This is a genomic window from Verrucosispora sioxanthis (assembly GCF_010560025.1).
Lineage (GTDB): Bacteria > Actinomycetota > Actinomycetes > Mycobacteriales > Micromonosporaceae > Micromonospora > Micromonospora palythoicola.
The window spans coordinates 402,688-460,358 of record NZ_SAIY01000002.1; the positions used below are offsets into that span (position 1 = coordinate 402,688).

Sequence of the window (57,671 nt, forward strand, 5' to 3'; positions counted from 1 at the left end):
GACTCCCCTGTCCGAGTGATGGACCAGTTTGCGCAGGTCAGCGCCCTGATTCTCGCGACGCCAGATCGCCATTTTCAGCGCGTCGAGGGCCAGATCCGTGTAGAGGCTGGTGGCGACCTGCCAGCCGACGATCATGCGGGAGTGCACGTCGAGGACGAACGCGGCGTACTCCCAGCCCACGCTGGTGCGCACGTAGGTCAGGTCGGCGACCCACAGCTGGTTCGGATGTTCTGCGGTGAAGTCCCGTTTGACCAGGTCACCCGGGCGTCCGGTCTCGGCTGCGGGCCGGGTCGTGCGCGGCGACTTGTCACGCAGCAGCCCGCGCAGCCCGGACTCGCGCATCAGCCGCTCGATGGTGCACCGGGCCACTCGCACACCGCGTCGGCGCAGCTCGTGCCAGAGCTTGCGAGCGCCGTAGACGCCGTAGTTCTCCGCGTGGATCCGCTCGATCATCGCGGTCAGCTCCTCATCCCGCCGGGAGCGGGCGCTGGCCGGTCGGGTCTTGGCGGCGTAGTAGGTCGACGGTGCGATCTGTGCCGGCGTGTCTTCGAGCGCCTGCAGGACCGGCTGGACACCGTGTTCGACCTTCTGAGAGGGCGGTTCGGAGTGTTAGGTCCGTTTCTGGCTGAGGGTGAATACTCCGGGTTCGTCTTCGGTGAGGACGTGGCGGTTGACCATGCGTTTCAGCTTGGCGCGGGTGCCTTCGACGTTCTTCGGTGAGGGTTCGACGCCGAGGGCGAGGCAGATGCCTTTGGCGCGCATGCCGGCGGGCGCGGTGCCAAGGATGTGCAGGATCTGCTGGTAGGGCCCGCTGGCGATCGTCGGGTCGTCGGCGGTGAACTCGTCGGCGGCGAGAGTGCGCAGGGTGGTGCGGGTGGTCGCGAGGTCGGCCAGTTCGCCGTCGAGGCGGGCGAGTTCGCCGGTCAGTGCGGTGATCTGCTCGCGGAGCCGGTCGGCGCGTTGGCGTGCGGTGGTCTCCCGGTCGGTGATCAGGTCGAGGACGGTGGGAAGGTTCACCGGTGCCGCCAGGAGGGTGTGCTGGTCCCGGTCAGCCGCCGCACGATGTTCGCCGTCGACGCCCACAGGGTTCGTGACACCGAGGACTCTGGGCGGCTCTCGTACTCGCGCACGAGGCGGCGGTGCAGCATCAGCGTGCCGTTGACCTGCTCGACGATCCACCGCTTACGGATCGGCACGAACCCGGGACGGGTGTCGGAGCGTTTGACGACCTCGACGTCGACCCCGAGGACGGCGCCGTGCAGGGCGAGGTCCTGTTTGAACCCGGCGTCGACCCAGGCGCGGCTCACCGTCGGAGTGTGTTCGACGACCTTGTCGAGCAGCCGGATACCGATGGCGTTGTCAGTGACCGACGCCGCGGTCACCACCACCGCGATGACCAGCCCCAACGCGTCCACTGCCAGGCCCCGCTTACGCCCGGACACCTTCTTGGCCGCGTCCTTGCCGGTCGTCGCGGCCGGAATGTGGTTCGCCGCCCTGATCGACTGGGTGTCCAACACGACCGCGCTCGGATCCTCCCGACGGCCGACTTTTTCCCTGGCCTGGCAGCGCAGCAGATCGTGGATCACCTGGTCGGTGCCGTCGTCGCGCCACAGGGCGAAGTAGTAGTAGGTGGCCGACTTCGGCGGCAGGTCGTGCGGCAGGTACGCCCACTGACAGCCCGTCCGGTTCTGGTAGAAGATCGCGTTCACGATCTCCCGCAGGTCGTAGTCGCCTGGCTGGCCCGACACCGAGACCGCGACGCGCTTGGTCTTCCACGCCTGTAGGAACGGCCCGATCAGCTCCCACTGCTCGTCGCTGACATCGCTCGGGTACGGCTTTCGATCACCCATGATCGGGCTAACGCCGCAGCCGCCTCACAGTCACGACCAAGACTCACATCCCATAGATCGACCTGGTGCTGTAACAACAGCGAACCCGCCGGAAGGCCGCCAACCGGACGCAATGCATTAGACCAGATCAAGTTACTGCGGACCGCCCTCTGAGAGGCCGGTTCGCAGTACTACGTCCGTTTCGGGTTGAGGGTGAACACGCCGGGTTGGTCTTCGGTGAGGACGTGGTGGTTGACCATGCGTTTCAGCTTTGCGCGGGTGCCTTCGACGTGTTTCGGTAGGGGTTCGACGCCGAGTGCGAGGCAGATGCCTTTGGCGCGCATACCGGTGGGTGCGGTGCTGAGGATGTGCAGGATCTGCTGGTAGGGGGCGCTGGCGATGGTGGGGTCGTCGGCGGTGAACTCGGCGGCGGCGAGAGTGCGCAGGGTGGTGCGGGTGGTCGCCAGGTCGGCCAGTTCGTTGTCGAGGCGGGCGAGTTCGCCGGTCAGCGCGGTGATCTGCTCGCGGAGCCGGTCGGTGTGCCGGCGTGTGGTGGTCTCCCGTTCGGTGATCAGGTCGAGAACGGTGGGGAGGTTCACCGGTGCCGCCAGGAGGGTGTGCTGTTCCGGTCAGCCGCCGCACGATGTTCGCCGTCGAGGCCCACAGGGTTCGGGACACCGCCGATTCGGGTCGGCTTTCGTACTCGCGTGTGAGGCGGCGGTGCAGCATCAGGGTGCCGTTGACCTGCTCGACGATCCACCGTCTGCGGATCGGTACGAACCCGGGACGGGTGTCGGAGCGTTTGACGACCTCGACGTCGACCCCGAGGACGGCGCCGTGCAGGGCGAGGTCCTGTTTGAACCCGGCGTCGACCCAGGCGCGGCTCACCGTCGGAGTGTGTTCGACGACCTTGTCGAGCAGCCGGATACCGATGGCGTTGTCAGTGACCGACGCCGCGGTCACCACCACCGCGATGACCAGCCCCAACGCGTCCACTGCCAGGCCCCGCTTACGCCCCGACGCCTTCTTCGCCGCGTCCTTGCCGGTCGTCGCGGCCGGGACGTGGTTCGCCGCGCGGATCGACTGGGTGTCCAACACGACCGCGCTCGGATCCTCCCGACGGCCGACTTTTTCCCTGGCCTGGCAGCGCAGCAGATCGTGGATCACCTGGTCGGTGCCGTCGTCGCGCCACAGGGCGAAGTAGTAGTAGGTGGCCGACTTCGGCGGCAGGTCGTGCGGCAGGTACGCCCACTGACAGCCCGTCCGATTCTGGTAGAAGATCGCGTTCACGATCTCCCGCAGGTCGTAGTCACCCTCACGACCAGACACCGACACCGCGACCCGGCTTGGCCTTCCACGCCTGCAGAAACGGTCCAATCAGCTCCCACTGCTCGTCGCTGACGTCACTGGGATACGGTTTTCGATCACCCATGACCGGGCTAACGCCGCAGCCGCCTCACAGTCACGACCAAGACTCACATCCCATAGATCGACCTGGTGCTGTAACAACAGCGAACCCGCCGGAAGGCCGCCAACCGGACGCAATGCATTAGACCAGATCAAGTTACTGCGGACCGCCCTCTCAGCCCGTAACAGGGCCAACTCCGGATCGTCGGTGTTCACCGGCGACATCCCTCCTGGCATTCCAGCATCCGCCCTGCCTGACTTGCTGGCCCCCGCACAGATGTTGGGTATCGACCCAGGACGGCGTCCGTCGGAGGCGATGCTCCGCCGGTTGCTACAGGCCCTGGATCCGGACCAACTGACCGCGGTGATCGCCGCGTGGCTGAGCACCCGCAGCCCCGCGACGGGTACGAGGCGGGCGATCGCCGTCGACGGCAAGAGCATTCGCGGGTCCCGCGCCGCCCACAGCACTGCCCGACACGTCCTGGCCGCCTGCGACCAGGCCACCGGCGCCATCCTGGCCAGCACCGACGTCAACGGCAAGACCAATGAAATCACCTGCTTCCAGCCGTTGCTCGACCAGATCGACGACCTCACCGGTGTCGTGGTCACCGCCGACGCCCTGCACTGCCAACGCGAGCACGTCGCCTACCTCGCCCAACGCGGCGCCAACTGGATCCTCACCGTCAAAGGCAATCAGCCCCACCTGCACGCCCAACTCGCAGCCCTGCCCTGGCGAGCCGTCCCCAACGCCGACCGCGCAAGCGACCGCGGGCACGGCCGGCGGGAGATCCGCAGCCTGAAGATCCTGTCCATCTCCACCGGCATCGACTTCCCCCACGCCGCGCAGGCGCTGCAGATCCGACGCCGCCGACGCCGCCTGGACCAGCCGAAACGCTTCACCACTGAAACCATCTACGCGATCACTGACCTGCGTGCGCACCAAGCCAAGCCCGCACATCTGGCCGGCTGGGCCCGCGGCCACTGGTCAATCGAGAACAAGGTCCACTGGGTCCGCGACGTCACCTACGACGAAGACCGATCCCAGATCCGCACCGGCACTGGACCACAGGTCATGGCCGCCCTCCGCAACGCCGCCATCAGCGCACTACGCCTGACCGGCATCACCAACATCGCCGCCGCCAACCGCCACCACGCCCGCGATAGCCATCGACCGCTGGCTCTGCTCGGCATCACCTAACGACTTTGCCGGGGCCCTGGGTACGGGACACAGACGGAAGCATCAGCGGAAACTCCCCTAAAAAGCTGTTTGTAGGAAGCGCTGATGCTTCCGTCCATCTACCGCCCAGACCACCACCCCCGACCACCCACGTGTCACGCCACCAAAGATGATCTGCAGGACTCCGAAACGGAGTGACGACGGGAAAGGCAGAATCGAGTGACAGCAGGACGGTGGATCCTTCGCATATGGGTTAACCGGTTGCACCCTGCAGCGAACACCCGGCCCGGTGCGTGGTGTTATCTAGGAAGTCCGATGGACCGACCGTTCAAGTTTTTGGGTGCGGTGGCGGCGCTGCCACTGACAGGGGCGTGCGGAAGAGCCGTGGTCGGGGCCGAGGTAAGTTGGACGAGGTACGTCCTACCGGCCTGAACGAGGAAATCAAATGTCCCGTTCGTCTGCGTGCTGGTCACGATGGTGCCAGTACTGTCGACGACGGTGACATTCTGCCCCGGCCATGGGTTCCGGACGGTGATGGTTCCGGTGGCACCGCTTTCCAGAGCGACAGTCGTCAATGTTCCGTTTCGGATCTGTACGTGGGCCTTCCCCCGGTGCTGGATGTAGACGGTGCCGTCGACGTTCCATCCGTTCGGCCAGCCGGGTGCAACGCGCAACGTGCCGTCGTAGTGCTGCACGAGGCCCTCACTGATCGCTGCGGCGATGACACCCTGCTCTTCAAGGTAGGGCGTGGTGGGCTGGGCGTTCCAACTGGCGAACCCGTTGGGGAAGACCTGGTATTTACCGATGTTGGCGAGCATTGCGCTGCGCATGTCGTTGCCAAGCCCCAGGCGCGCGGCGTGGAGTGCGTCGTAGCTCCACGTGCTGCCGGTGACGTAGCTCCGATTGCTGAAGGTCCGTTTGGCCAGGTCGGACAGGTGGCCGGCGTCGCCGATCAGGTTGTACGGCCAGACCGGTTCGAGTTCGACGTTTTCCTGGTTGTGCTTGGTCGCGGTAGGTTCGGCCGACATCGCGAGCATGTTCCTCCCGGCCGCGTCTGAGGCCGGGGTCAGCACCTGCGACTTGGTGGCGATGTCGGTACGCGGCAACGGACGGATCTTCGGGATGGCCGAGTTGAGCCGACTGACCAGGTCGGCGTCCACACCCAGCGTCTGCGCGGCCGAGACGACGACCGGGAAGAGGGCCTGCATAGCGGCGACGTCGTTGATCGGGTCGTTGACGTCCCACTGGTTCTCGTGGGCATTGGAGAAGGTGTGCAGCAATCCGTCGGAGCCTGTCGTGGCGTGCGAGAGCAGGAATCTCGCGGCACCAGCCATGATCGGGTAGTGGGCTGACAGGAACGAACGGTCATCGGTGGTGAGGTAGGTCTGCCAGATCCACAGGCCGATCTCGGCTCCGGTCGTCACGTTGCGGGCGTTGTAGTTCGGCGCGATCCGCGAGTCACACGAGGCGTTGCTGGCCGCGTTGCTGCCGCCGTAGTAGCCGTTGCCGTTGAAGCGCATGGTCTCCGGCACGCAGAGGCCCTCGCGGCCCGGGAAGTGAGCCCCGGTCCACGCGGCGATGTTGGATACGTTGGTGCGGTAGAGGTTGAACACCGGGGTGTTCTGCGCGAACGCTCCGGCGGAGAGGTTCGCCTGGACCATCATGCGGGTGTTCCAAAACCAGTATCCGGCCGGATACCAGGGCTGTGAATCCTGATCGAACACGAACAGGTTGGCCACGCCGGCCTGGCTGCCGGGCAGGGCGCCGCGGTTTGTCGCGGCGATGTTGTACAAATACAGGGTCCGCATGTTCTCGAAGTACTCGCCGGACCCGTCACCGGAGGAGATCCTGATGAGGCCGACCGTGGCCCAGTAGTTGTGCCACCAGGACAGGTGGCCGGCGGCGAGGTCGCTGGCGCTACGGGTCAGATCACTGCCGAGCAGCGTACGAGCGGTGGCGATCGGGTCGCCGCCTGTCCAGGTCGGGGAGACCGCGATGACCCGGAACGAGCCGTCGCTGTTGGGCCGGAAGTTGACCTGGGCGGTCGTCGAGTTGGGTATGGACGCGGTCACGTTGCGGCCACCGGCGCTGATACCCGCCATCGCACCGAAGCGCTGACCGGAGGCACCGGTCGCGGTGTTGTCGGTCCAGGTTTGCGAGAGAGTGGCCACCGACCCGGAGGCGGTCGCGGTGGGTGTACGGCCGCTCCACAGTTCCACCCGTGCGGTCTGCGAGGTGTTCGGGTCCGCGCCGGTGACGTCGACGACAAGCTGCGCGGTGTCCGCTCGCACATAAGCGGTCAACGACATGCCGCCGCCTGACTGGCGCAGCGTCCCGTCGTAGAGGTCGAGGTGACCCCGGAAGTCGCTGGCGTTGGTCAGTCTGCTCAGCCCGGGGATCACCACCCGCCCCGGTGACTTGCGGTCGGGAAACGTATCGGCGCGATTCAGTTGGGCGGTGAACCCGTTGGCTGACCACGCGGCAACCCCCAGCGTGCCGTTACCCAGTGGCGCGAACTGGCTACTGGCGCTGCCGGGCCGGTTGAACACGATATTTGACCGGCGTACGACGTTGGGAGTGTCCACCACGAACCGGCCACCCTGCCACGCGGTCGTCGTTCCGGTCGGTGGCGGGGACGTCGGTGGCGGGGATGTCGGTGGCGGGGATGTGGTCGGCGCCGTGGTTGGGGTCGACGGGGGCGGGTTTGACGGGATGGAACCGGTACAGTGTGTGCCGTTGAGTGTGAAGCTCGCCGGAACCGGGTTGCTCGACGTCCATGAGCCGTTGAAGCCGAAGCTGACGTTACCTCCGGTGGGAATGTTGCCGTTCCAGCTGGCGTTTGTCACGGTGACCTGCGCGGCGGACTGCGTGTACGTACCGCTCCAGAGCTGGGTGATGCTCTGCCCGGCGGCGAAGGACCAGGCCAGCCGCCAGCCACTCACGGGGTCACCCAGGTTGTCGATGGTCACGTTGGCGCCGAAGCCACCCTGCCACTGGTTGGTGACCGTGTAGGTGACTTTGCAGCCGGCGGCGTGGGCGGCCGCTGTCGTCACGACGCCGGTGGTGCCGACGGCGGCGACTGTCGCCGTGGCCAGCCAGAGGCGCGATCGTGCGAAGTGCATGGAGATCCTCCGGTGCATCAGGCTGAGAGACAGAGCGGCTAGCAGGTGGAGTTCGTCTGGGTGAGCAGACCGAGCCGCCAAGGCAGCAGGTTGTACGAATCGGTCGCAGCGGGATCCTTGCCCTGGTACAGGTACCGGATGTTGCAGGGGCTGATGAGCATCGTCTGGTCAACGCCGGCGCGGACCATCTCTCCGTGGCTGATGTCCTTCGTCCAGGCGGTACCGGCGAAGGTGGTATTGCTGACACCGGCGAACGGATTGGCCTGCGTATCGGCCAACGCGGACCATGGACCGGTGATCGCCGGTGCGGTCCAAGACCGGAAGTAACGCACGCCGGCAGCGCCGATCGCTTCAACAATCAGCAGGTACTGGTTGCCACCGGAAACTCTGTATACGTTGGCGGCTTCCCAGAGCGGGTACCGGGCCGCGTCCCGCATGGCGATGACCGTATTGCTCATTCCGTTCGGGAACTGCGCCAGGCTGGTCTCGGACCGGTACAGGTGCCCGTTGTCGTCAGACGAGAACAGGTGACACTTGACGCTGTCACAGATCACCCAGAAATCTACCCAATGGCCGTTGCCGATGTTGTCTCGGATGATCTGAGGCATGCCGCCGGCGTAGAAGCGTCGTGGCGCGGTCCAGCCCCGCGGGTTGCTGATGTCGGTGTTGGTGGAGTACGCGGCGTTGTCACCGACCTGGTAGACCAGGTACCAGAGTCGCTGCGGCGCGAAGTAGAACACGTGCGGCGCGGCCTTGTATCCGGCGCCGATCGCAGTCGTGTCCAGGAAGTGGTGCTGCGCTGCGGCAGCCTGCGACCAGTCGGTGAAGTTGAGATACACCATGCTGTACGAACCACTCTGGTTCGTCGTAGTGGCGATGACGTGCCACCGCCCGTTGTGGTATACCACTGACGGATCCTTTACCGCACGAATGTTGTGCGAGGCGTCTGACTTCGGCCCGATCAACACGCCACTGGAACTCCACCGGAAGCTGTTCGGCAGGCCGCCACCGGGCGGCGGCGTGGTCGTCGGGGGTGTGCTGGTGGGTGGCGTCGTCGTGGGTGGCGTGGTGGTCGGTGGCGCCACGGTGGGGACGACGGCTCCAGTGCAGGGAGTGCCGTTCAGGGTGAACGATGCGGGTGCCGGATTACTTCCGTTCCAGGTGCCGTTGAACCCAGGGGTAACGGTGGCGTCCGTCGCCAGCTCGCCGTTGTAGGGGGCATTCGTGATGGTCACGTTGCCTCCCGACTGGCTGACGTTGCCGTTCCACAAATGAGTGATGGTCTGCCCCGAGGTGAAGGTGAATCTCAACGTCCAGCCAGAGATGGAGTCGCCGAGATTGGTGATGGCGATGTTGGCGCCGAAGCCGCCCGACCATTGGCTGGTAACGGTGTAGGCGACCCGGCACCCAGCTGCGGTGCCGGCTCGGGCGGCTCCTGCCACGGCAGCTGTGGCCACGACGACGAGCGCAATAGTGGCAATGGCTCCACGGCGCAGGTGGGACGGCGACGAACTGGAACGGTGGGTGAACCTCATCGGGATCCTCTCCGCTGCCGCTCATGGAGAGGCGGCAGGCTGGCGCAGATGGGTGCCGCCTCGGTGGAACCGGGCCGCCAGGCAGGCAAGCGGCGTGCCGCTCACCATCGCCTCCCAGCTGAAAGTCAAGGGACTGTCTGCGTCCGCCGCCGTTGCCCTCGGCCGAACGCTCTCCCGCTGCCGCTCCCGCAGATATCGATGACCATCGTCGCACTCGAGTGCCGAAGATGCAAACAGAGTTAGCACTGCATATGTATTCAGTGGCCGCTCCGCCCTTTCTGAGACCCAAGGGCTTTGCGTAGTCGCCTATGGGCGTTTCCGGCCTGGGCTTTCGCTCGGGTTCCGCAGCTTGTAGTTAAACGATCGTCGGAATCTGGGCACGGAGCAGGGAAGATCGATGCTCGGCGTGAGGGGTCGTGTGTCCACGCCCTCTGGACTGCCCTTCCCCTCGTAGCGTGGAGGCCAGAACTTGAGGGATAGAGGTTCATGGCTGAGACGAGACGCCGGTTCGATCCGGAGTTCCGCGCGGGCGCGGTTCGGATCGTGCGGGAGACCGGGAAGTCGATCGCGCAGGTAGCGCGTGATCTGGGGATCAACAGCGGCACTCTGGCCAACTGGGTGCAGCAGGATCGTGCCGCTCGCGGCGAAGCCGCTGCCGGGCAGTTGTCCGAGGACGAACGGGCCGAGTTGGCGCGGTTGCGGCGTGAGAACGCGGAGCTGGCGATGGAGCGTGATGTCCTCAAGCGATCCGTGGTCCTGTGGGTCAAGGAAGCGACGGGCCGGTGAGCGTGGCCGCCTTCATCGCTTCCCAGAGGACCGAGCACAACGTGCCGCACGCGGTGACCTGTCGGGCACTCGGGGTGTCCGAGTCATGGTGCTACAAGTGGCGGGACCGTCGGCCGACGCCCCGCCAGGATCGTAGGGCCAGGCTGACGGAGGCGGTCCGGCGCGTCTTCGACGCCTCGGGTGGCACCTACGGCAGTCCACGCGTCGGCGACGAGTTATGCGAACAAAGGGTGGCGGGTGTCGGACAACACGATTGTCGAGGTCATGGCTGATCTGGGCCTGGTCGCCAGAGCGAAACGGCGCCGGCGTGGGCTGACTCGGCAGGGCAAGCGGCCAGCCGCCCCGGACCTGGTCAAGCGTCAGTTCACCGCGCCCGGGCCGGACGTGGCCTGGTGCGGCGACATGACCGAGATCATCACCGGCGAGGGCAAGCTCTACCTCGCCACCGTCATCGACCTGTACTCCCGGCGCATCCTCGGCTACGCCATGGGCGACCGGCACGACGCCGGCCTGGTCGTCGCCGCGCTGAACATGGCCGCGGTCACCCGTGGCGGCGACGTCGCCGCAGTGATCTTCCACAGCGACAGGGGCAGCGAATACTGCTCGGCCGACTTCGCCCAAGCCTGCAACCGGTGGAAGGTACGCCAGTCGATGGGCCGGGTCGGCTCGTGCTTCGACAACGCCGTCGCCGAGGCCACCTTCTCCACCATCAAGGTCGAGTACGTCCACCGCCACCAGTTTCGCACCCGCACCGAGGCCCGACTAAAGATCGCCACCTGGATCACCGACTTTTACAACCGTCGCCGCAGACACTCCGACTGCGACGGACGCTCACCGAACGACTACGAGCGATCGACAATCCGCGTCCTGGAGGGCCAGGCCGCATAACCGAGTCCTCCACGATTCCAGGGGATTGACAGTTATGCGCCAAGGCGGCGTAGCGCACCACGCTGCCGTCGACGTTAGCCCGCGACGTGAACCGCAGATACATGACTACGAAGAAACCACATCACCCATGACTACACAGAATGTGAACCGCTAATCGTGTTACTACACCTTCTGTCGGCGTACGTGTTCGGATGCTCAGGTAGGTACGCGTGGCTCTGTCGCTGATCTTGTGACGGCAAGTACAGTAGCCGGCGCGATGGGCTGCGTCGGCGGGGAGTGTTCTGGTTCAGGCTGCGGCGTGGATCGCTGGTGCCGGTCGGGTGAAGGTTTTGCGGTCGCGGATGAGTGCCCAGAGGACGTCGACGCGTCGTCGGGCGAGGGCGAGGATGGTTTGGCGGTGGTTCTTTCCTTCGGCGCGCTTTCTCTCGCAGTAGGCACGCGAGGTGGGGCATTCGCGGGCGGCGGTGAACGCGGCCATCCACAGAATGTGCCGCAGCCGCCGGTGAAAGCGGCGAGGCGGGCGATGATTCCCCGAAACCGTTCCGGAGTCGCGGGAAACAGGCGCCAAACCTGCTTGGGCGGCCAACTTCGCCGGGCTGTCGTACTCGGTCATGCGGTGGTGTGAACGAGTAGTTCGGCGGTCAACAGGGGGCCCATGCCGGGCAGGCTCCCGATGATCTGCGCGAGGGGATGCTGGTCGAGGTGTTCGGCGATGAGGTCGTCGACGGCGGCGATGCGCTGCTCGATGGACAGGATCTCGGTGGCCATCTGCCCGACGACCACGGCGGCGGCCCGTTGTCCGGGCAGGGTGACGGTCTGTTGCCGGGCGGCGGCGACCATGGCCTCGGCGACCTGGCTGGCGTTCTTGACGTGGCTGCGGCGGAGCAGGGCGGTGATGCGGTCGACTCCGGCGTGCCGGATCGCGGCCGGTGTCTGCCAGCAGGCGAGGACCATCATCGGGGCCTTCCGGTTCAGGTCCACGGCCCGTTCGAGGGCGGGGCTGATCCCGGTGAGCAGCTCCTGCAACCGAAACAGGGTGGCGACACGCTGCCCGACAAGGTCGGCGCAGTAGCTGGTCAGGACGGTGAGTTCGGCCAGGAGCCGGTCGGAGGGTTCCAGGATCGGAAGGTCGGGACGCAGGCGGATGGTCTGAGCACTGACCACCGCGTCGCGGGCGTCGGTCTTGTTCTCCCCGGCGAACGCGGCAGCCATGTGGAAGGAGACCGTGCCGGAGACGTAGCGGACCTGAACCTGGCGCCGCCACAGCAGGGTCAGCAGCAGCGCGGACAGGCCGGTGGTGACGTCGACCGCCCAGCACACCGGGCGGCCGTGGGTCGAGACCTCGGCCATGACGGTGAGCAGTGAGGTCTCGTCGTTGGCGACCCGGCGGGAGTAGACCAGCCGGCCGTCGCCGTCGACAGCGGCGACGTGGTGGTGGGTCTTGCCGATGTCCACGCCGATCCACAGCTTCGCCACCCTCGCACTCCTTCACTTGATCGGTCTTCTCAGTCGGGCCCGTCGTCTGTGGGTTCGGGTTTGCCGGCACCTTCTCACTACCGGCCCTACGGCGACCGGAAGCCCTACGTGGTGGCCGAGAACATCGCCGCACTGCACGGCCCGACCGAAGGCACGGTGACGCTTCCGCGTCACCTCGACTGGTCCGGACACGCCGAGTACGACCTGAACCGGGCCGCACGCCTGGCCAACATGTACAAGGTTGTGCCACCGAGGCCAGCACCGTCGAGGATCTGCACACCTGGCTCGACGCCGACCTCCTCCGGCGGCTCTGGCCCATCCTCTGGCTGCCACCCCAGCTTTGCCAGCGCTGGGAAGAAGCCTTCCCCGAACTCGCCGCGACCCGCAGCAACACGGCGTAGCGGTGGACCTCTTCCACGGCCGCCCCGCTGACAGGGCCCGCAGATCGAACAGCAGATGACCGCATAACGAACGCACCTGGTGCCGCAGATCGAAAGCCGAGGTCCCCGCAGATCGAAGGTTCGTCCGTTATGATGACGCCGTGCCCACGCCGCACCTGATCCCCCGCCGCACCGCCGCGCAGATCAATGCCGCTCTGGCGGACACTCGCGTCGTCTTGATCAGCGGAGCGCGCCAAGCAGGCAAGAGCACCCTGGTCCGCCTCGTTGCCGGCGATCGTCTGGCCGAACGCCGCGATCTTGATCGGGCCCAGGACCGGGCGGCGGCCATCGCCGATCCCGTCGGGTTCGTGGACTCCTCCGAACTCCTGGTCATCGACGAGATCCAACGTGCTCCGGAACTGCTGCTGGCCATCAAGTCGGCAGTCGACGAGGACCCCCGTCCCGGCCGGTACCTGCTCACCGGATCATTACGGCTGTTCGGCATGGTGGCCGCTCCGGACGCGTTGCCCGGCCGGATGGAGACCGTCGAACTCTGGCCGTTCTCCCAGGGCGAACTCGACGCAGCACCGGACGGATTCGTCGACGCCGTCTTCGCGTTCGGCCCCGACCTGCGACACGAGTCGGACGTGACCCGCGCCGACTACGCGGCCCGGATCGTGCGGGGCGGCCTACCCGAGGCGACCACCCGCACCGACCCACGCCGGCGCCAACGATTCCTCGACGCCTACGTCCAGGCACTCATCGACCGCGACGTCCGCCAACTGTCCGACATCCAGCACAAGGGCGAGCTACGCAAGCTGGTACGCCTGCTCGCGGCCAGATCCGCGACCATCATCGCCGCGAATTCCCTCGAATCCGCCCTCGGACTGAGCCGGCCGACTATCGCCCGTTACCTCCAGGCACTGGAAGAGATCTTCCTGGTGAAACGGATCCCCGGCTGGTCCCGCAACCTCGGCACCCGCACCACCGCCGCACCAAAACTGATCTTCGTCGACTCCGGCATCGCCGCCAACGAAATCGCCACCGACGCCCGGGCACTGCTCCGGCCCGGAGCACCGTTCGGCCCGCTGCTTGAGTCATTCGTCCTGTCTGAGCTGTCCCGCCAGCTCACCTGGTCCGAGCAGTTCGTCGACCTGTCCCACTACCGCGACCAGAGCAGGTACGAAGTCGACGCGGTGCTCGAGAACCGAGCTGGGCAGGTGGTCGGGATCGAAGTCAAAGCAGCCACCACCGTCGGACCAGACGACTTCCGCGGGCTACGCCGACTCGCCGACCGCCTCGGCGACGACTTCGTCAGCGGGATCGTCCTCTACACCGGAACCTCCACGCTGCCGTTCGGCGACAGACTCCGCGCCATGCCGGTCAGCGCCCTATGGCAGGTTGCCGCCTCGACAACAGACTGACCCCGCTCGCAAGTCGTTCTCCTCAGCCCTTCAGGGCCACCGAAGACCGAGAGGCGTGGTCTGCTGATCTCCGGCAAGCGATCGCAGCGAGCCCGCGAAGCGACCGGCACGCAACGGCAGAAGATAGAAACCCGCAGGTCATCGGCCTCCGAACACCGACGGAGCGTCGCATTAGGAAACCGATGCTCTATCCCCTGAGCTACGAGGGCGCGAGGGCACAGTCTAGCGACCTGGGTTCACCTGGGGTGGCAGGGCGTGGCCCACGTTCCCGAGACGGTTGTTGTCGCAGCCCAGGGAGTCTCTACGCGAGTTCGCGCAGCGCCACCTCTGCTGATCTTGGTTGTTCAGGCTAGAAGGGGTCTTCTGCGGATGCAGGCCCAGCAGCAACACGAGGTAGCCGTGGACACCTTCATGAACCGGCTCGCCCGCATGCCCGCAGATGGAACATCAAACGACCGCATATCGAACGCGCCCTGGCCCGCAGATCGAAAGCCGAAGCCCTCGCAGATCGAAAATGCGACCGCTATGATGACGCCGTGCCCACGCCGCCCCTGATCCCCCGCCGCGCCGCCGCGCAGGTCAATGCTGCTCTAGCGGACACCCGCGTCGTCTTGATCAGCGGAGCACGCCAAGCAGGCAAAAGCACCCTGGTTCGCCTCGTTGCCGGCGATCGTCTGGCCGAACGCCGCGATCTTGATCGGGCCCAGGACCGGGCGGCGGCCATCGCCGATCCGGTCGGATTCGTGGACTCCTCCGAACTCCTGGTCATCGACGAGATCCAGCGCGCTCCGGAGCTGCTGCTGGCCATCAAGGCTGCCGTCGACGAAGATCCCCGTCCTGGCCGGTACCTACTCACCGGATCGTCTCGGCTGTTCGGCATGGTGGCTGCGCCGGACGCGCTGCCCGGTCGGATGGAAACTATCGAGCTCTGGCCGTTCTCCCAAGGCGAACTCGACGGGGCCCTGGACGGATTCATCGACGCCGTCTTCGCGCTCGGCCCGGACCTGCGACACGAGTCGGACGTGACCCGCGCCGACTACGCAGCCCGAATCGTGCGCGGCGGCCTGCCCGAGGCCACCACCCGCACCGACCCGCGCCGCCGCCAACGATTCCTCGACGCCTACGTCCAGGCGCTCATCGACCGCGATGTCCGGCAGCTCTCCGACATCCAGCACAAGGGCGAGCTACGCACGCTGGTACGCCTCCTCGCGGCCAGATCCGCGACCATCATCGCCGCCAACTCCCTCGAATCCGCCCTCGGACTGAGCCGGCCGACGATCGCCCGCTACCTCCAAGCCCTGGAAGAGATCTTTCTGATCAAACGGATCCCGGGCTGGTCCCGCAACCTGGGCACCCGGGCCACCTCCGCGTCGAAACTGATCTTCGTCGACTCGGGCATCGCCGCCAACGAGATCGCGACCGACGCCCGGGCACTGCTCCGGCCGGGCGCACCGTTCGGCCCGCTGCTCGAATCATTTGTCCTTTCCGAGCTGTCCCGGCAACTCACCTGGTCCGAGCAGTTCGTCGACCTGTCCCACTACCGTGACCAGAGCAGGTACGAAGTCGACGCGGTACTCGAAAACAGAGCCGGTCAGGTCGTCGGGATCGAAGTCAAAGCAGCCACCACCGTCGGACCCGACGACTTCCGCAGCCTACGCCGACTGGCCGACCGCCTCGGCAATGACTTCGTCGCCGGCATCGTCCTCTATACCGGAACCGCCACGCTGCCATTCGGCGACAGACTCCGTGCCATGCCGGTCAGCGCCATATGGCAGGTTTCCGCCTCGACAGCAGACTGACCTGACAGCATCAGCGCTCCATCGAGCCCGGGGCAGGCGTACGGCACGGCGGCCCATGACGGCTGGTCGCCGGACGCCACCGGTCTGGCTCCTGGCCAACCGACGCTGCAGCGGCTTGAATGGCGGTGTGCAGGTCAGCAAGCACGGGCGGAGCTGGCGCGTCGGCACCGCCGCCGACGTGAGTTGGATCGCCGGTCACACCACTGCCGGCGTCTCGATCACCACCGCCATCCCACCGGTCTTCGACGCCTACGCCACCACGTACCAGGCCGACGAGGTCACCGCCGCCACCTATGAGCACGCCCTGGTCGAGGACCTCATCACGCACACTCCGGACCAGCCGTGGTGGCTGGCCTACCTCGACACCGGCGCCCACGACGTCGTCTTCCCTCAGGCCCCGAGGGTGTTCCTCTACTGGGACTGGCCGTACGTGCTGGTCGAGGCCGGTCCCGAGCAGGCCCTCACCTGGCGCACCGGTGGGCACATGCGCCACGGCCGCGGAACGCTACCCGATCTGTTCTTTCCCGCCGACCGGTCATGGCTTGTCTCCGCGCTCTGGGACGACACCTGGACCTGCGTCGGCGGTCCGACACCCGTGATCCACGCCCTCGAACGCAACCACGTGGCCAACGCCCGCCAGGTCCGACCCGGCGAAGACGCGCTGCCACCAGGACTGGTCCGCGAGTAACGACCAACGCCGAAGTGGAAGTCGCCCTCCGCCAAGGCCGCTGGCCTTCGGGATGTGTGGCGGGATGGTGCCAGTCTTCGTACTCCGGTAGCCGATGGCGGCGTTCGACGGCCGTGGCGGTCAGGTACCCGTCGTAGCCGTCGCCGTGGCGTGTCACCGTGCCCTGACCGACGTCCAGGATCGTGTCGGTGACCCGGCTGAGGAACTCCCGGTCATGGGTGACCGCGAGCAGTGTGCCGCGGTGCTGCCGCAGGCGCGCCTCAAGCCAGCCCACGGCCTGATCACCGAGGTCGTTGGTCGGCTCGTCGAGCAGGAGCAGTTCCGGCTGTGCCCCTGATCTGGCTGATTGACAAGGACATGCCGGGTTGACCATGCGGCCGCGACGGCCGAACGCCGAGCGCAGGTGCTCCCGACCCGGTGCGGCGCCGCCTCGTCGGGCTACGTTCCCCGAGACGGCGCCGCAGAGCCCCACACCGCCCGGGTCACGCTCGCTTCGTGAAGGCGGAACGCGCCCACAGGTAGCCGACGAGGGCGATCGCCACGCACCAGGTGACGGCGACGGCCGCGTCGGTGGTGTCGGGTGCGCTGTCGAGCAGCCCGCGCACGGTCTCGATGATCGGCGTGAAGGGTTGGTACTCGGCGAACTGCCGCAGGCCCGGGCCCATCTTCTCCGCCGGGACGATGGCGCTGCTGAAGAACGGCAGCATGACCAGCGGCACGGCGGCCATGCCCGCTGTCTCCGGCGACTTCGCCGACAGTCCCAGCGCGACCGTGAACCAACCCGCCGCGAACGCGAGCAGAACGACGACGCCACCCACGGCGAGCCAGTCGGTCAGACTCGCCTCCGGGCTGAACCCCAGCAGGAAGGCCACTCCGACGAGCGCCGCGATGGCGATCACGTTGGTCAGCACGCTGGTGATGACGTGGCCGGTCAGCACCGCGCCGCGGGAGATGTCCATGGCCTTGAACCGGTTGATGATGCCCTTGGTCATGTCGGAGTTCACCGCCGTCGCGGTGGCTCCCAGGCCGTAGCAGACGGCCAGCAGGATCAGGCCCGGCGTCGCGTAGTCGATGTAGTCCACGCCGACGCTGAAGGCGTCACCGAACATGTACACGAACATCAGCATGATGATGATCGGCATCAGGACGGCGTTGAACACCGAGGTCGGGTTCCGGGTGAGGTGTTTGAGGTTGCGGCGCAGCATGACCAGCGAATGGGACTGGGCGCTCATTTCGTGTCGACCTCCGTGGCGTGGCCGGTCAGGGCGAGGAAAACGTCGTCGAGGTCCGGGGTGCGCACGGAGCACTCCTCGGCGCTGAGGGAGTGCTCGTCGAGCCGGTCCAGCAGGGCCCGCAGTGACTTCGTGCCGCCGTCGGCGGGCACCCGCAGGGCCAGCGCGTCGTCGTCTCGGGTGGCCTCGGGGAAAATCCCCGCGGCGGCGTAGAGTTCGGCGGCGGTGGAGAACCGCAGCCGTACGTGTGTTCCGGGGATGAGGCGCTTGAGCTCTTCCGGCGTGCCCTGGGCGACCAGGCGGCCCTGGTCGAGCACCGCGAGGCGGTCGGCGAGTTGGTCGGCCTCCTCCAGGTACTGCGTGGTGAGGAAGATGGTCGCGCCGTCGTCGACCAGGTCACGCACGATCGACCACATGGTGCGGCGGCTGCGCGGGTCCAGGCCCGTCGTCGGCTCGTCGAGGAAGATGATCCGCGGATTGTCGACCAGCGTCATCGCCAGGTCGAGCTTGCGGCGCATGCCCCCGGAGTAGGTGGAGGTCGGCTTGTCCGCCGAGGCGGTCAGCTCGAACCGGTCCAGCAGGTCCGCGACGATCCGCTCGCCGTCGCCGGCGACCCCGCGGTTGAGGTCCACCATGAGCTGGAGGTTCTCGCGTCCGGTCAGCAGCTCGTCGACGGCCGCGAACTGGCCGGTGACGCCGATGGCCGCGCGGACCGCCCTGGCGTCGGTGGCAAGGTCGTGGCCGGCGACCCGCACCGCGCCGCCGTCGGCCTGCACCAGCGTGGTCAGCACGTTCACCGTCGTCGTCTTGCCCGCGCCGTTGGGGCCGAGCAGACAGAACACCGTGCCGGCGTGGACGTCGAAGTCGACGCCGTCGAGGACGATCTTGTCCTTGTACGCCTTGCGCAGGCCGGAGACCGAGATCGCCGGGGTCGTCACGTGGTCACCTCCGAGGTGGCCTCGGCGGCGTCGAGCGCCGCGATGATCTTGTTGGTCATGTCGGCGACGGTGGGACCGGGTGCGCCCTGCCGGGTACGGACGGCCGCGTCGAGGGCGACGACGACAGTGCGGCGGAAGTTGTCGGCCTCGGCCGGCGCCTGCTCGGCGAGCAGGCGCATCGCCTCGGTCAGGGCGGGCAGAACGCGGTCGGCGATCTCGGCCACCGACCTGCCGCCCAGGTCGATACCCCTGGACTTCTCCGCGAGCACGTGCCCGACCAGGCCGGTTGCCGAGGCCAGGGCGATGGACCCATCGGTGGCGATCTTGTGGGGTGAGCCGCCGGCGGCTCCGGCGGCCGACAGCAGCGTGACCGCACCGTACGCGGCCGTACGAAGCGTGAGTTTGTCCTGGGTGGAAAGGTTGACGGACACGGTGGTGAGCTCCTTGATGTTGACGTTGACGTGGGCAGGTGGCGACCGCCGGGTGGCGGCCCCGGATCACCGGGCGGGTCTCGGCTCCCGCCCGGGGCGGCCCACGTCCGGGGGGGCGGACAGGATCTTTCATGACAAACCTCTCTTTATCGGGCACGGGTCGGCCCGGACGTGCCTCTGGATCGGAGTCAGGGCCGCCGGTTACGGCAGGGTGAGTTCGTAGCGGAGATGCCGCCCGAGAGGGCGGAAGCCCAGGTGTCGACGCAGGGCGACCAGGTCGGAGTCCTCGTCGGCGGTGCGGGTCTCGATCTCCTCGACGTGTGGATGGATCTCGCGTAGTCGGGTGAGCAGAGCGGCGTTGACCCACAGCCCCAGCCGCCGTCCGCGATGACCGACGAGCACGGCAGGGCCGTACTGGCGAGCGCGACGCTGCGACGGTGCTCCCGTCATTGCCGCTACATAGGCGACCACGCCGCCGTCCGCCTCGGCGGTGCTCACCACCGCGTCACCCGGTCGGCTCGGATACCGGAGTAGTTGCTCGACGCTGTTCGCGCTAGTCGGGTCCCCGGTCCAGTGACGCAGTCGGTATCCGGGGTGCTCGACATCGACCAACTCACCCAGCCAGGCATGGTGGACGTCGCAGTAGGTGAGCAGATCATGGCTCCCGGATCCGGTGCGCCGAAATCCGTGCCGCTCGCAGAACGACTGCGCGGCGGAATCCGGGGCGGTCTCCACCATCAGCCGCCGTCCCACGGCGTGTGCACCGACGGCGGCAAGCAGCCGCGATCCGATCCCCCGTCGACGCCACTGCGGCTGCACACACAGGTTCAGCGCAAGGGTGCCCGGCTGCGGGGCGGTCGGCGGTGGCAGTTCGTACTCGAACGGCATGACCGGACGTAGATCGGCGACCCCGGCCACCGAACCGGGCGACGTCACAGCGTGCCAGCGTGGGGTCCCGAGATGATCCGGCGCCGCCACGATGTCGATCACGCTTTCGCTCATGCGTCCACCATCGCCCGGCCGCCCCGGCCGAACAACGCAGAAGATCGCATCGCCGTATTAGCCAGCGGTGATCGATTGACCAGGGACCCCGCGACGGCCGGTGGTCCGAGCCACGCTCGTGCGGCTCGCTCTCGTCGCGGCCGTAGACTGCCCAGTTCGAGGCCGCGATGATCGGAGATAGGGCCATCTGGTGGAACTGCGCGATATCGAGATCTTTTTGACGCTGGCCGAAGAGCTTCACTTCGGTCGCACGGCCGAGCGTCTGCACGTGTCCCAATCGCGGGTCAGCCAGTCGATCAAACAGCAGGAACGCCGGATCGGCGGGGGCCTGTTCGAGCGCACGAGCCGCGCCGTTCGGCTCACCCCGCTCGGCGAGCGGCTGCGCGACCGCCTCCGCGCCGGCTACAGCGAGATCATCTCCGGCATCGAGGAGGCCGCCGCCACCGCACGCGGCCAGGCCGGCACGCTGACCATCGGCACCATGGGCACGCACTACCAGTCGGTCGAGGCCGTCCTCGACCTGTTCCGGCAGCGGCACCCGCAGTGCGAGCTGCGCCTGCGCGAAATCCTGCCGACCGACCCGCTCGGGCCGCTGCGGGCCGGTTCGGTCGACATCGGGATTCTCTGGCTGCCCATCCGCGAGCCCGACCTCACGGTCGGGCCGGTCCTGCACCGCGAGGAACTGGTGCTGGCGGTGGCCGCCGGTCATCCGCTGGCCGGCCGGGGCAGCGTCGAGTTGGAGGATCTCGGCGATCACCCGGTGGTCTACCCCGAGGGACCCATTCCCGACTACGTGTGGGAGGCGCACACCCCGTCCACCACCCCGGCCGGGCGGCCCGTCCGGCGCGGACTGGGCATCGTCACCCTCGAGGAGGCCTTCCAAGCGATCGCCGGCGGCAGCGTCGTGTCCCCGATCGGATCGGACGTGGGAACTACCCGGCAACGAGGCGACATCACCTTCCTGCCCATCACCGACGGACCGGTGCTGCACTACGCGCCGGTGTGGCGCAACGACGGAGAGAACGCCCTGGTACGCGCCTTCGTCCAGGCCGCCACGGAGGCACAGCGAACGACGTAGCCGGGCCGGGCGCCGTTCAGTCGATCTTCACCGAATCGGCGATCGCGTCGGCGACCGCTGGATCTTCGGTGACCGCGATGACCACGACGCGCCGATCCACCACCACGACCCGGCGCGCCCGGCCGTCGGGCAGCACGTCTGCGCCTCGGTGCACGACGTGGCCGACGGTCTGGTGCTCTTCCGTCGCGATCGCTGCGGCGGAGTCGAGGGCGAGATCCGCAGAGAGCCTTATCTCCGCGTAGTCGACCCGAGGCGTCGGCGTCAGCGCACAGCCCGCGACCGCCTCGACGTCCACGACGTACGTGTCCCGAACCGGCGTACCACAATCGATGGCGTTGCGTGACCAACCGGCCGGAACCTCGATCCGTACGCCCTCGCTCGCGACCTCCTGCACGCCCGAGGGCTGGCTCCCGCGAGCGGTTGTCAGTGCCCAGGTGACCAGGAACAACACTGCCGTCGCCGCGAGGGCGACCAGCACGATCCATGGACGACTGCGCAGGTTGACGCCGACACTCATCGCCGACTCCTTCTCGGCTGACCATCTGCACCGTCGACATTGGGCGGTTCCGCCGAAGCCACCCGAACCGCCTGATGCCGGCTGGCTGGTTGTGCTACGCCAGCAGAGTCTCCCGCATCCGGGCGCCCAGGTTGATGCCGCCGATCACGTGATGGCCGGTTGGATCGTGGACGGCGAGGGTGTTGTTGCGGCGCATCACCTCGCGGACCGGAGGCGGCAGCCGGGGCGGGTCGTCGATGGCCGCGAGCACCTGACCGGCGGTCGAGATCAGTCGGTCGGCCAGGGCTGCGGCATCGGTGTCCACCCGTACCTGGTGGTACTCGCAGCCGACGACGGTGAGGTCGAGCAACTCGAACACGCGGGCCAGGAGCAGGTCCGGGTCGGTCACCCGGCCGAGCCGTGGCGCGCGGCCGCCGACCACCGCGACGGCGGCGGTCACCTGCGCGTACGGGTGGAGGCCACCCGGCAGCGCGAACAGTGGCCACCGCAGCGCCGGTCCGGCCTCCTTCCACAGCGGCCGGTAGTTCCGGCGATGCACCGAGAGTCGCCGGCCCGTGCGTCGGTGCACGTCGTGGGCCTGGGCCTGCAGGTCCGCGTGAGCCTCGTCGGCGGCCTCGCACACCATCCGGGCGGCCACCGCCAGGCCGTCGTCGTCGCCGAGCATTCGGGTGATCGCTTCGACCTGTTCCGGAAACCGGACCGGCGAGCCGGCGCCGTACCGGTGCCGGACATCCCGCAGCAGTTCCTGCTGCCGCCCTGGATCGAGCTGGACCCGCTTGCTACCCAGCAACCGCCGGAGCCAACGCATCTCGCCTCGTTTCAGCCGCCGCAGAACGCAGCAATGCTAGTGCGCCGGACGCCGCCTGCACCTCGTGGGGTGCGGAGCTGGCTCGCCCTGCCCGCGGTAACGAGCCGTAACTGCCCGACGAGGTGGTGCGAAGGGCGCGAGCTGCGCGTCCGGGGCTGCTCTTTCCACCCTCGGTCAGTACTTGCTCTCGGCGGACGGGCCCTGACGAGGTCCGTAGGGCGCCGTCTCCAGCCACCGGCCGAGCGCCGGGACCACCGGTGCCAGGGTGGCGCAGCAGCGCTGCCGGATCCGCATCGCCCGCCCCGGCCGCAGGTGACGCAGCGCGGCCCCGGCCGCGTCCCGGTTGTAGCGGGCCGCCGCGTGCGTCGCGCGGCGTACCTGGGCACCGCCGTCGGATCGGCGTCCGCCGCCGCGACCGCCTCGGCCGCAGCGACGGCGTCGGCTATCCCGCTGTTCATCCCGCGGGCGCCGAACGGTGGGAACAGGTGCGCCGCCTCCCCCGCGAGCAGCACCCGGTGGTGCCCGTCGGTGAGCCGGTCGGCCACCACCTGGTGAAACTGGTACCGGGCGACCCACAGGATCCGATCCCGGTACCGCTCCGGCACCACGGCGGGCAGCCAGCGCCGCGCCGCCTCGACGCTGTCGAAGGTCTCCGGGGCGTCGGTGTCGCGGCACTGGAGGTCGATCTGCCAGCCGCCGGCGAAGGGCACCTGAAGCACGGTACGACCGTCGAGGGCCGGATGTTCGTAGCGGAAGATCCGGCGCGGCGGCATCGGCCGGTTCGGATCTTCGGCCAGGTCGACGACGACGTGGAAGCCGCGCGGTCGGGGGCCGTGCAGCCGCACCCCGAGCGAGCGGCGGACCGCCGAGCGGGCACCGTCGGCGGCGATGACGTACCCGCTGCTCCACCGCCGACCGTCCCCGGTTTCCAGCGTGACCGCCTCCGGCCCGGTCGAGACCGTGGTCACCCCGGTGCCCCACTCGAACCGGACCCCGGCCCGCTCGCAGGCCGCCAGGAGCAGGCGTTCCGTCTCCACCTGACGCAGGCTGGCGAACGGGGGCAGCCCGCCGGAGTGCGGCGGATAGCTACGGGAGTAGACCAACCGCCCCCGGTAGTAGGTCTCGCGGGTCGGCCAGACCACGGCCCGGTGGGCGATCTCCTCGGCGAGTTCCGGGTTGAGCCCGGCGAGCAGCCGCAACGTCCGGTTGTGCACGAACAGGGCGCGGCTGCCCGGGCGGACACGGTCCACCGGCTCCGCTTCCAGCACCGTGGCCGGCAGACCCGCCGCCCGCAGCGCCAGGGCGGCCGTGAGGCCGGTCGGACCGGCGCCTACCACGATCATCGGCCACGCTCCGCGCTGGTGGAGCCGGGCTGCGCGCCGGTGAGTTCGCGGATCCGCTCCCGCAGCCGCCGTTTGTCCACCTTGCCCACCGCGGTATGCGGAAACGACTCGACCACCTCCAACCGGTCCGGCAGCTTGTACGCCGCCAGCCCTCGGTCCCGCAGGAACGCCACCATCTCCGCCAGGCCGGGCGCCGCACCACGTGGTCCTGGCACCACGAAGGCGCAGGTCCGCTCGCCGATCAGCGGGTCCGGCATGGCGACCACGGCGCACTCCCGCACGGCCGGATGAGCCAGCAGATGGTCCTCCACCTCGTCCGCGGCCACCTTGTCGCCACCCCGGTTGATCTGGTCCTTCACCCGGCCCTCCACCACCAGGTGCCCGCTGGGCAGCAGCCGGACCAGGTCGCCGGTGCGGAAGAACCCGTCGGAGGTGAAGGCGCTGGCGTTGTGTTCCTCCGCCCGGTAGTAGCCGCGCGGGGTGTACGGCCCCCGGGTGAGCAGCTCCCCCACCTCGCCGTCGGGCACCGCGGCACCGCTGGCGTCGACGACCCGGATCTCGTCGTCGGGAGAGAGCGGCCGGCCCTGGGTGGTGGCCACGGTCTCCGGCGGATCGTCCAGGGCGGTCTGGCAGAGCAGCCCTTCGGCCATGCCGAACGACTGCTGCACCTTGCAGCCGAGGGCCGGGCCGAACCGCCGGGCGGCGTCGGCACCGAACTTCGCGCCGCCCACCTGGACCAGCCGCAGGCTGGACAGATCCGCCCCCGCGATCCCGGCCATCTCCAGCCAGAGCAGGGCCAGCGGCGGGACCAGCCCGGTCACCGTCACCCGCTCCCGCTCGATCAGCGGGAAGACATCCTCGACGCTCGGCGTCGGAGCGAGCACCACCCGACCGCCGACGTGCAGGGTACCGAGCACGCCCGGGCAGGCCAGCGCGTAGTTGTGCCCGATCGGCAGCACCGCCAGGTAGCTGTCGGCGGCGGTCAGGCCGGCGTTCTCGGCGCTGATCCGAAGGTTGTAGCCGTAGTCCTGGTGGGTTCGGGGAATCAGCTTCGGCAGGCCGGTCGTCCCGCCGGAGAGCAGGAAGAGCGCCACGTCCGCCGGATCCGGGGCGGGCAGCGGCTCGGGCTCGGCGTCCACCGTGTCGAGGGCCACGAACTCCGCCGGCTCACCCACGACGAAGACGTGCTCCGGCCCGGTCACCCGACGGGCGAGTTCGCGGTGGTCGAAGCCGAGGTAGTTGTCCGGAATCACCAGCGCGGTCGCGTCACTCATGGCGCAGAGGTGGGCGAGTTCGCTCTCCCGGTGGGCGGGCAGCGCGAAGACCGGGAGCGCGCCAAGCCGGAACAGGGCATGGCACAGCGTCACGAAATCGATCACGTTGGGCAGTTGGATCACGACCCGGTCCCCGGGGGACAGGCCGGCCCGGCGCAGGCCCGCGGCCAGCCGGTCGGCCCGCCGGTCCAGCTCCCCGTAGGTCATCCGGCGGGCCGGCTCGACAAGTGCGACCCGGTCGGCGTCGGCCCTGGCCAGGGTCCGCAGCCTGGTGCCGAGCGGCTCCGGCCGCCAGTAGCCCCGCTCGGTGTACCGCCGGGCGAACTCCGGCGGCCAAGGTACGCACCCGGCCAGCATGTTCAGCTCCCCCCGGTCGTGGAGACGTGCCGGTCCAGCCAGTCGACAAGCGGTCCCAGCGCGTCCCAGCCGTCCCGGACGAGGCGTACCGCTGCCTCGCCGTCGATCCCGTCCGACACCCGGTGCACCCGGTCGGCGGCCAGCGACCGGTACCGCAGCAGCTCCACCCGGGGATGATCGGCCGGGCAGTCGCGCGGTTTGGTCTTGAGCCGTTCCCCGATCAGGTTCCAGTCGTCGGCGGTGAGTTCGTCGACGATCCGCTGCAACGCGGCGCCGGAGCGGCCGTCGTCAACCGCCTCGCGGTAGCGCTCGACCTGTTCGGAGGAGAGGCCGTGGTAACCGCCGCCCAGCCGCAGCCCTTCGGCGTCGAGCTGCAGGTAGTAACCGACGCTGTCGGCCGAGCCGGCGGTCAGTCCTTGGTACGTCTTGTACGGCGACTTGTCCTTCGCGAACCGGACGTCGCGCTGCGGTCGCCACACCTTGACCGCGCCGTACTTCTCTCCGAGTTCGGCGGCGAGCGCCTCCATCGGCTCACGAACGCACGAGTCGTACGTGTCCTTGTGCCGGTGCCAGTGGTCGCGGGTGTTGTGCTTCTCCAGGTCCTGGTAGAAGCGGAACGCCTCGGCCGGGAAGCCGTCGAACGTCTTGACGTCCGCGCTGCCCTGCTGTCGTCTGCTCATCGCTGGTTCACCTCCGTCGGGTCAGGCCCGCGAAATGGGCCACGAGTTCGTTTGCCTGTTTCCGGTTGAGCCGCGGGTCGCAGGCGCTTGTGTACCGGGGCTGCGCGACCCGCGCCGGTGACACCGGCGTGTCGGCCGGTGCGGCGACGCACTCGGTCACGTCTTCCGGGGTCACCTCCAGGTGCAGCCCGGCCGGGTGCAGCCGGTGGGCGGCGAGGATCCGGACGAAGGCGGTCACCTCGTCGTGGATCGCCTCCACCGGCCGGGTCTTCCCGCCGGTACGCAGCCGGTACGTGTTGCCGTGCATCGGGTCGCACAGCCACACCACCGGTACCCCGTGCCGGCGGACCGCCAGCACCACCTCCGGCAGGATGCGCCGGATCCGCTGTGAGCCGAGCCGGACGATGAACGACACCTTGCCGGGTCGACCCTGCGGGTTCAGTACCCGGCTCAGTCGGACCGCCTCGGCGGCGGTGATGGAAGGTCCGATCTTGACACCGACCGGGTTGCTCAGCTCCGCCGCCCAGCGCACGTGCCAGCCGTGCGGTGCCCGGGTCCGGTCGCCGATCCACAGCAGATGCCCGGAGGAGGCGTACCGACCGGCCCTTCCGGGTCGCTCCAGCGCGGTCTCGTAGTCGCGTAGCAGCGCTTCGTGCGAGGTGAAGACCGGGGCGGACATCTGACCCACGGCACCGGCCGGGTCCGGCCACTCCACGTCGGGCACGGCCCGTCGCCGGAGCTGGCGCAGCACGACTGCGGCGCAGTCGTACCCGGTCAGCATCCGGTTCGGATCCGGGGTACGGGCCACCCGGTTCGCCTCCGGCCGGTTGACCAGGTCCCCCCGGTACGCGGGCAGCACCGTACCGTCGGGCAGCCGCTCCCACGCCGACGAACGTGGTTTCGCGTACTGACCGGCGATCCGCCCGACCGGCACCACCGGCAGCCCGGAGCCTCGGTGCAGCAGCGCGGCGAGACTGGTCAACTGGTTCAGCCGGGCGGCGATCGGCTCCGGGGCGGCCTCGGTGAACCGTTCCGCGCAGTCGCCGGCCTGCAACACCAACGCCTCGCCCCGGGCCGCCCGGTCGAGCCGGGCGGCGAGGATCTCGCACTCCGCTTCGGGGACCAGGCCGGACCGGCTGGCGAGGATCTCCCGGACGTTCGCCACCACCGCCGGATCCGGCCACTGCGGCTGTTGCAGCGCCTCCGGCTCGACGAGGGATCCGGTCACGGCGCGATCCGTTCGCCGGCCCAGCCGTCCCCGGTGTGCCGGTACCGCAGCCGATCCGGCGCACCGGCCGGGCCGCCCTGCCAGAACTCGATCTGCTCCGGTAGCAGCCGTAGCCCGCCCCACTGCGTGGGCCGAGGTATCTCCTGCCCCGCGAAGCGCCGCTCGGTGGCCACGATCCGGTCGGTCAGCGACTCGTCGAGCACCGACCGTTGGTCGGTCGACCAGGCCAGCAGTTGCACCGGCCGGGGAAGCCGGGTGTAGTACTCGTCGCTGGCCAGCGGGTCCAGCCGCTCCACCGGCCCGTTGACCCGGACCTGCCGGGATGTCTCCAGCCAGCCGAAGCAGAGTTCGGCGTACGGGGAGACGGCGAGATCGGTCGCCTTTCGGCTGCGGTAGCTGGTGAAGAAGACGAAGCCGGTGTCGACGTAGGCCAGGTCGACGTACCGTGCCGTGGGGCGTCCATCCGGCCCGACCGTGGCCAGCACCACGGCTGCCGGGTCGGTGGGACATCGGGCGACCCAATCCGCGCGCCAGTCCTGGAACCGTCGCAGCGGGTCGGCTCCGATCCACTGGGGATTCTCCGCCTGTTGCCTGGGTACTCGCCGTTCGACTCGCACCGTACCGTCCTCCTGTGTTTATGCTCCCGGTACCGGAAAGGGGGCAGATACTTGGATTCCCGGAATCAAGACCTGGTCCTGCGCCTGCGGGACCGGCATCAGGACATCGTCGAGCCCCAGACCTTCGAACTGCTGGGGCAGGAATGGGATCTCCTTCCCGGGGTCTACGCGCCACACCTGACCCCCTCCGCCGCCCTGTACGCCGAATGGCTCAGTTACCCCACCGGCGGATCGTTCTGTGAAATGGGCTGCGGTACCGGCTATCTCTCCGTCATCGCCGCGCAGCGCGGCTGCGCGTCGGTCACCGCGCTCGACATCAGTGCCGCGGCCGTGGAGAACACCCGGCGCAACGCCGAGCGACACGGCGTGGCCGACCGGGTGACCGCGCGGTGCGGCGACATGTTCCAACCGCTGGCCGAGGACGAACGCTTCGACCTGATCTTCTGGAACTCCAACTTCGTCGGTACCTCCCCCGGTGAGTCGCCGGACGACCAGCTGGACCGGGCCTTCTTCGACCCGGGGTACGCGGCCCACACGGCGTTTCTGGGTACCGTCGGGCGGCACCTGGCCCCCGGCGGCCGGGTGATGCTCGGCTTCGCCGACCTGGGTGATCCGGCGATGCTCGGCCGGATCGCCGCCGAACACGGCTGGCGGCCGGTGACCCGCCGGTGTGCCGTCGGCGAGTACCCGGACGGCGAACTGCGGTACGAGCTGATCGAGCTGCTCCACTCGTGAGACCGCCGGCGCTGAGCCACCCGTCCGCACGGGTGGCTCGGCGCGGTCGGCGGTCATCGCCGGCTGAGCCGCAGCGCCAACGGACCCAGCAGCAGCGTGGCACCGAGCACCCAGGCCAGGGTCTGCAGCACCGGCACCAGGACCGGCCCTCCCGAGGAGAGACCGACCAGCGCGGCGTGCGCGCAGCTCAACGGATTGGCCCGGATCACCGGCTGGGCCCACCCCGGGAAGGCCGACAACGGCACCAGGCAGGTGGAGACCAGCAGGAGCAGGGTGACCGGCGCGTTCAGGGCACTCGCCGCCGCCTCCGCGCTGCGGGCGGTCAGGGCCACCACCAGGGCCAACCAGAGAAAGATCAGCGCGAACAGCAGCACCACCAGCAGGAAGCCGACAGCCGCCGCAACGCCCTGTTCGAACCGGAACCCGAGGAGGTAGCCCACCGCGACGGTCACCACGGTGACCAGCACGAACTTGACCACGTCGCCGGCTATCCGGCCGAGCAGTGGGGACATCCGAGCGATCGGCATGGTCCGCAGCCGCCCCTGGAACCCGCCGTGCACGTCGGCGTGGAAACCGACGGCCGTGCCCACGCAGCTGTAGGCGACGCTGAACAGCACGATCCCCGGGGCCAGCCGCGCGATGTACGGCTCGTCGGTCGCCCCACCGACCACCTCGCCGAACATCACCAGCAGCAACACCAGCAGGATCAGCGGAAAGGTGATGGCGTCACCGAGCAGCCGTGGGCTGCGCAGGAACCGGCGCAGGTTCCGTCCGGCCAGGACCGACGCTTCGTACCCGACACTCATCGAGCCCTCCTGAATGCGCGCGCGGCGGCCCACGAGAAGATCACCAGCAGCCCCGCCAGCCAGGCGACCGCCGGCCAGACCTTGCCCCAGGACGGCGTCGTCGAGGCGAGCGACCGCAGGGCCTCGATGACCACCGAGACCGGGGAGTACCTGATCACCGGCTCCAGCCAACCGGGGAAGGCGTCGGCCGGCACGAACGCGGTGGAGAGCATGATCAGGGCCAGGTACGGCAGGTTGAGCGTCGCCGCCACGGCCTCCGGATCGGTCGAGGAGAGGCCCACCGCGGTCGTCGCCGCGGTCAGGGTCAACGCGAACGCCACCGCGAGCAGCACGAAGCCGAGTACGGCCAGGGCTCCACCCTGGAACCGGAACCCCGCGACGTACCCGGTGGCACTGATCACCACCACCGCGAGTACCGCCCAGACCGCGTCCGAGGCGAGCCGGCCGACCACCACCGCCGCCCGGTTGACCGGCATCGACAGGCATCGGGTGAGCATCCCCGAGGCCCGGTCGGCGGCGGAGGCGGCGCCCGACGTGTTCGCCACCGTGAACATCCACTGCGCGACGATCGCCGGCGGCAGGAACTGGGCGTAGTCCAGCCCACGCTCGGCGAAGAGCCGGCCGAAGAGCAGCAGGAACCCGAAGACGAAGATCACCGGGAACACGCCGAACACGACAAGCATCTCGGCGTTGGCCCGCTGCCGCAGGTTCCGGCCGGCGAGTGCGGAGCCCTGGGCGGCCAGGTTTCCGATGCCGTGCTCGGTGCCGGTCGCCGCCGTCATACCCCGGACCTCTCCGCGTTCGGCCGCTGCGTCCCGTCCGAGGTGAAGGCGAAGAAGACCTCGTCCATCGTGGGTTTGCGCAGGGCCACGTTCTCGGCCTCGATACCCGCCTCCTCCAGCAGCCGGACCACGTCGGCCAGCGTCCGGGCACGAGGCGCCGGCACGACGAGCGCGCCGCCCCGCTCGGCGACCTCGCCCAGACCGGAACGGAGTGCGGCGGCGGCAGCCTCCTTCTCGGGAACGGGGACCTCGATCTCGCACACCTGGCCGCCGACCCGCTCCTTGAGTTCGTCGGTGGTCCCCTCGGCGATCACCTGCCCGTCGTCCAGCACCACCACCCGATCGGCCAGCCGGTCGATCTCTTCGAGGTACTGAGAGGTCAGCAGGACCGTGCTGCCACCGTCGCGGAGCTGGCGGATGAGCTGCCACATCTCCTCCCGGCTACGCGGGTCGAGCCCGGTGGTGGGCTCGTCGAGGAAGAGCACCGGCCGCTCGACCACCAGACTGGCGGCCAGGTCCAGGCGACGGCGCATCCCTCCCGAGTAGCTCTTGACCGGCTTGTCGGCCGCCTCGGTCAGGTGAAACCGGTCGAGGAGTTCCTCGGCGCGCTGGCGGGCCCCGGTCCGGCCGAGCCGGAGCAGGCGGCCGAACAGGACGAGGTTCTCCCGTCCGCTCAGCACCTCGTCGAGGGCGGCGAACTGGCCGGTCAGGGCGATCGACTCGCGGACCTGCCGGGGCTGTGCCACCACGTCGTGGCCGGCGACGGCCGCCCGGCCGCCGTCCGGCTCGACAAGCGTGGTGAGGCAGTTGATGACCGTGGTCTTGCCGGCTCCGTTCGAGCCGAGCAGGCCGAGCAGGGTTCCGCCGGGCACCGTGAAGGAGATGTCCGCCACGGCGACCTTGTCGCCGAACTCCTTGCGGAGGTGTTCGACCTCGATGCCGGGTTGTGTCACCGCTTCGTCCTCTCCGGGGCCGCCGGCCAGCGCGGGGGCCGGCACCGTCGTTGGTCTCAGCTCTCCTGGTTGGACATCGGCGTCTGCTGGTGGAACAGCAGCTTCCAGCCGTCCGCCTGGCGCTGCCAGAGGCTGGACATGTAGAGCCGGAAGGTGCCTCGGCCGCTCACCTCGGCGATCGCCCGATAGGTGATCACGGCGGTGTCGTCACTGACCGGCACGATCCGCTGCTCGTCGAGGGTGAAGCCGGTGAACGGCGAGGTGTTCCCGTCGATCTCGGCGACCAGGTCGTCACCGGTGGAGATCCCGTCGTGCTCCACCACGAGGGTCTGCTCGGTGACCAGTTGGCGATAGAAGTCGCCGTTGGCCGACGAGATCGCCCGCCACCCCTCCTGCTCCAGGGCGAAGAGTTCCTTCTCCAGATCCTGAGTGATCGTTGTCATGATTTATCCTTTCGATAGTGTTTCCTGGTCTATTTCACCGAAAGTTGCTGGCGAAACCCAATGAGCCGTTTTGATCTGAGTTGATCACGGTGTCGACGGCCACGCCGTCGCCAGTGGAAAGCGTGGTCGCACGTCCGCCAGGACCGCCCGGACCGCCGCGACCGGCCGTTTGGTGACGTAGAAGTGGTCACCGTCGATCACCTGGGCGCGGAAGTCGCCACTGGTCTGCTCCCGCCAGGCCGCCGCCTCCTCGGGGCTCACCTCCGGATCACGGTCGCCGCAGATCGCGGTGATCGCGGTCCGCAGCGGTGCCGCCGTGGCGGGCCGGTACCGCTCGATCAACCGGTAGTCGGCGCGCAGGCTCGGCAACACCATCTCCCGCATCCCCGGCTGAGCGAGCAGGGACTCGTCGGTCCCGCCGAGCCGGCGCAGGTCCGCCAGGAGCGCCTCGTCACCACCGGAGTGGACGGCGGTGGGACGCTGCCGATGCGGAGCGGGGCGGCCGGAGACGAAGAGCCGCAGCAGGGGACGCCCGATCCGCTCCTCCAGCCGTCGGGTGACCTCGACGGCGACCGCCGCACCCATGCTGTGTCCGAAGACGGCCATGGTCGGCCCGGCCATCGACGCGAGCGCAGCCGCGATCGGGTCGGCCAGTTCCGGCATGGTCACCGCGCACGGCTCGTCGGCGCGGTCCTGCCGGCCCGGGTACTGGACCGCCATGAGCTCCACATCCCTCGGCAGCAGCCGTGCCCATCTATGGTAAAAGCTCGCGGCCCCGCCGGCATGGGGAAGCGCCACCAGTCGTACCCGCGGCCGCCCACCCGGCGCGTCCGCGGTGGTGAGCCGGCGCAACCAGCGCTGACCAGTTGTGATCATCACGGGACTTCGACCTCCTTCACGGACAGCGGTCGCGGTGCGGGCCCGTCGAGCGACTCCGGCGGGCCGAGACGGCGGCTCGCGTCCCGCCAGGCTCCGGCGACGGCGAGTTGGGGCTGCCCGATCGGGAGCGGGTCGGCACCGTCCCGGGCCGCGCGGTGCAACCCGGCCAACGCCCGGCCGGCCGCCGCCGGCCACAGCTCCCCCACGATGCTCCGGTAGCTGGGTGCCTCGGCCGGCCCGAGCGGGCTGGCACTGGGATAGTCCAGGTGCTCACCCGGACTCTCGTCCAGCCGACTGCCGGCCTGTCCCTGCTCCGGGAAGTGCGGACGCGGGCTCCAGATGAGCGGGCCGTGGGTGTTCAGGAGGGTCAGGTTCCCGCCCGAGGCGCCGACACTGATTCGGTGCAACAGGTGGGCGTGGTTGTCCGGATCCCTCAGGTGCAGCTGGTTCTGCACCCGCAGGGTCACCGGCACCCCGTGCACCTCACCGACCAGGGTGGCGAACCCGCCAGCCGACGGCACCGACTCCGCGAACGACCACGGACGGAGCCCGCCCAGCGCCAGCCGCAGGATGTCGAACAGGTGATAGAAGACCTGGAGCCCACAGGTCGCGTCGAGATGGAGCAGCGGCTGCTTGTCGGCGAGCGCCCGGGTCACGGCGATGAACCGCCGGACCGGCTCCACCTCCACGTAGTGGGTGCTGACCTGGTACATCACCCCGGCCCGGCGGGCGGTACGCAGGGCGGCGGTCAGCTCGTCCTGATGCACCGGCCCCTCCTGGAGGACATGGATGCCGCGCCCCATCAGCCGCTGCGCGAGTTCGGTGCCGGCACCGCCGTTCACCCCGGCGTAGACCGCGACCACCGCGAGGTCGACCTCCGGGGGGAGATCGTCCGGATCGGTGTAGAGCGGCACCCCGGACCGCTCGGCGCAGGCCACCGAGCGTGCGCTGCCACGGGCCAGCACACCGGCCAACCGCAGCGACGGCTCGGCACGTTCCAGGGCCCGCAGGTAGACCCGGCCGAAGCCGGTCCCGCAGACCACCACGTTCCCGGTCACAGCGCCCCCTCCTCGACCATCGCCGGCCGGTCGACAAGCTCCAGCTGGCGTACGCTCGGCGCGGCCGCCAACCGCTGCATCACCCGGGCCGGATCGAGCACCTCGCCCGCGTGGTGCGAACCGGGCGGCACCTCGCCGGCGAGCACCGCCCGGACGGTGAGCACCGCCGCCTCCGCGGTCAACCGGTAGCTGTCCGCCGCCCGCAGCGCCAGCGTCCGGGTCACCGGGCGACCCTGCGCGGCCCCGTCGAGTTGCAGGACGATGAGCTGGTACGTCGACCTGCCGAAGGTCTCCAACTCGGCCGCCCGCACCAGTCGGTCCGCGGCCGGGTCGATCTGGGCGGGGTCCACGGTGCTCAGTGCCCGCAGCGCCTGCTCCCCGTCGAAGACGTGGTACCAGCGCACCTCGGCGAGCCCGAGCGTGGCCGCCAGCCGCTCGGCCTCGGTGCTGAGGAACGGATGCGCGGTGACCCGGCCCGGAAAGTACGGCAGCTCGACCCGGTCCAGCGGGGTCAGGGCACCCGGCACCCGGCGACCTTCCCGCCACGCGGCCAGCGACCGACCGGCCCCCTCGACCATCCCGGCCACGTAGTCCCGGGCGGCGCCGGGAGTGAACCGGTCGCGCCCGCCGGAGTACGCGGTCAGCCGGTCGAGCCGGTCGAATCCCGCAGCGGCCAGCGCCCGGGGCAGCACGAAGGTCAACCCCGGCGTCATCCCCGCGCCGACCACGACGCGGCGGCCGGTGGGCAGGCCGGGGTACCGGTGTTCGCCGGCCGCACCGACGTAGTCGGCCCCGGCGGCCACCGCCGCCCGCACCACGCCGGCCTCGGCCCGGTACGCCGGGGCGGTGCAGTCGACGACGACCGCGCAGCCGGCCGCGAACTCGGCGAGGCGGTGCCGGTCGGCGGCGTCCACGAGGGCGGTGGCCTCCCGGGGTACGCCGGTCTCCCGGGCGACCTCGGTCAGCGGCCCGGGCCGCCGGCCGCCGATCCGCAGCCGGACATCCGCCGACGCCAGCAGCTCGACCACCGCCGACCCGACCGCGCCGTAGCAGCCGAGCACTCCGACCACCGGGCTCGTCACCGCGCCTCCCGGTGTACCTCGGCCAACACGTCGGCGACCCGCCGGACGTGCGGTGGCCGCAGGCAGGAGAAGTGGTCGCCGGGGACATCCACCACGGAGAGGTCGCCCAGACAGACGTCCCGCCAGTAGTCGGTCATGTCCCGCCGCAGCCAGGGCAGGAACCCGGTGTCCTCCCGCTCCCGCAGGAACGTGATGTCCCCGGCGTACGGCGTGGCCTCGTGCCGGGTCACCGCGCTCATGCTGTGCCGGTAGAGGTCGTAGAGACCGCCCAGTTCCACCGGGCCGGTCGCGGCCTCGGACTGACCGGCCAACAGCCGCTCCACGGCGGCCAGTCGGCCCGGCTGAGGCGTCTGCCGCAGCGCCGCGAACTTCGCCGCGGCCCCGGTCAGGGCCGGGTCACCGGTCAGCCCGTCCAGCGCCCCAGCCGGGACCCGGCCGGGGGTACGCGCCAGGACCTCCTGGAAGGCACGGGCGGTCGCCTCGTCATCCGGGTAACCCAACGCCTCGGTGTCCAGGTCGAGCAGCCGGGCGAAGACATACTCCAGCACCAGCTCGTCCTCGATTGTGTGCGGCAGGCTGTAGCTGCTGATGATGGTCAGGCTGGCTACCGTGGCGCCGGACTCGGTGAGTTGCCGGGCGACCTCCAGCGCGAGCAGGCCGCCCATGCAGTAGCCGACCACGTGGAACCGGGCCGCGCCGGTCTCCAGCAGTCTGCGGGTGTAATCGCCGGCCCGGCGCTCGACCAGCCCGGCCGGATCCTCGCTCTGGTACGGATCGTCGCCGGTCACCGCCAGACCGACCACCGGTCCGGAGTCGCCCAGCAAGGGCACCAGGCTCCGGTACGCGGCCAGCGTCCCGACCCCGTCGTGCACCAGCACCCGCACCTCGTCACCGGGCGCGTCGACCAGCGGCAGCAGGGGAGAGCTCGGCTCCGCCGGAGCGCTCGGATCGTCGACCCGGTGCTGCCCGGCCCGCAGGTGTTCGGCGAGGGCGGCCACCGTGGGCCGGTTGAGGACCACCCGGAGCAGGGTGTCGTAGGGAACCTCACCCGCCTCGGGCACCTCCTCCCGGAGCCGGCCGGCCAGCCGCGCGGTCAGCAGGGAATCTCCACCCAGCTGATAGAAGTCCTGCTCCCGGCCGACCCGGGGCACCTGGAGCAGGTCCGCCCAGACCGCGGCGATCCGCTGTTCCAACTCATCGGAAGGGGCGGCGTCCACCGGCTGGGCGGCGGTGCCGTCCCGGACCACCCAGCCGGCCAGTGCCGCCGGGTCGACCTTGCCGTTGCCGGTCAGCGGCAGCGCGTCGACGACCTGCACCTGCGCGGGGAGCATGTACTCGGGTACCCGCTCGGCGCAGTGGCGCAGCAGGTCGGCCGGGCGGACGTCCGCCCGGTCCGCCTTGAACCGGGCGGCGAAGACGTGTTGGCCGAGCGGTTCGGTCACGTCGCCGGCACCGGGCAGGTCGAGCAGTAGGTCCGCGCCGGCGTCGGTGAGCAGTCCCCGCCACTGCGCCACGTCCAGGAAGGTCTGGTCCCGGCCTCGCCGCAGGTCGTCGTAGTCCCATTTGGCCGGGTCCTTCTCCGGCATCATGAACTCCATCGACGTCATGATCTGCACGTTCTCCCGGGTGGTCTCGATGAAGACCAGCCACCCACCGGGAGCGAGCAGCTCACGGAGCCGACCCAGCACCACCGCCGCGTCCCGGGAGTTGTGCAGCACGTTGGCGCAGAGCACGACGTCGAAGCTGTTCGGCAGGTAACCCTGGGCCCTCGGGTCGGTGTTGATGTCCAGCAGCCCGTACGACGCCCGGTCACCGAAGCGCTGCTGCGCCTCGGTGAGGAAGAACTGGGACACGTCGGTGAAGAGGTAGTCCACACCGGCGTCGGCGAGAGCCGGGATCAGCACGGTGCTGGTGCCGCCCACGCCGGCTCCGACCTCCAGCACCCGCAGCGTCTCCGGCCGGCTCTCGGTCAGCTCGCGGAGCAGGCCCACGACCGCGTGGTTGACGTATCGGCTGATCACGTTGTCGCGGTAGGCGGCGTAGGAGATGTCGAGCCGCCCCTCGGGGAAGAGCAGCGGCAGCGGGTCCAGTTCGTCGCGCAGCAGTCGCGGCAGCGACTCGGTGCTGGTCCGGAAGTAGTCGATCAGCTTCGCCGGGTACTGGTCCTCCCGCTGCAACTCGTCCACGGCCGCCCAGGCGTCCTTCAGATCGTCGGCACCGATCCGGCGGCAGGCGGCGTACCGGCCGTCGCGTTCGGTCAGCAACCCGGCCCGGACCAGGGCGTTGAGCCAGCGCCGGACCAGCCGGTGGTGCCGGGGTGCGGTCTCGGTCCGGTCGAGAATCTCCGCCGTGTCGTGGGTCTCCTCCGGCGAGCGGAAGAGTCCCCGCTCCGTGAGCGCGCGCAGCATCCCGAGCAGACCCGCGCGGTCCAGTCGTCGCATGAACTCGGCCAGCTCGGCCGCGTCGACGTCGTCGGTGGTCGCGTCGCCAGAGGTGGCCGCGGCGGCGAGCAGCCGGTGCCGCTCGTCGTCCGCCCGGTCCGCGACTCCGGCCGCGGTCTGCACGAAGGCGACGAGCCGTCGACGCATCGCCTCCGTCCCGTCCACCAGCACATGCGCCGCCGCGACCCCTTCGGCGGTGGCCAGCGCCGCCTCGACCTCGGCCAGCTCGATCCGGTGTCCCCTGATCTTGACCTGGCGGTCCTGCCGGCCGAGGAACTCCAGCGTCCCGTCGGGGTGGTAGGTCCCGACGTCTCCCGTGCGGTAGAGCCGGCCGTGCTGCGGATGGTCGACGAACCGCTCGTCGGTCCGCTCCGGGTCGCCGAGGTAGCCCAGGGCCAGGCCCGCCCCGCCGATGTGCAGCTCGCCCGGGACGTGATCCGGGCTGGGACGCTGCCAACGGTCCAGGACGTGGAAGCTCTGGTTGGTCAGGGGCCGGCCGTACGGGATGCTCCGCCAGCCCGGGTCCACCTCGTCGATCGGGTGGAAGATCGACCAGATCGCCGCCTCGGTCGCACCACCGAGGCTGACCATGCGCAGTCCGGGCAGCAGCTCCCGGGCCCGGTCGGGAAGGCCGACCGGAATCCAGTCCCCGCTGAGCAGGGCGAGCCGCAACGCGTCGAGGTCCGCCCGGGGCTCCACCGCCAGGTAGTCAGCGAGTAGCTGCAGCTGCGCGGGTACCGAGTTCCAGACGGTCACCCGGTGTTCGGCGAGCAGCTCCGCCCAGTGCGCCGGGTCGCCCCGGCGGTCGGCCGCCGGCAGCACCAGTTGTCCGCCGAGGCCGAGAAGTCCGAAGAGGTCGTACACCGAGAGGTCGAAGCCGAGCCCCGCGAGGGCGAGCACCCGGTCGTCGGCGGTGACGGCGAAGCGGCGGTTGACATCGTGGACGGTGTTCAACGCCGCCCGGTGCGAGATCATCACGCCCTTCGGCGTACCGGTGGAGCCCGAGGTGTAGATCACGTAGGCCAGGTCGTCCGGGTGGCGGCCGGGATTCGGGACGTCAGCCGGGCCGGGGTCGACAGAGTCGACGAAGAGCGTGCCCGGCGGTGGCGGCGTCGGCGACCAGGACTGGCCCAGCACCCGCCGGACCCCGGCGTCGGCGAGGATCCGGTCCCGCCGGGCCGGCGGTTGGGCGGCGTCCAGGGGCAGGTAGGCGCCGCCGGCGAGCAGCACGCCGAGCACCCCCACCACCTGCTCCCAGCCCTTCTCCATCGCCAGGGCCACGATCTCCCCCGGCTGACAGCCGTCGGACCGGAGCGCGGCAGCCACTGCCGAGGCCCGACCGAGCAGCTCCCGGTAGGTCATTTCGCCGCCGGGTCCGGCCACCGCGACCCGGTCCGGGTACCGCCGGGCCGCCGCGACCACGTCGTCGGTCAGCAGCCCCTCGGGCAGTGGCCCGGCGGTGTCGTTGGCGGCGGCCCTGGACCGGTGCTGCGTAGACGGCAGGTCGACCGGGGATGGCAGCTGCCAGGCCTCCGGTTCGGTGGCGAGCCGGTGCAGCAACGCGGAAAGCTCGCCGAACATGTCGTCGACCACGCCATCGGGGAAGATCCCCTCGCGGACGTCCCACCGGACGGTCAACGCACCCCGCTCGACCAGGGCCTGGGCGTCGATCCAGACCTGGGGGGTCTGGCTGCGGCCGTAGCCGACCCGGCCGCTCAACCCGGTCTCGGATTCCGATTCGGACTCCTCGCCGAGGCCGAGGGTACTGGTGAAGACGACCGGCATCAGCGCCGCCGACCGGCCGCGTTCGCGGGCCAGTTCCCGCATCACCGACACGCCACTGAACTGACGATGGTCCATGTCCACCCAGAGCCGGTCCTGTACCGCGCGGGCCCGCTCGGCGAAGCCGTGCTCCGGCGCGGTCTCCACCGCCAGGAGGCTGACCGTGGTGAAGTCACCGACCAGCCGCCCGATCTGCGGATGCACCGGCTCCCGGTTGAGCAGGGTCAGGTTGAGACAGAACCGGGGGTTGCTGCTCCACCGGCCGATCACCTCGGCGACCGCCGCGAGCACCACGGTCGAGGGGGTGAGCCGCTGCTCCCGGGCCGCCCGCTGCAGTGCCGTCCAGCGCTGCGCGGCAACGGTGGTCGACAGCCGACGGAACCGGCCCGGTGTCCGCTGATCCGGCCGGCCGGCAGGATCGGCGTCGCCGCGCTGCCGGACCGGCAGCTCCGGCGCCCCCGGTAGCTCAGGCAGGCGGTCCAGCCAGTAGGCCCGGTCCCGCTCGTACCGGCTCCCCTCCCGACTGCCGCGCTCGGCGAGCAGGTAGTCCCGGAAGGTGATCTCCAGCTCCGGCAGCTCCACTCCGTCGTACGCCTGGTGCAGCTCGTCGAGGAGCACCTGGATGCTCAGGTAGTCGGCGATCAGGAAGTCCACCGACACGTGCAGGATGGTTCGATCGTCGGTACGGGTCAGTCGCAGCTCGAACAGCGGCCACTGGCGCGGGTCGTACGCCCGGTGGTCCAGCTCGTCCCGGGTGGCGAGCAGAGCGGAACTCACCTCACCGGCTGCGGCGCCCCGCAGGTCGGTCACCGCGATCCGGTACCGGGGCACCTCCGGCCGTACCTGCTGGTACCCGTCGAGGTCGAAGCTGGCGCGCAGCATGCCGTGGCGGCGCACCAACAGGTTCCACGCCTCCTCCAGCCGCGCCGGATCGAGCGACTGATACTCCATCTCGGCGTAGACCTGGCAGGGCACGTCGCCGTAGTCGAAGGCGTCCCGCCGGCCGAGCAGGTACGCCAACTGCACGTCGGTGAGCGGGAACGGATCGTGCTGGTGCTCCGGATCGGGTGTCACGGTGGCGGTCTCCGCGTCCAGGCACGCCAGCACGGCCTCCCGGTTGGCGGTGAGCTGTTCCCGACGCTCCGGGGTGAGGACCCCCCTGGGCGCCCGGAAGCGGAGCTGGCCGTCGTCCGCCCAGAGCTGCATGCCGAGATCGCGCAGGTCGGCGATCAGCTCGGCGGGCGTCGGTGTGGTCGTCGAGCGGGTCATAGCGCGCCTTCCTCAAAACCATCGATCAGCCGTGCCGTCCCGGCGACGGTGGGAGCGGCGAAAAGCTGCCGCAACGGAATGTCCACCCCGAACCGATCGCGCAGCGCGGCGGCGAGCCGGGCGGCGAGTTGACTGTCCCCGCCGAGGGCGATGAAGTTCTCCTCCCGGCCCACGCCGGGCAGGTCCAGCAGGCTGGCCCAGATCGCGGCGACCGCCTCCTCGACCGGGCCCCGAGGCGGCTCGCCGGGCTCGACCGGGGCACCGTCCTCCTCGGCCAGCTTCTCCAGAGCGGACCGGTCGACCTTGCCGTTGGCCGTCAGCGGCAGCTCGTCGAGCAGGAGGCAGACGCCGGGCACCGCGTAGCTCGGCAGCCGAGCGGCGACGAACTCCTCAAGACCGGCGAGGTCCTCGTCGCCGCGACCGGCCTCGGGTACGCCGAAGGCGACCAGCCGGGGCGGCCGGCCGACCGCGACGGCGGCGGCCGCGCTCAGCGCGGGGTAGGCGGCCAACGCCGCGGTCACCTCGCCCAGTTCGATCCGGTGCCCACGAACCTTCACCTGGTGGTCGGTCCGACCGAGGAACTCGAGCGTGCCGTCGGGCCAGTAGCGGCCCAGATCTCCGGTGCGGTACCAGCGCTCTCCGGCGTAGTCGACGAAACGTTCCCGGGTGCGTTCCGGGTCGTTGCGGTACCCGGTGGCCACTCCGGTGCCCCCGATCCACAGTTCCCCCGGGACCCAGTCGGGGCAGTCCCGGCCCCGGTCGTCGACCACCCGGTACCGCTGATTGCGCAGCGGCAGGCCGTACGGGACGGCGGTCCACGTCTGCGGCACCTCGGTGACCTCGATGGCGTTGGACCAGATGGCGGCCTCGGTGGCACCGCCGAGCGCCACGAACCGGCAGCCGTCGAACGTCGCCGCCACCCGGCCCGGCAGGTCCACCCCCACCCAGTCGCCGGAGACCAGAACCAGCCGCAGCCCCGGTGCCGGGGCTGGTGCGTCGCCGGAGAGCGCCACCAGCAGCATGTCCAGCAGCGCCGGGACGCTGTTCCACAGCGTCACCCGGTGCTCGCGGCACAGTCGCAGCCAGGCCTGGGGTTCCCGTCGCTCCCGTTCGGCGGGGAGCACCACGGCACCACCGGCGGCGAGCGGTCCGAAGATGTCGTACACCGACAGGTCGAAGTCGAGCGCCGAGACGGCGAGGACCCGATCGGTCTCGCGTACCCCGAACCGCTCGTTGACATCGTCGACGGTGTTCCCGGCCGCGCGGTGGGTGAGTTCCACACCCTTCGGCTGGCCGGTCGAGCCGGAGGTGAAGATCACGTACGCCGGGGAGTCCGGGTCCAGCGGCACCGGACCGGCCGTCGCGGTGGCCCGGACCGCGTCGGTGAGTGGCAGCGCCCGCACGGTCTCCGGCCAGTCCCGGGCGGCGGTGTCGGTGAGGACCAGGCGCACCCCGGCGTCGGCGAAGATCCGATCCCGGCGCAGTGCCGGCTGCTCCACCCCGCACGGCACGTACACCGCCCCGGCGGCCAGTACGCCGAGGACCGCGACCACCTGCTCCGGCCCCTTGGGCAGCGTGATCCCGACCGGGTCACCAGCGCGGACACCGTGCCCGAGCAGCGCACCGGCCACCCGCAGCGCTTGTCCGGCCAGTTCGCCGTAGGAAAGCTCACCACCCGCGCCGAGCAGCGCGACCCGCTCCGGGGCCTCGGCGGCCCGCCGGAAGAACGCGGTGTGCAGCAACCCGTCGGGTACCGGTCCAGCCGTCGCGTTCACGTCGGCCCGCACGATCCGCTGCTCGGGTGGGAGCAGCGCCGGCACCGGCACCTCCCAGCGGCCCTCGGCGAGCCACTCCAGCAGCCGCATGTACGCCGAGAACATCGCGTCGAGAACGCCGGCGGGGAACAGCTCCTCGACCGCGTCCCAGACCAGCAGCAGGCCGCCGGCCCGCTCCACCACCTGGTGGTCCAGCCAGACCTGCGGGGTCTGCGAGATTCCCCAGACCCGTTCGGCGAACGAGGGCTCGACCACGACATCGTCGGTGACCCCGAGCGTGCTGGTGAAGACCACCGGCATGCTGACGTCGAGGTTCCCCCGGCGCCGGGCCAACTCCCGCATCACCCACACCGCCGAGACGTCGCTGTGCGCCAGGTCCTCGCCCATCCTCCGCTGCATCCGGCGGGCGGCGTCGAGCCAGCTCTCGCCCGGTTCGGGCTGGTAGCCCACGAGCAGCAACGAGGTGAAGTCACCGAGCACGGCATCGATGTCCGGGTGCACGTCCCGACGGTCGAAGAGGGTCACGTTGACGGTGAGGTCGCTCCGGGCGCTCCAGGCGCCGAGTACCTCGGCGAAGGCGGTGGCCAGCAGGGTCGAGCCGGTCAGCCCGTACCGCTGCGCCAGCTCCCGCAGCCGGCGCCACCGCGACTCCGGAAGCTGCTGCTCCCGGCGGAGGAAGCGGGGCCGCTGGACGGTGGCGGGATCCCGGGCCAGCGGCAGGGCCGGTCCCTCGGGCAGGTCGTCGACCCGGCCCGCCCAGTACGACTCGGACTCGGTCCGGCTGGTCTCGTCCGGCCCGGCGGTGAGCACGTAGTCGCGGAACGAGACGCCGACCGGCGGCAGCTCGGCGTCGGGCCGGCGGTAGAAGGTGTCCACCTCACGCATCAGGATCATCGCGCTGAGCGCGTCGATGAGGATGCTGTCGATGCTCACCGCCAGCCGGGTCCGGTCGCCGTAGCGCACCGCCCGGACGTCGAACAGCGGCCAGCGGCCGGCGTCGAGGACCTGGTGCGACATCGCGTCCCGCTGCCGCGCGAGCACCTCCTCGGCGTCGCCGGGCCCGACCTCGACGACCGGGATCTCGAACCTCGGCACGCTGGGGAGAATCCGTTGCTCGCCGCTGGGCAGGAAGACCGCCCGGAGCATCTCGTGCCGCTCGATGACCCGGTTCCAGGCGTCGGTGAGCCGGTCCAGGTCGATCCCGGCGCCGTCGTACTCGGTGTAGAAATGGCAGCCGACACCGCCGAGGGCGAACGTGTCCGTACGGCCGACCCAGTAGGCCCGCTGCACGTCGGTCGGCGGGAAGGGGTCGTGCCGGTGCTCCGGATCGGGCCGCAACGTCGGCATCGGCCGCTGCGGGCCGCCGTGCCGGAGGTCGGCGGCGAAGCTGGCCAGCTCCGCGGTGTGGAAGAGCCGGCCGAGTTCGGCGTCGGCGAAGCCCGCAGCGTGCAGCTTGGAGATCATCCGGGTGGCGAGCAGGCTGTCCCCGCCGAGCGAGAAGAAGTTGTCCCACCGGCTCACGGCGGGCGTGCCGAGCAGTTCCGCCCAGATCCCGGCTACCGTCTCCTCGATTCCGCGCCGGGGCGGTTCCGCCGGTACCGGCGCCCAGGCATCCTCGACCCGGGCCGCGAGAGCCCGACGGTCCACCTTTCCGTTGCTGGTCAACGGCAGTTCGGTGACGCTGGTGACGCTGGCCGGGACCGAGTGGGCGGGAAGCCGCTCCCGGAGGAAGGCGAGCAGCCCCTCCTCGCTCGCGGACGGCCAACCCTCTTCGGCGCCGTCCGCCGCGGCCTCCGGACGCGGGACGATCGTCGCGGCCAGGCGGGTCGGCTCGCCGACCGCGAGCACCACGGCGGCGGCCACCGCCGGATGGGCCAGCAGCGCGGCCTCGACCTCGCCCAGCTCGATCCGGTGGCCGCGGATCTTAACCTGGTGGTCGGTCCGGCCGAGGAACTCGAGCGTGCCGTCGGGCCAGTACCGGCCCAGGTCACCGGTGCGGTACCAGCGGGTGCCGGCAACGGTCACGAAGGAGCGCCCGGTCGCCTCCGGATCCCCCCGGTAGCCGGTGGCGACCCCCAGGCCGCCGATCCACAGCTCGCCGGGAACCCAGTCGGGCCGGTCCCGACCCTGGGCGTCGACGACCCGGTACCGCTGGTTCCGCAGCGGCCGGCCGTAGGGAACGCTCGGCCAGTGGGCGGGCACCTCGGCCACCTCGACGTGGTTCGACCAGATCGCCGCCTCGGTGGCGCCGCCGAGGGCGACGAACCGGCAGTCACCGGTGGCGGTGACGGCGCGTCCCGGCAGGTCGAGACCGATCCAGTCGCCCGAGACCAGCACCAGGCGCAGCTCCGGCAACGTCCGGGCCGGCCCGTCGGGGTCGCCGGCGGCCAGCAGCAGCATGTCCAGCAGCGCGGGGACGGTGTTCCAGACGGTCACCCGGTGGGTGCGGCACAGCTCGACCCAGCGGTACGCGTCCCGCCGCTCGTCCTCCGCCACCAGCACCATGGCCCCGCCGACCGAGAGCAGTCCGAAGATGTCGTACACCGACAGGTCGAAGTCGAGCGCCGACACGGCGAGCACTCGGTCACTCCGGTCCACGCCGAACCGCTCGTTGACATCGTCGATGGTGTTCCGGGCCGCGATGTGGGTGATCTCCACCCCCTTGGGCTCGCCGGTCGAGCCGGACGTGAAGATCACGTACGCCGGGTCGGTCACCGGCACCGGGACGCAGCCGGCGAGGGGTTCCCGGGCCGCCGTCGTCGCGACCGGCACCAGCTCGATCTCGTCCGGCCAACCGGCGACGTCGCCGTCGGTGAGCACCACCCGTACCGACGCCCGCCGCAGCATCCGGGCCCGGCGGCCGGCGGCTGCTCCGGCCCGGCCGGCAGGTACGCCGCCCCGACGGCCAGCACGCCGAACACCGCCGCGATCTGCTCCGGGCTCTTCGGCAGGGTCACTCCCACCACGTCGCCCCGCCCGATGCCCCGGTCACGCAGGGCAGCGGCGATCCGCAGCGCGCGGTCGGCCAGCTCGCCGTAGCTGACCACGTGGTCCGCCGCGATCAGCGCGGCCCGACCCGGGTCGGTCGTCGCCCGGTCGAAGAAGTCCACGTGCAGCGGGCGGTCCGGCACCCTCCCGTCGGTGGCGTTCGCCGTGTCACGCACCGCCGACTGCGCCGCGGGGAGAAGCGCGGGGACCGGTCCGTCCCACTCGTCGCGGGCCAGCCAGTCCAGCAACCGCAGGTAGCCGGCGAACATGTCGTCGAGTACGCCGGGCGGGAAGAGCTCGGCCACCGCGTCCCACACCAGGTACAGGCCACCGTCGCGCTCGGTCACCTGGTGGTCCAGCCAGGCCTGCGGAGTCTGCGACAGCATCCAGCCGAGCCGGCCGAAGGTCCGTTGCACGTCCTCGCCCACCAGGTCGCCCATGCCGATCGCGCTGGTGAAGACGACCGGCGCCGGAATGCGGTCGTCGGTTCGGGTACGCGCGAGATCCCGGAGCACCTCGACGCCGGTGTACGAGCTGTGTCCGATCCCGGCTCGCAGCTGCTCCTGAAGTCCGCGTACCCGTTGCCGGAACGAGCTGGACTCGCGCAGGTCGACCTCGATCGGGAGCAGGTTGGTGAAGTCGGCGACGATCCACGCCACGTGGGGGTCGACGACCTCCCGGTCGAAGAGCGGCAGATTGAGCAGGAACCGCTGCTCGGCGCTCCAGGCGCCGAGCACCTCGGCGTAGGCGGTGGCGAGAACCATCGGCAGGGTGACCCCGTGCTGCCGGGCCAGCTGCTCCAGCCGCCCCCGCGCGGCCGGATCCAGCAGGTGGTCGCGTCGCTGGAACCGGGTCGTCTCGACCAGCGCCGGCTCGACGGCGAGCGGCAGTTGCGGACCGTCCGGCAGGTCGGGCAGGCGCTTGCGCCAGTACTCCCGGTCCCGCTCACGGGCCGGCCGGCGCCGGCTCTCCTGGTGCGCCAGGTACGTGGGGAAGCCGTACGGCAGCGGCGGCAGGTCCGCCTGCGGGCCGGCGCGGTAGAGACGGGTCAGGTCGGCCAGGATGATCTGGATGCTCAGGACGTCGGCGACGAGCAGGTCGAAGTTCAGATGCAGCCGGTGGCGCCCGCCGGGCAGCAGGCTGAGGCGCAGGTCGAACACCTCGCCCAGTTCGACCGCGAGGCGCCGGTGCGCCAGTTGGTCCCGCTCCGCGGCCAGCGCCGCGTCGACCTCGGCCGCACCGGCGGTACGCAGGTCGTGCACCAGCAGACCGAGCCAGGCCGGTTCGCGCTGGATCTGCTGGGTGCCGTCGTCGAGGAACCGGGCCCGCAGCAGGCCGTGCCGGCGCAGCAGGGCGCGCACCGCTTCCGCCAGCCGGTCCGGGTCGACAGGCCCGGTACCGACGGCTGCGCCGCCGTCGAACTCGACGTAGAAGTGGCAGCCGACCCCGCCGAGGACCTGGTCGTCCCGGCGGCCGATCCAGTAGGCGTGCTGCACCGGGGTCAACGGGAACGGCTCGGTCTCGTCGACCGGGTCGCCGTCGGCTGGCTCGGCCGATCCGGACTCCGCTGCGGGCCCGGCGGCCGCGAGCAGTTCCCACCATCGGTTGAGTACCGGCCTCTCGACCAGCTCCGCGAAGGTCAGCTCGGTGCCGCCGCGCCGCCACTGGTTCACCAGTTGCATCGTGCGCAGCGAGTCGAGGCCGAACTCGACCAGGTCGACGTCCGGGTCGATGTCGGCCGGTTCGACCCCCAACAGGCGGGCCACGTCGGTGCGCATCGCCTCGGCGGTCAGGCCGGGACCGGCCTGCGTCGGGGAGGCGTCCGAACCGGGTCCGCCGCCGGCCACGACGGCGGACGGCGAGTCGCCGGTGCTGCTCGACGCGGACCGACCGCCGGGCCGAGCCTCGTGCCGGTAGGCCACGGTGAGTTCGCCGGCCCGGAGCCGCCGCAGCACCTCGTGCCGCCAGGAAACGGCGCCATCGCTCGTATCGGCCGGCGGACCCGAACCGTCCAACTCCCCACCGGGGACCAGGCAGACGGTGCCGGGGGCCAGTCCGTGCCGATCCACCACTGCGCCCATGACCCGGCGGGCCAGCTCGGGTCCGCTGGCGCCGGCCGTTTCCAGAATCAGCGTCAGCTCCCCGCCGTACTCCGGCTGGATGGCGCAGACGTTTCCGGCGGCGGCCACGCACTCACGCACCGAAGCTTCGATCTCCCGCGCGTCGTATTGCACACCGTGCAGCTCGATTGCGTAATCGCTGAAATTGACCTCGTGGTATCTGTACGACACCCGACTCACGGTGCCACGGGATCGCACTCCACTCAACTCGAACAAGCGCGAGGAATAGCCTGTCTGCTACCACGCGAGGTACCCGAACGGGCACCAAGGATTACCTAAGTTATCGGCGTCGCACGCCTTGTCGCAGGCCGCTGAACCGGTTTCGAACAGGAACCATGCCGGCGCATAGCATATTTCTCGGGAGTGCACATCCGATGGCGGAAAAAATTCGTTCGAGCTGCTCGGGGTATCGCATCAGACACTTGCCGCCCATCTTCAGAGCGATCTACGGTCGAGATCGAATTGCATTCTCCACGGACTTCCGCGCCCGTCGGCATTCCCCGGACTCGCGCACCCGCCAGCAGCAGAAAGGGCTCTCGCCATGAATCTCGCGGCCACCCTGGAACGGCGCTGCGCGGAACGCGGCTGGGCCCAGCGCCCCGCCGTCCGCGAACCGGGTCGGACCTGGTCCCACGGAGCGATCCACGATCTGGCCGGCCGAGCCGCCCGGGTACTGGCCAGCGAAGGGATCAGACCGGGTGACCGGGTGCTCCTGGCGCTGCCCGACAGCGCCGCCTGGGTGGTCTCGTTCCTGGCCGTGGCTCGGGCCGGGGCGGTCGCTGTCCTGGTCAACCCGGCGCTGGCCGCTCCGGAGCACACGGCGCTGGTCGCCGACTGCACTCCGGCTCTCGTGCTCTGCCCCGAGTCGCTGGCGGACCGGTTCACCGTCCGTACGCTCTCGCCGAACCAATTGCTCGACCGGGCCGGTCGGGCGAGCCGTGCCCCGGCGGTGCCGGTGGCCGGCACCGACCCCCTGTACGTGCAGTACACCTCCGGCACCACCGGTGACCCGAAGGGAGCCGTCCATCGGCACACCGACCCGGAGGCGTACTACCGGTACGCCGGGCTCTCAGTGGTACGCAGCAACGCCGACGACGTCACCCTCTCGATCTCCAAGCTGCACTTCGCCTACGGCTTCGGCAACGCCTTCGTGTTCCCACTGTTCTCCGGATCGTCGGCGGTGCTGCTGCCGGAGCGACCGAGTCCCGAGGCGGTCGCGGAGCTCGTCACCGAGCACCGGGTCACCCTGCTCTACGGGGTGCCCACGTCCTACGCCCAGCTCGTAGCGGCCGGTGACCGATCCGCCTTCGGCAGTGTGCGGGCCGCGGTCTCCGCCGGTGAGGCGCTGCGACCGGACCTCGCGGTGCGGGCCGGGGAACTGCTCGGCGTCCCGCTGCTCGACCAGGTCGGTTCCACCGAGGCCGGGCACGCCTTCTGCGCGAACACGGTGGAGGAACACCGGATCGGCACGGTCGGACGCCCGGTCCCGGGCTATCGCCTCCGGCTGCTCGACAGCGACGGGGTGGCGGTGCCCGACGAGGTCGAGGGGGAACTCTGGGTCACCGGGGAGACGGTCATGACCGGGTACCTGAACCGGCCGGAGGAGACCGCCCGCACACTCGTGGGTGGCTGGCTGCGTACCCGGGATCTGGCGGTACGGCACGGCGACGGGACGTACGCGCTGCACGGCCGGGTGGACGACCTGGAGATGGTCGGCGGGATCACGCTGGCACCTCAGCCGGTGGAGCACCTCATCGAGGAGCATCCGACGGTCGCCGAGGCTGCGGTGATCGCCCGGATGGACCAGACCGGTGCCACCCGGCTGCACGCCTTCGTCGTACCGGTGCCCGGCGCCGTCACCCCCACCGTGGACGAACTCGCTCGCTGGCTGGACGGCCGGGTGGCGCCGTTCAAGGTTCCCCGGGGCGTCACCGGCCTCCCCGCCCTGCCCCGCACGCCGACGGGGAAGCTCCGCCGCTTCGCCCTGCGGGAGCAGGACCCTCGGGAGCAGCGCGGCGCTGGCGCAGCCACGCGGCAGCGCGCCGGCGCCGACCGGGGGGAAGCACACCCCGTCGGTCGGGCAGGGGTGGCGTGACGGTGCGGACCCTGCTGATCGACAACTACGACTCGTACACCTTCAACCTCTATCAGTTGATCGCCCAGACCTACGGCGTCGAACCCCAGGTGCTGCGGAACGACAGCCCGCAGTTGACGTCGGAGTTCGCCCGGCAGTTCGATGCGGTGATCATCTCGCCTGGTCCCGGCCGACCGCAGGTGCCGGAGGACATCGGCCGCTGCCTCGACGTCATCCGCCACAGCGGCCGGCCGGTGCTCGGCGTCTGCCTCGGCCACCAGGCCCTGGGCCACCTCTGCGGGGCCGCTGTCGGGCCGGCACCTGAGCCGCGCCACGGCCACCTGAGCCAGGTACGGCATGACGGCGGGCTCTTCACCGGTCTGCCGCAGAACTTCGTGGCCGTCCGTTACCACTCGCTCTGCGTCGCCGAACCACTGCCAGCCGAACTGGTCGCCGACGCCTGGGCCGAGGACGGGGTGGTGATGGGCCTGCGGCACCGCAGCCGCCCCTGGTTCGGGGTGCAGTTCCATCCCGAGTCGGTGAGCACCGAGCACGGCAGCCGGTTACTGCTGAACTTCCGCAGTCTGGTGGGCGGGGACGCCACGAACGGTTCGCGGCCGGTCGGCGGCGCCGGGCTGGGCGCGGCATCGAGCGACACCGCCGTTCGGGCCGGCGGTTGGCTGCTGCGTCACCGACGGCTGCCCGGCGTCGCCCCGCGGAACGCACCGCCACAGCAGCCCGCGACGGTCGACCCGGAGTGGGTCTTCCAGCGGATCGCCGGCGACCGGCCGTACGCCTTCTGGCTGGACAGCAGCCGGGTCGTGCCCGGCGTGTCGCGGTTCTCGTTCCTGGGGCACCCGGGCGGACCGGACGGGGAGGTGCTGCGGTACGTCAGCACCACCGGCACGGTCGAGGTGCTCGACCCGACCGGCGTCCGGATCGGCGTCGAGCCGGGGGACATCTTCACCGTGTTGCAACGCCGCCTCGACGAGCGCCGGCTCGCGGATCGCGGGGAGTTTCCGTTCGACCTGCCGAGCGGCTACGTCGGCTACTTCGGCTACGAGGTGAAGGCCGACTGCGGCGCACCGAACCGACACGAATCCGAGACCCCGGACGCGGTCTGGATGGCCGCGACCCGGATGGTGGCCGTGGACCATCAGACCGGTGAGGTGTGGCTGCTCGCGCTCTGCCGCGCCACCGACGCCCAGATCGCGGCGGCGGACGGCTGGCTGGACAGCACGACGGCCCTGCTGTGCACCGGACCCGTCGGCCACCACCCGGTCGACGACCGCGACCGACGCACCCGCCGGCCGGAGGAGCCGGGCCCGGTCCGGCCGACCGGCGGGCGGGCCGAGCCGGGAAGAACGTCCGACCCGGAGCGCTGGCTGTCCCGGGGGCGGGAGAGTTACCTGGCGGACATCCGTACCTGCCTGGATCTGCTCCGGGCCGGAGAGAGCTACGAGATCTGCCTGACCAACGAACTCCAGGCCCCGTACGACGGGTGCGGTATCGAACTCTATCTGCGGCAGCGCCGTCACAATCCGGCACCGTACGCCGCCTATCTCCGCCTGGGAGAGACGCAGATCCTCTGCTCCTCGCCGGAGCGCTTCCTCAAGATCGACCCATCCGGGGTGGTCGAGGCCAAGCCGATCAAGGGGACCGCTCCCCGGGCCGCCGACCCCGCGCAGGACCATGCCCTGCGGGCCGAGCTGCGCGACTCTCCGAAGACCCGGGCGGAGAACCTGATGATCGTCGACCTGCTCCGGAACGACCTCGGGCAGGTCTGCGAGGTCGGCAGCGTCCACGTGCCCTCGTTCATGGTGGTGGAGTCGTACGCGACCGTGCATCAGCTGGTTTCCACGGTGCGCGGCCGCCGCCTCCGGTCGGTCTCACCGACCCGGATCGTCCGGGCCTGTTTCCCTGGTGGCTCGATGACCGGAGCACCGAAGCCGCGAACGATGCGGCTGCTCGGTGAGATCGAGGATCGGGCGCGGGGGGTCTACTCCGGAGCGCTGGGATTCTTCGGCCTGACCGGCGGGGCGGACCTCAACATCGTCATCCGGACCGCGGTACTGCACCGGGGAATCCTGCGGGTCGGCGCCGGCGGCGCCATCGTGCTCGATTCCGATCCGGATGCCGAGTACGACGAGATGCGGCTGAAGCTGAGCGCACCGCTACCCGGCTGGACGGGCGAACAGCGTCCCGGAGGGAAGCGGAGTCCGGCGAGTCAGCGCCTGGCGGGCAGCAGGCCCAGCTGATAGGCCGCCGTGACCGCCTCCGTTCGGTTGGTGCAGTTCAACTTCGCCAGGATGTGACAGACATGCCGCTTCGCACCGTGCTCGGTGATCCCCATCGTGCCGGCGATCTGGCGGTTGCTCAGCCCCCGGGCCAGCAGTTTCAGCGTCTCGGCCTCCCGGGGGGTCAACACCGGAGTGTCGGCGGGGCACTGGTCCTCCCGCAGCACCGAGAGCGCGACCCGGCCGAGAGCGAGCGGCATCGGCATCTCACCTCGCCACAGTTCGGCCAGGGCGTTGTTCAGCGACCGCCGATCAAGCTCTCCGGCCAGGATGAAACCGTCTGCCGCCAGCGGTACGGCCCGGTCGCGGAGCGCGTCACCGGCTCGGTTCAGGACCGCCAGGGTCGGAATGCCGGCGCTTCGGGCGGCGAGCACCAGTTGGTCAACCGGGACGTCGTCCTCGACGACCAGGATCAGCAGGTCGGGCCGGTACCGCCGGAGCAGCACCATCGCCTCGTTCACCGTCGGCGCGGTCCGGACACCGGTGACCATGTGCAGTTCGCCGAGCAGCGCCTCCAGCCCTTTGCGCAGCACCTCCGGCCCCAGAGTGACGAGAACCCGTAGCCCTATCGGCGATGTGCTGGATCGCCGCTTGGCCTGCGCCATGCTGCTGCCTCCTCCGCTGCGGTCCCCTGCCGCGGCCGCATGTCCGGCCCCTTCAACCAGGATCGATGCCCACCGACGCAGCATGCGATGATCTCCAAACCCACACCCACCTCCGGTCGCCACGCCGACCGGCGCCGGTTTCAACCGGCGCGCGTGCAACCTTTACCCCAGATCGGCGTCGCTGAATCATTCTCGACTGGCGACCACGAATCTTAGCCAAGCCTCCGGCGGGTGCCGAAAAATGTCATTGGTGGCACTCAGGCGGGTTCTCGCATTCGTGTAGGAATCCGCGTTTGGCGGCGTATAGAGCATCTGCTGGATTCGGAATGAACCGCCGCCGGCCCGCGTCAGGTGCGCAGTACGTTGGCGTAGATCAGCCAGGCCAGCGCGGACTTGGCCACGAGGCTGAGCAGAATGTACGAGACCTCGCCGTAGCGGTAGTCACGCCATCGACCGAGCTGGCGGTACTGCAGTGCCATGTTGACCGCGAAGCTGGCGAAGAGCAGGAACTGGACGATGATGATCGCCCACACGAATCCGGGGATCTCCGGCGGTTGTGCGACGTACACGGCGATCGCCAGCCAGGGCGCCAGGCCGACAAGTGTGCCGAACCAGAAGGCGCTCCAGTCGGCGCGTCCCGGTGTCTGCTGCCGCTCCATCAGCAGCCCGAAGAGGATCATCGCGGTGTTCGCGGCGAAGATCCCGATGACCGCCGCGAGGTCGCGGATCCCGACGAACAGGCCGATCAGGACGATCATGATGGAGGCGCTCACCGAGTACTCGATCCAGCGGGCGTAGTTGGCCCGCCGGTCGAGGTTGCGCTCGTACCAGCGGTGCACGACCGGGGCGGCGGTGATGAGGTGGTCGAGCGCGGCGAGGAGCAGGAAGACCGCTACCGCCGGGCCGACGGCGATCCGGAAGGCCACCTCCGGGAGCGTGGCGTCCCGCAGCGTCACCGGGTCCGCCGTGAGGTACGACGCGGTGACCGGCAGCGACAGGTCGTTGCTGGCCACCCACATCCAGCCGCCCTCGGCGGCCAGGAACAGGCCGACCAGCACGTTGAACCAACGTAGCCGCCGGTAGCGGTCGCGGCCGGCGGCGGCTTGGTGTCCCATGGGCGTCACCCTAGATACCGGTACGACTGTCGGCCGGCGCTTCGCACAAATCCGTCCCGCACGCCGGACGTGGGCGTCGGAACGTTCGCCGCGACCGGCGGCGCCCTCAGCCGGAGGCGACGGAGGTCAGGCCGCCGCGCGGCTGGGCCACGTCCTCCTCGATCGCGGCCTGGCAGTTCTCGGCGGCGCTGACCTTGCGGGCGATCACCCCGATCAGCACCCCGTAGATCACCTTCGAGGTGATGTCGGCAAGCGTGTAGGTGATCTGCCGGGCCACCACCCCGTCGGCGGAGTCCCACATCGCCGGCATGAGATAGGCCCCGGGATAGAGCATCCAGGAGACGAGGATCAGCCACCACACGGCCCGGGCCGGCCCCCGGGCGGCGCGGGGTAGCCGGCGCAGATTGCCGAAGATCAGGCGGGCCACCAGGGCGAGCAGGAACAGGAAGAAGACGGTGCTGACCAGCCCCCAGATCCAGAACGGCCAGGTCCTGTCCACCTCGTAGAACTGGCCCGCGTAGCCCGTGTAGATCATGGCCAGGCCGGCGGCGACGAACAACGCCCAGGTGCGGTGGAAGCGCCGACCGGTGACGCCCAGCACCACCAGCAACTGGATCAGCAGCACCGGGACGTCGATGGACCAGTTCATGTACCGGTAGCCGTTGGAGAACAGGGTCTCCGTCCTTACGAACGCGTTCCCGTCCCAGGCGAACGCCGCTGACCACCGCTGTGACAGCACCCAGAGTTCGAAGAACGCGGAGATCATGACCACTGCGGAGAGCACCGAGGCCAGCCGGTAACGCGCAGCGACACCCGACATGGTCAGCAGGAAATAGACGAGCCCGGCGGCCATGACGGCGTAACCGAGAGTCAGTACGTGCGACACCAGCGTGTACTGGATGACGTTGTAGCCGAACTCGTTCTCGAAGTTCATGCCGCTGACCCGCCTGTTCCGACCAGGATCGTCTCCGATCGCGGAGCCTGGCTGCCGCCTCGCCTGCGATCGGGGGCGATTCCGCCTTTATAGCCCTAAATGGCCTGATGACCATCCTAAGCTCACAGCAAGGGGGCGTCCCTCGTTCCCGGAGAGCCGGAGTAGGCCAGGGAGGTGCCGTGGGGTTCTGGCTGTGGTTCTACGTCGTCGCCATGGCGGCCGGCGTCGCGCTCTTCAGCTACTGGCGGGCCAACCCCAAGGGCGTCCCGCCGGTGGAGTACTCGATCGCCACGGCGATTCCGCTCTGGTCGGGGTTCTGGTACCTGGTGATGGCGGTCGGCGGCGGTCGGATCGAGGTCGCCGACCAGACGACTTTCTGGGCCCGGTACGCCGACTGGGTGGTCACCACCCCGCTGCTACTGGTGGCCCTCTCCCTCACCGCGATGCACGCGTTGCCCCGCAAGCGCTGGGGCCTGGTCCGCGCGCTCGTCGTGGCCGACATCATCATGATCACAAGTGGGTTCCTGGCTGACCTGATGGAGAGCCGGGCCGGGCGGTATGGGCTCTATGCCGTCGGGGTGGTGGCTCTGCTGGTGGTCTTCGGGCTGATCTGGGGACCGTTGCGGGCCACCGCCGCCCGTCAGCCGGCCCCCATGTCGCGGGTCTTCACCCAGGTGGCGCTTCTGCTCAGTGTGCTCTGGGTCGGCTATCCGCTGATCTGGATCCTGGGGCCGTCCGGGATCGGGCAGTTCGGAGACACCACCGACACCGCACTGTTCGTGATCCTGCCGATCCTGTCCAAGGTGGTGTGGAGCGCGGTCGACCTGGGTCTGCTACGACGCCTGTCCGACCGCCGCCTGCTCACCGTCGCGTGACACCAGCCGCCCGTCAGGTCGGCCAGTCGGTTCACCGTCCGCCCGGTGACTGGCTGCTGCGCCGGGTCGGCCACTCGGGCCCGATCGTCCTGGCCGGCCTCGCCTGCCTGTACCTGCTGATACCGACCGCGGAGACGTGGGCGGGGACCGTCCCACTGCTCGTGGGCCTGCTGATCGGCCTGCCGCACGGCGCCGTCGACCACCTGGTACCGGCCTGGATCTCCGCACCGGCCCGCTCTCTGCGGATCACCGTCGGGCTGCTGCTCGCGTACGCCGGGACGGCCGCCGCCACGGTCGCGCTGTTCCTCTGGGCGCCCGTCCCCGCCCTGACCGGTTTCCTGATCCTCACGGTGCTGCACTTCGGCACCGGTGACGTGGCCTACCGGGCCGAGCGGGACGGGCAGGCACCGGTCCGTCCCGTCCTCGCCGTCCTGGCCCACGGCGGACCTCCGGTAGTGCTGCCGATCGCGCTGTGGCCAGGGACGGTCGACCCGCTGCTGGACGCGGTCGCGCCAGGAGCCGCATCCGCGTTCGCACCGGCCGGGCGGCTGATCGTGCTGTGCGTCGTACTCCTGGCGGTCGTGGTGACCGGACTCCGCGAGCTGACCGCGCGCCGCGGTGCGGATGTGGCGGCACTCGCGATCCTCGTCGCGGCCTTCGCCCTGGTGCCACCGCCGCTGGCGTTCGGCGGGTACTTCGCGGCCTGGCACTCCGCCCGGCATGTCGCCCGGCTGCTGCGCGCCGACCCTGCCAACCGCCACCACCTCGCCGCGGGACGGCTGGGTGGTCCGGCCCGCCGGTTCGCCCGGCAGGCCATCCTGCCCACCATCGCCGCCCTCGCCGGTCTGCTCGTCCTGGTGCACGTCAGCGCGTCGCCGACCGTCGGCCCCGCGACCGCCGGTCCGTCCCAGGAAACACCGTTCCAGCTGGTCTTCGCGGTGCTCGCCGGGCTCACCGTGCCGCACGCGGCGGTGGTCAACCGGCTCGACGCACGGATGGCCGCCCGAATAACCGGGCCGGTTGGCCGCTGCCCGATTCGGCGCGCCGGCTCGGGGTACGACCCCGAGTGGGGTGAACGAGGACGCTCCCATCACCGGTTCGCGCTGGCCGCGGCGGAAGAGATGACGACAGTCACCGCCAGAAACGACAGAGAGGAGTGCCCGATGCCGAGCACCACGATGCCCATGCTGGAGACGTACCCGAAGTCGATCAACCTGGACCGGACGAAGCTCGCAGCCACCATCGACGCTCTCGATGACTGCGCGCAGGCCTGCACCGCGTGCGCGGACGCCTGCCTCAGCGAGGACATGGTCGCCGAACTCACCAAGTGTGTCCGGACGAACCTGGACTGCGCCGACATCTGCGCGACCACCGCCCGGGTCCTGTCCCGACACACCGGCTACGACGCGAACATCAGCCGCACCCTCTTGGAGGCGTGCGTAACGGCCTGCAAGGCGTGCGGAGACGAGTGCGCCGCTCACGCCGACAAGCACCAGCACTGCCGGATCTGTGCTGATGCGTGCCGCGCCTGCGAGCGAGCCTGCCGGGAGCTGCTGGCCACCATCGCCTGAGCGAGCAGCTGGTGGCGTCGGCACCACCGGCTTCGGCGAAGACCACCGCGTCGCCCGTCACAGCTGTCCAGCCCGGAACCTAGCGGTGCCGGGCTGGACAGCAGGATTGGTCGGTGGTCAGGTGGCGAGGGCGACCTTCAGCCAGCCGGGGTCTCGGTCCTGAAACTCGCGGTACGCCTTAGAGTTCCTAACGAAATGATGGTGGGCGTGTCCTCGGGACGTGAGGGTCGTTCTGTCTGAACGTGAGAGGGCGGTCCGCAGTAACTTGATCTGGTCTAATGCATTGCGTCCGGTTGGCGGCCTTCCGGCGGGTTCGCTGTTGTTACAGCACCAGGTCGATCTATGGGATGTGAGTCTTGGTCGTGACTGTGAGGCGGCTGCGGCGTTAGCCCGATCATGGGTGATCGAAAGCCGTACCCGAGCGATGTCAGCGACGAGCAGTGGGAGCTGATCGGGCCGTTCCTACAGGCGTGGAAGACCAAGCGCGTCGCGGTCTCGGTGTCGGGCCAGCCAGGCGACTACGACCTGCGGGAGATCGTGAACGCGATCTTCTACCAGAACCGGACGGGCTGTCAGTGGGCGTACCTGCCGCACGACCTGCCGCCGAAGTCGGCCACCTACTACTACTTCGCCCTGTGGCGCGACGACGGCACCGACCAGGTGATCCACGATCTGCTGCGCTGCCAGGCCAGGGAAAAAGTCGGCCGTCGGGAGGATCCGAGCGCGGTCGTGTTGGACACCCAGTCGATCAGGGCGGCGAACCACATTCCGGCCGCGACGACCGGCAAGGACGCGGCCAAGAAGGTGTCCGGGCGTAAGCGGGGCCTGGCAGTGGACGCGTTGGGGCTGGTCATCGCGGTGGTGGTGACCGCGGCGTCGGTCACTGACAACGCCATCGGTATCCGGCTGCTCGACAAGGTCGTCGAACACACTCCGACGGTGAGCCGCGCCTGGGTCGACGCCGGGTTCAAACAGGACCTCGCCCTGCACGGCGCCGTCCTCGGGGTCGACGTCGAGGTCGTCAAACGCTCCGACACCCGGCCCGGGTTCGTGCCGATCCGTAAGCGGTGG

42 protein-coding genes and 6 pseudogenes (1 of these 48 running past the window's edge) are annotated in these 57,671 nt (G+C 70.0%); 14 read left to right on the forward strand and 34 right to left on the reverse strand.

What is annotated here, in order from left to right:
• Positions 1-3: 3 nt before the first annotated feature.
• The 5 genes and pseudogenes from ENC19_RS31715 to ENC19_RS07045 all read right to left on the reverse strand — a co-directional run.
• A pseudogene (locus ENC19_RS31715) lies at positions 4-561 on the reverse strand (IS3 family transposase); the annotation flags it as partial.
• Between the two features lie 48 nt (positions 562-609).
• Positions 610-1,017: a hypothetical protein gene (locus ENC19_RS07030; RefSeq protein WP_164446304.1), complete on the reverse strand. Its 408-nt coding sequence runs from the start codon at positions 1,015-1,017 to the stop codon at positions 610-612.
• Positions 1,014-1,850 (reverse strand): IS5 family transposase, encoded by an 837-nt coding sequence (locus ENC19_RS07035; RefSeq protein WP_164446305.1) that lies wholly within the window; start codon positions 1,848-1,850, stop codon positions 1,014-1,016. Before ENC19_RS07035 ends, ENC19_RS07030 begins: the two co-directional genes overlap by 4 nt.
• A gap of 170 nt (positions 1,851-2,020) precedes the next feature.
• Positions 2,021-2,428, reverse strand: a complete 408-nt coding sequence (locus ENC19_RS07040; protein ID WP_164446307.1) for a hypothetical protein — start codon at positions 2,426-2,428, stop codon at positions 2,021-2,023.
• Positions 2,425-3,261: pseudogene (locus tag ENC19_RS07045) on the reverse strand (IS5 family transposase). Before ENC19_RS07045 ends, ENC19_RS07040 begins: the two are co-directional and overlap by 4 nt.
• Before the next feature lie 291 nt (positions 3,262-3,552).
• Here ENC19_RS07045 and ENC19_RS07050 point away from each other — a divergent pair.
• Positions 3,553-4,434, forward strand: a complete 882-nt coding sequence (locus ENC19_RS07050) for an ISAs1 family transposase (RefSeq protein WP_268967982.1) — start codon at positions 3,553-3,555, stop codon at positions 4,432-4,434.
• A 278-nt stretch (positions 4,435-4,712) separates the two neighbouring features.
• Here ENC19_RS07050 and ENC19_RS07055 read toward each other — a convergent pair whose 3' ends face one another.
• The 3 genes and pseudogenes from ENC19_RS07055 to ENC19_RS07065 form a co-directional block, all read right to left on the reverse strand.
• Positions 4,713-6,962 carry a glycosyl hydrolase family 95 catalytic domain-containing protein gene (locus tag ENC19_RS07055; protein ID WP_164446014.1) on the reverse strand — a complete coding sequence of 750 codons (2,250 nt, stop codon included), beginning with the start codon at positions 6,960-6,962 and terminating at the stop codon, positions 4,713-4,715.
• A gap of 234 nt (positions 6,963-7,196) precedes the next feature.
• A pseudogene (locus tag ENC19_RS07060) lies at positions 7,197-7,553 on the reverse strand (cellulose binding domain-containing protein); the annotation flags it as partial.
• Between the two features lie 20 nt (positions 7,554-7,573).
• On the reverse strand, positions 7,574-9,070 hold the full coding sequence (locus ENC19_RS07065) for a non-reducing end alpha-L-arabinofuranosidase family hydrolase (RefSeq protein WP_164446308.1): 1,497 nt from the start codon (positions 9,068-9,070) through the stop codon (positions 7,574-7,576).
• Between the two features lie 486 nt (positions 9,071-9,556).
• Between ENC19_RS07065 and ENC19_RS07070 the strand changes: the two genes are divergently transcribed.
• Both ENC19_RS07070 and ENC19_RS07075 read left to right on the forward strand, forming a co-directional pair.
• Entirely contained in the window at positions 9,557-9,856 is a 300-nt protein-coding gene (locus tag ENC19_RS07070; RefSeq protein ID WP_091302750.1) for a transposase, read from the forward strand.
• A 180-nt stretch (positions 9,857-10,036) separates the two neighbouring features.
• On the forward strand, positions 10,037-10,744 hold the full coding sequence (locus ENC19_RS07075; RefSeq protein WP_309246214.1) for an IS3 family transposase: 708 nt from the start codon (positions 10,037-10,039) through the stop codon (positions 10,742-10,744).
• A gap of 286 nt (positions 10,745-11,030) precedes the next feature.
• Here the strand turns inward: ENC19_RS07075 and ENC19_RS07080 are convergent.
• A pseudogene (locus ENC19_RS07080) lies at positions 11,031-12,220 on the reverse strand (IS110 family RNA-guided transposase).
• A 69-nt stretch (positions 12,221-12,289) separates the two neighbouring features.
• Between ENC19_RS07080 and ENC19_RS31295 the strand changes: the two are divergent.
• The 4 genes and pseudogenes from ENC19_RS31295 to ENC19_RS29510 all read left to right on the forward strand — a co-directional run.
• A pseudogene (locus tag ENC19_RS31295) lies at positions 12,290-12,621 on the forward strand (hypothetical protein); the annotation flags it as partial.
• 140 nt (positions 12,622-12,761) lie between these two features.
• The gene (locus tag ENC19_RS07090; protein WP_164446309.1) at positions 12,762-14,024 is read left to right on the forward strand and encodes an ATP-binding protein; all 1,263 of its coding nucleotides are present in this window, start codon (positions 12,762-12,764) and stop codon (positions 14,022-14,024) included.
• A gap of 536 nt (positions 14,025-14,560) precedes the next feature.
• Positions 14,561-15,823 carry an ATP-binding protein gene (locus ENC19_RS07095; protein WP_164446311.1) on the forward strand — a complete coding sequence of 421 codons (1,263 nt, stop codon included), beginning with the start codon at positions 14,561-14,563 and terminating at the stop codon, positions 15,821-15,823.
• 127 nt (positions 15,824-15,950) lie between these two features.
• Positions 15,951-16,511 (forward strand): hypothetical protein, encoded by a 561-nt coding sequence (locus ENC19_RS29510; protein ID WP_216592751.1) that lies wholly within the window; start codon positions 15,951-15,953, stop codon positions 16,509-16,511.
• Between the two features lie 70 nt (positions 16,512-16,581).
• Here ENC19_RS29510 and ENC19_RS31720 read toward each other — a convergent pair.
• The 5 genes and pseudogenes from ENC19_RS31720 to ENC19_RS07125 form a co-directional block, all read right to left on the reverse strand.
• Positions 16,582-16,839: pseudogene (locus tag ENC19_RS31720) on the reverse strand (tylosin resistance protein TlrC); the annotation flags it as partial.
• A 154-nt stretch (positions 16,840-16,993) separates the two neighbouring features.
• Positions 16,994-17,743: an ABC transporter permease gene (locus tag ENC19_RS07110; RefSeq protein ID WP_164446313.1), complete on the reverse strand. Its 750-nt coding sequence runs from the start codon at positions 17,741-17,743 to the stop codon at positions 16,994-16,996.
• Positions 17,740-18,681: an ATP-binding cassette domain-containing protein gene (locus ENC19_RS07115; protein ID WP_164446314.1), complete on the reverse strand. Its 942-nt coding sequence runs from the start codon at positions 18,679-18,681 to the stop codon at positions 17,740-17,742. Before ENC19_RS07115 ends, ENC19_RS07110 begins: the two co-directional genes overlap by 4 nt.
• Complete coding sequence (locus ENC19_RS07120; protein ID WP_164446315.1) at positions 18,678-19,112, reverse strand: hypothetical protein; 435 nt, start codon at positions 19,110-19,112, stop codon at positions 18,678-18,680. Before ENC19_RS07120 ends, ENC19_RS07115 begins: the two co-directional genes overlap by 4 nt.
• A gap of 201 nt (positions 19,113-19,313) precedes the next feature.
• Complete coding sequence (locus tag ENC19_RS07125; RefSeq protein ID WP_164446317.1) at positions 19,314-20,114, reverse strand: GNAT family N-acetyltransferase; 801 nt, start codon at positions 20,112-20,114, stop codon at positions 19,314-19,316.
• A gap of 190 nt (positions 20,115-20,304) precedes the next feature.
• On the opposite strand from ENC19_RS07125, the gene ENC19_RS07130 reads away from it, so the two are divergent.
• Positions 20,305-21,192 (forward strand): LysR family transcriptional regulator, encoded by an 888-nt coding sequence (locus ENC19_RS07130; protein ID WP_216592702.1) that lies wholly within the window; start codon positions 20,305-20,307, stop codon positions 21,190-21,192.
• 16 nt (positions 21,193-21,208) lie between these two features.
• Here ENC19_RS07130 and ENC19_RS07135 read toward each other — a convergent pair whose 3' ends face one another.
• The 7 genes from ENC19_RS07135 to ENC19_RS07165 form a co-directional block, all read right to left on the reverse strand.
• Complete coding sequence (locus ENC19_RS07135; protein ID WP_164446318.1) at positions 21,209-21,709, reverse strand: hypothetical protein; 501 nt, start codon at positions 21,707-21,709, stop codon at positions 21,209-21,211.
• Between the two features lie 94 nt (positions 21,710-21,803).
• Positions 21,804-22,517: a hypothetical protein gene (locus ENC19_RS07140; RefSeq protein WP_164446319.1), complete on the reverse strand. Its 714-nt coding sequence runs from the start codon at positions 22,515-22,517 to the stop codon at positions 21,804-21,806.
• Positions 22,518-22,528: 11 nt separating this feature from the next.
• On the reverse strand, positions 22,529-23,860 hold the full coding sequence (locus ENC19_RS07145) for an FAD-dependent oxidoreductase (protein WP_208020825.1): 1,332 nt from the start codon (positions 23,858-23,860) through the stop codon (positions 22,529-22,531).
• Positions 23,857-25,491 carry a (2,3-dihydroxybenzoyl)adenylate synthase gene (locus ENC19_RS07150; RefSeq protein ID WP_164446321.1) on the reverse strand — a complete coding sequence of 545 codons (1,635 nt, stop codon included), beginning with the start codon at positions 25,489-25,491 and terminating at the stop codon, positions 23,857-23,859. The genes ENC19_RS07145 and ENC19_RS07150 overlap by 4 nt, the downstream gene beginning before the upstream one ends.
• A gap of 2 nt (positions 25,492-25,493) precedes the next feature.
• Positions 25,494-26,171: a DUF2461 domain-containing protein gene (locus tag ENC19_RS07155; protein WP_164446322.1), complete on the reverse strand. Its 678-nt coding sequence runs from the start codon at positions 26,169-26,171 to the stop codon at positions 25,494-25,496.
• A 7-nt stretch (positions 26,172-26,178) separates the two neighbouring features.
• On the reverse strand, positions 26,179-27,399 hold the full coding sequence (locus tag ENC19_RS07160; protein ID WP_309246215.1) for a 3-deoxy-7-phosphoheptulonate synthase: 1,221 nt from the start codon (positions 27,397-27,399) through the stop codon (positions 26,179-26,181).
• Entirely contained in the window at positions 27,396-28,016 is a 621-nt protein-coding gene (locus tag ENC19_RS07165) for a pyridoxine/pyridoxamine 5'-phosphate oxidase (protein WP_164446323.1), read from the reverse strand. The genes ENC19_RS07160 and ENC19_RS07165 overlap by 4 nt, the downstream gene beginning before the upstream one ends.
• Positions 28,017-28,067: 51 nt before the next feature.
• Between ENC19_RS07165 and ENC19_RS07170 the strand changes: the two genes are divergently transcribed.
• Positions 28,068-28,751 (forward strand): methyltransferase domain-containing protein, encoded by a 684-nt coding sequence (locus ENC19_RS07170; RefSeq protein ID WP_164446324.1) that lies wholly within the window; start codon positions 28,068-28,070, stop codon positions 28,749-28,751.
• A 53-nt stretch (positions 28,752-28,804) separates the two neighbouring features.
• Here ENC19_RS07170 and ENC19_RS07175 read toward each other — a convergent pair whose 3' ends face one another.
• The 10 genes from ENC19_RS07175 to ENC19_RS29940 form a co-directional block, all read right to left on the reverse strand.
• Entirely contained in the window at positions 28,805-29,557 is a 753-nt protein-coding gene (locus ENC19_RS07175; protein WP_164446326.1) for an ABC transporter permease, read from the reverse strand.
• Positions 29,554-30,339 (reverse strand): ABC transporter permease, encoded by a 786-nt coding sequence (locus ENC19_RS07180; RefSeq protein ID WP_164446327.1) that lies wholly within the window; start codon positions 30,337-30,339, stop codon positions 29,554-29,556. The genes ENC19_RS07175 and ENC19_RS07180 overlap by 4 nt, the downstream gene beginning before the upstream one ends.
• Entirely contained in the window at positions 30,336-31,292 is a 957-nt protein-coding gene (locus ENC19_RS07185; protein ID WP_164446328.1) for an ATP-binding cassette domain-containing protein, read from the reverse strand. The genes ENC19_RS07180 and ENC19_RS07185 overlap by 4 nt, the downstream gene beginning before the upstream one ends.
• Positions 31,293-31,348: 56 nt before the next feature.
• The gene (locus ENC19_RS07190) at positions 31,349-31,735 is read right to left on the reverse strand and encodes a nuclear transport factor 2 family protein (protein ID WP_164446329.1); all 387 of its coding nucleotides are present in this window, start codon (positions 31,733-31,735) and stop codon (positions 31,349-31,351) included.
• 84 nt (positions 31,736-31,819) lie between these two features.
• Entirely contained in the window at positions 31,820-32,611 is a 792-nt protein-coding gene (locus tag ENC19_RS07195) for a thioesterase II family protein (protein ID WP_164446330.1), read from the reverse strand.
• Positions 32,611-33,672 (reverse strand): Gfo/Idh/MocA family oxidoreductase, encoded by a 1,062-nt coding sequence (locus ENC19_RS31300; protein ID WP_164446332.1) that lies wholly within the window; start codon positions 33,670-33,672, stop codon positions 32,611-32,613. The genes ENC19_RS07195 and ENC19_RS31300 overlap by 1 nt, the downstream gene beginning before the upstream one ends.
• The gene (locus ENC19_RS31305; RefSeq protein ID WP_164446333.1) at positions 33,669-34,754 is read right to left on the reverse strand and encodes a saccharopine dehydrogenase NADP-binding domain-containing protein; all 1,086 of its coding nucleotides are present in this window, start codon (positions 34,752-34,754) and stop codon (positions 33,669-33,671) included. Before ENC19_RS31305 ends, ENC19_RS31300 begins: the two co-directional genes overlap by 4 nt.
• A complete protein-coding gene (locus ENC19_RS07210; protein WP_164446334.1) occupies positions 34,751-40,246 on the reverse strand; it encodes a non-ribosomal peptide synthetase in 5,496 nt (1,831 codons plus the stop codon). The genes ENC19_RS31305 and ENC19_RS07210 overlap by 4 nt, the downstream gene beginning before the upstream one ends.
• A complete protein-coding gene (locus ENC19_RS07215; RefSeq protein WP_328824190.1) occupies positions 40,243-44,844 on the reverse strand; it encodes a non-ribosomal peptide synthetase in 4,602 nt (1,533 codons plus the stop codon). The genes ENC19_RS07210 and ENC19_RS07215 overlap by 4 nt, the downstream gene beginning before the upstream one ends.
• A complete protein-coding gene (locus tag ENC19_RS29940; RefSeq protein WP_328824171.1) occupies positions 44,733-47,300 on the reverse strand; it encodes a condensation domain-containing protein in 2,568 nt (855 codons plus the stop codon). Before ENC19_RS29940 ends, ENC19_RS07215 begins: the two co-directional genes overlap by 112 nt.
• 370 nt (positions 47,301-47,670) lie before the next feature.
• On the opposite strand from ENC19_RS29940, the gene ENC19_RS07220 reads away from it, so the two are divergent.
• Positions 47,671-49,224 (forward strand): AMP-binding protein, encoded by a 1,554-nt coding sequence (locus tag ENC19_RS07220; RefSeq protein WP_164446335.1) that lies wholly within the window; start codon positions 47,671-47,673, stop codon positions 49,222-49,224.
• Complete coding sequence (locus ENC19_RS07225) at positions 49,221-51,461, forward strand: chorismate-binding protein (protein WP_328824172.1); 2,241 nt, start codon at positions 49,221-49,223, stop codon at positions 51,459-51,461. Before ENC19_RS07220 ends, ENC19_RS07225 begins: the two co-directional genes overlap by 4 nt.
• Here ENC19_RS07225 and ENC19_RS07230 read toward each other — a convergent pair.
• From ENC19_RS07230 to ENC19_RS07240, 3 genes are all read right to left on the reverse strand, one after another.
• Complete coding sequence (locus tag ENC19_RS07230; RefSeq protein ID WP_164446336.1) at positions 51,431-52,105, reverse strand: LuxR C-terminal-related transcriptional regulator; 675 nt, start codon at positions 52,103-52,105, stop codon at positions 51,431-51,433. The genes ENC19_RS07225 and ENC19_RS07230 overlap by 31 nt on opposite strands.
• Positions 52,106-52,452: 347 nt before the next feature.
• Positions 52,453-53,220, reverse strand: a complete 768-nt coding sequence (heR, locus tag ENC19_RS07235; RefSeq protein WP_164446338.1) for a heliorhodopsin HeR — start codon at positions 53,218-53,220, stop codon at positions 52,453-52,455.
• A gap of 106 nt (positions 53,221-53,326) precedes the next feature.
• The gene (locus ENC19_RS07240) at positions 53,327-54,154 is read right to left on the reverse strand and encodes a bacteriorhodopsin (RefSeq protein ID WP_164446339.1); all 828 of its coding nucleotides are present in this window, start codon (positions 54,152-54,154) and stop codon (positions 53,327-53,329) included.
• A 179-nt stretch (positions 54,155-54,333) separates the two neighbouring features.
• On the opposite strand from ENC19_RS07240, the gene ENC19_RS07245 reads away from it, so the two are divergent.
• From ENC19_RS07245 to ENC19_RS07255, 3 genes are all read left to right on the forward strand, one after another.
• Complete coding sequence (locus tag ENC19_RS07245; protein WP_164446340.1) at positions 54,334-55,029, forward strand: bacteriorhodopsin; 696 nt, start codon at positions 54,334-54,336, stop codon at positions 55,027-55,029.
• Positions 55,026-56,600: a beta-carotene 15,15'-dioxygenase, Brp/Blh family gene (locus ENC19_RS07250; protein ID WP_164446341.1), complete on the forward strand. Its 1,575-nt coding sequence runs from the start codon at positions 55,026-55,028 to the stop codon at positions 56,598-56,600. The genes ENC19_RS07245 and ENC19_RS07250 overlap by 4 nt, the downstream gene beginning before the upstream one ends.
• 396 nt (positions 56,601-56,996) lie before the next feature.
• A protein-coding gene (locus tag ENC19_RS07255) for an IS5 family transposase (RefSeq protein ID WP_164446305.1) crosses the window boundary here: on the forward strand, positions 56,997-57,671 show its 5' portion. The gene runs 162 nt beyond the window's last position; 675 of the gene's 837 nt are visible here — the first part of the coding sequence; its start codon is at positions 56,997-56,999; its stop codon lies beyond the right edge, outside the window.

Bases quoted from the DNA above. Each gene is read 5' to 3' on its own strand.
- ENC19_RS07035 (WP_164446305.1), bottom strand. From the start codon at position 1,850: ATGGGTGATCGAAAGCCGTACCCGAGCGATGTCAGCGACGAGCAGTGG.
- ENC19_RS07050 (WP_268967982.1), top strand. From the start codon at position 3,553: ATGCTCCGCCGGTTGCTACAGGCCCTGGATCCGGACCAACTGACCGCG.
- ENC19_RS07065 (WP_164446308.1), bottom strand. From the start codon at position 9,070: ATGAGGTTCACCCACCGTTCCAGTTCGTCGCCGTCCCACCTGCGCCGT.
- ENC19_RS07070 (WP_091302750.1), top strand. From the start codon at position 9,557: ATGGCTGAGACGAGACGCCGGTTCGATCCGGAGTTCCGCGCGGGCGCG.
- ENC19_RS07110 (WP_164446313.1), bottom strand. From the start codon at position 17,743: ATGAGCGCCCAGTCCCATTCGCTGGTCATGCTGCGCCGCAACCTCAAA.
- ENC19_RS07125 (WP_164446317.1), bottom strand. From the start codon at position 20,114: ATGAGCGAAAGCGTGATCGACATCGTGGCGGCGCCGGATCATCTCGGG.
- ENC19_RS07135 (WP_164446318.1), bottom strand. From the start codon at position 21,709: ATGAGTGTCGGCGTCAACCTGCGCAGTCGTCCATGGATCGTGCTGGTC.
- ENC19_RS07140 (WP_164446319.1), bottom strand. From the start codon at position 22,517: ATGCGTTGGCTCCGGCGGTTGCTGGGTAGCAAGCGGGTCCAGCTCGAT.
- ENC19_RS07145 (WP_208020825.1), bottom strand. From the start codon at position 23,860: ATGATCGTGGTAGGCGCCGGTCCGACCGGCCTCACGGCCGCCCTGGCG.
- ENC19_RS07150 (WP_164446321.1), bottom strand. From the start codon at position 25,491: ATGCTGGCCGGGTGCGTACCTTGGCCGCCGGAGTTCGCCCGGCGGTAC.
- ENC19_RS07155 (WP_164446322.1), bottom strand. From the start codon at position 26,171: ATGAGCAGACGACAGCAGGGCAGCGCGGACGTCAAGACGTTCGACGGC.
- ENC19_RS07175 (WP_164446326.1), bottom strand. From the start codon at position 29,557: ATGAGTGTCGGGTACGAAGCGTCGGTCCTGGCCGGACGGAACCTGCGC.
- ENC19_RS07180 (WP_164446327.1), bottom strand. From the start codon at position 30,339: ATGACGGCGGCGACCGGCACCGAGCACGGCATCGGAAACCTGGCCGCC.
- ENC19_RS07190 (WP_164446329.1), bottom strand. From the start codon at position 31,735: ATGACAACGATCACTCAGGATCTGGAGAAGGAACTCTTCGCCCTGGAG.
- ENC19_RS07195 (WP_164446330.1), bottom strand. From the start codon at position 32,611: ATGATCACAACTGGTCAGCGCTGGTTGCGCCGGCTCACCACCGCGGAC.
- ENC19_RS07210 (WP_164446334.1), bottom strand. From the start codon at position 40,246: ATGACCCGCTCGACGACCACACCGACGCCCGCCGAGCTGATCGCCGAC.
- ENC19_RS07220 (WP_164446335.1), top strand. From the start codon at position 47,671: ATGAATCTCGCGGCCACCCTGGAACGGCGCTGCGCGGAACGCGGCTGG.
- ENC19_RS07230 (WP_164446336.1), bottom strand. From the start codon at position 52,105: ATGGCGCAGGCCAAGCGGCGATCCAGCACATCGCCGATAGGGCTACGG.
- heR (WP_164446338.1), bottom strand. From the start codon at position 53,220: ATGGGACACCAAGCCGCCGCCGGCCGCGACCGCTACCGGCGGCTACGT.
- ENC19_RS07240 (WP_164446339.1), bottom strand. From the start codon at position 54,154: ATGAACTTCGAGAACGAGTTCGGCTACAACGTCATCCAGTACACGCTG.